This is a genomic window from Halomonas flagellata, from assembly GCF_022487945.1.
Lineage (GTDB): Bacteria > Pseudomonadota > Gammaproteobacteria > Pseudomonadales > Halomonadaceae > Halomonas > Halomonas flagellata.
Window position 1 is genome coordinate 1 of sequence record NZ_JAKVPY010000030.1, and the last position, 44,849, is coordinate 44,849.

General features: G+C 66.4%; 42 protein-coding genes and 1 other RNA gene. 31 read left to right on the plus strand and 12 right to left on the minus strand.

Annotated features, from left to right (window positions below):
- The first annotated feature begins 559 nt into the window (after positions 1-559).
- The 5 genes from MKP05_RS18740 to MKP05_RS18760 all read left to right on the plus strand — a co-directional run bounded on the left by MKP05_RS18740 (position 560) and on the right by MKP05_RS18760 (position 2,969).
- On the plus strand, positions 560-778 hold the full coding sequence (locus MKP05_RS18740) for a hypothetical protein (protein ID WP_240569662.1): 219 nt from the start codon (positions 560-562) through the stop codon (positions 776-778).
- 234 nt (positions 779-1,012) lie between these two features.
- The gene (locus MKP05_RS18745) at positions 1,013-1,315 is read left to right on the plus strand and encodes a type II toxin-antitoxin system RelE/ParE family toxin (RefSeq protein WP_240569663.1); all 303 of its coding nucleotides are present in this window, start codon (positions 1,013-1,015) and stop codon (positions 1,313-1,315) included.
- A complete protein-coding gene (locus tag MKP05_RS18750; RefSeq protein WP_240569664.1) occupies positions 1,312-1,593 on the plus strand; it encodes an addiction module antidote protein in 282 nt (93 codons plus the stop codon). Before MKP05_RS18745 ends, MKP05_RS18750 begins: the two co-directional genes overlap by 4 nt.
- 348 nt (positions 1,594-1,941) lie before the next feature.
- Complete coding sequence (locus tag MKP05_RS18755) at positions 1,942-2,352, plus strand: VOC family protein (RefSeq protein WP_240569665.1); 411 nt, start codon at positions 1,942-1,944, stop codon at positions 2,350-2,352.
- Between the two features lie 191 nt (positions 2,353-2,543).
- Complete coding sequence (locus MKP05_RS18760) at positions 2,544-2,969, plus strand: DUF3617 domain-containing protein (protein ID WP_240569666.1); 426 nt, start codon at positions 2,544-2,546, stop codon at positions 2,967-2,969.
- Positions 2,970-3,082: 113 nt separating this feature from the next.
- Here the strand turns inward: MKP05_RS18760 and MKP05_RS18765 are convergent, their stop codons facing one another.
- Together MKP05_RS18765 and MKP05_RS18770 are read right to left on the minus strand one after the other, a co-directional pair.
- Complete coding sequence (locus tag MKP05_RS18765) at positions 3,083-6,196, minus strand: efflux RND transporter permease subunit (protein WP_240569667.1); 3,114 nt, start codon at positions 6,194-6,196, stop codon at positions 3,083-3,085.
- Positions 6,196-7,305, minus strand: a complete 1,110-nt coding sequence (locus tag MKP05_RS18770) for an efflux RND transporter periplasmic adaptor subunit (protein ID WP_240569668.1) — start codon at positions 7,303-7,305, stop codon at positions 6,196-6,198. Before MKP05_RS18770 ends, MKP05_RS18765 begins: the two co-directional genes overlap by 1 nt.
- Positions 7,306-7,709: 404 nt before the next feature.
- Here MKP05_RS18770 and MKP05_RS18775 point away from each other — a divergent pair, with 404 nt between their 5' ends.
- From MKP05_RS18775 to MKP05_RS18835, 13 genes are all read left to right on the plus strand, one after another.
- Positions 7,710-7,886: a Flp family type IVb pilin gene (locus MKP05_RS18775; protein ID WP_240569669.1), complete on the plus strand. Its 177-nt coding sequence runs from the start codon at positions 7,710-7,712 to the stop codon at positions 7,884-7,886.
- Positions 7,887-7,996: 110 nt separating this feature from the next.
- Entirely contained in the window at positions 7,997-8,539 is a 543-nt protein-coding gene (locus tag MKP05_RS18780; RefSeq protein WP_240569670.1) for an A24 family peptidase, read from the plus strand.
- A gap of 108 nt (positions 8,540-8,647) precedes the next feature.
- Entirely contained in the window at positions 8,648-10,021 is a 1,374-nt protein-coding gene (locus MKP05_RS18785; RefSeq protein ID WP_240569671.1) for a DUF8689 domain-containing protein, read from the plus strand.
- Entirely contained in the window at positions 10,018-10,833 is an 816-nt protein-coding gene (gene cpaB, locus MKP05_RS18790; protein WP_240569672.1) for a Flp pilus assembly protein CpaB, read from the plus strand. Before MKP05_RS18785 ends, cpaB begins: the two co-directional genes overlap by 4 nt.
- A gap of 174 nt (positions 10,834-11,007) precedes the next feature.
- Positions 11,008-12,561, plus strand: a complete 1,554-nt coding sequence (locus MKP05_RS18795) for a type II and III secretion system protein family protein (protein ID WP_240569673.1) — start codon at positions 11,008-11,010, stop codon at positions 12,559-12,561.
- 143 nt (positions 12,562-12,704) lie between these two features.
- A complete protein-coding gene (locus MKP05_RS18800) occupies positions 12,705-12,959 on the plus strand; it encodes a hypothetical protein (protein WP_240569675.1) in 255 nt (84 codons plus the stop codon).
- Positions 12,960-13,022: 63 nt separating this feature from the next.
- Positions 13,023-14,210, plus strand: a complete 1,188-nt coding sequence (locus tag MKP05_RS18805) for a CpaE/TadZ family protein (RefSeq protein ID WP_240569677.1) — start codon at positions 13,023-13,025, stop codon at positions 14,208-14,210.
- Positions 14,211-14,291: 81 nt separating this feature from the next.
- The gene (locus MKP05_RS18810) at positions 14,292-15,656 is read left to right on the plus strand and encodes a TadA family conjugal transfer-associated ATPase (RefSeq protein ID WP_240569678.1); all 1,365 of its coding nucleotides are present in this window, start codon (positions 14,292-14,294) and stop codon (positions 15,654-15,656) included.
- Positions 15,647-16,642: a type II secretion system F family protein gene (locus MKP05_RS18815; protein WP_240569679.1), complete on the plus strand. Its 996-nt coding sequence runs from the start codon at positions 15,647-15,649 to the stop codon at positions 16,640-16,642. The genes MKP05_RS18810 and MKP05_RS18815 overlap by 10 nt, the downstream gene beginning before the upstream one ends.
- 12 nt (positions 16,643-16,654) lie before the next feature.
- Positions 16,655-17,635: a type II secretion system F family protein gene (locus MKP05_RS18820; RefSeq protein ID WP_240569680.1), complete on the plus strand. Its 981-nt coding sequence runs from the start codon at positions 16,655-16,657 to the stop codon at positions 17,633-17,635.
- Between the two features lie 67 nt (positions 17,636-17,702).
- Positions 17,703-18,647, plus strand: coding sequence for a tetratricopeptide repeat protein (locus tag MKP05_RS18825; protein WP_240569681.1), 945 nt, complete (start codon positions 17,703-17,705; stop codon positions 18,645-18,647).
- Positions 18,648-18,695: 48 nt separating this feature from the next.
- The gene (locus MKP05_RS18830) at positions 18,696-19,136 is read left to right on the plus strand and encodes a TadE/TadG family type IV pilus assembly protein (protein ID WP_240569682.1); all 441 of its coding nucleotides are present in this window, start codon (positions 18,696-18,698) and stop codon (positions 19,134-19,136) included.
- A gap of 20 nt (positions 19,137-19,156) precedes the next feature.
- Positions 19,157-20,401, plus strand: a complete 1,245-nt coding sequence (locus MKP05_RS18835) for a pilus assembly protein TadG-related protein (protein WP_240569684.1) — start codon at positions 19,157-19,159, stop codon at positions 20,399-20,401.
- Between the two features lie 383 nt (positions 20,402-20,784).
- Here MKP05_RS18835 and MKP05_RS18840 read toward each other — a convergent pair whose 3' ends face one another.
- Positions 20,785-21,558 carry a helix-turn-helix transcriptional regulator gene (locus MKP05_RS18840; RefSeq protein ID WP_240569686.1) on the minus strand — a complete coding sequence of 258 codons (774 nt, stop codon included), beginning with the start codon at positions 21,556-21,558 and terminating at the stop codon, positions 20,785-20,787.
- A 607-nt stretch (positions 21,559-22,165) separates the two neighbouring features.
- On the opposite strand from MKP05_RS18840, the gene MKP05_RS18845 reads away from it, so the two are divergent.
- Together MKP05_RS18845 and MKP05_RS18850 are read left to right on the plus strand one after the other, a co-directional pair.
- Entirely contained in the window at positions 22,166-23,362 is a 1,197-nt protein-coding gene (locus MKP05_RS18845; protein ID WP_240569688.1) for a BaiN/RdsA family NAD(P)/FAD-dependent oxidoreductase, read from the plus strand.
- A 266-nt stretch (positions 23,363-23,628) separates the two neighbouring features.
- Positions 23,629-24,276 carry a TetR/AcrR family transcriptional regulator gene (locus MKP05_RS18850; protein WP_240569691.1) on the plus strand — a complete coding sequence of 216 codons (648 nt, stop codon included), beginning with the start codon at positions 23,629-23,631 and terminating at the stop codon, positions 24,274-24,276.
- Positions 24,277-24,563: 287 nt separating this feature from the next.
- On the opposite strand, the gene MKP05_RS18855 is transcribed toward MKP05_RS18850, so the two are convergent.
- The 5 genes from MKP05_RS18855 to MKP05_RS18875 all read right to left on the minus strand — a co-directional run bounded on the left by MKP05_RS18855 (position 24,564) and on the right by MKP05_RS18875 (position 27,402).
- The gene (locus MKP05_RS18855; protein ID WP_240569692.1) at positions 24,564-25,019 is read right to left on the minus strand and encodes a DUF4149 domain-containing protein; all 456 of its coding nucleotides are present in this window, start codon (positions 25,017-25,019) and stop codon (positions 24,564-24,566) included.
- A 152-nt stretch (positions 25,020-25,171) separates the two neighbouring features.
- Entirely contained in the window at positions 25,172-25,504 is a 333-nt protein-coding gene (locus MKP05_RS18860) for a YqjK family protein (RefSeq protein ID WP_240569693.1), read from the minus strand.
- A complete protein-coding gene (locus tag MKP05_RS18865; RefSeq protein ID WP_240569694.1) occupies positions 25,497-25,889 on the minus strand; it encodes a phage holin family protein in 393 nt (130 codons plus the stop codon). The genes MKP05_RS18860 and MKP05_RS18865 overlap by 8 nt, the downstream gene beginning before the upstream one ends.
- Positions 25,889-26,221, minus strand: a complete 333-nt coding sequence (locus tag MKP05_RS18870; RefSeq protein ID WP_240569695.1) for an ElaB/YgaM/YqjD family protein — start codon at positions 26,219-26,221, stop codon at positions 25,889-25,891. The genes MKP05_RS18865 and MKP05_RS18870 overlap by 1 nt, the downstream gene beginning before the upstream one ends.
- A gap of 110 nt (positions 26,222-26,331) precedes the next feature.
- Positions 26,332-27,402 carry a phospholipase A gene (locus tag MKP05_RS18875; RefSeq protein ID WP_240569696.1) on the minus strand — a complete coding sequence of 357 codons (1,071 nt, stop codon included), beginning with the start codon at positions 27,400-27,402 and terminating at the stop codon, positions 26,332-26,334.
- 530 nt (positions 27,403-27,932) lie between these two features.
- On the opposite strand from MKP05_RS18875, the gene mscK reads away from it, so the two are divergent.
- The gene (mscK, locus tag MKP05_RS18880) at positions 27,933-31,289 is read left to right on the plus strand and encodes a mechanosensitive channel MscK (RefSeq protein ID WP_240569714.1); all 3,357 of its coding nucleotides are present in this window, start codon (positions 27,933-27,935) and stop codon (positions 31,287-31,289) included.
- Positions 31,290-31,298: 9 nt separating this feature from the next.
- On the opposite strand, the gene MKP05_RS18885 is transcribed toward mscK, so the two are convergent.
- From MKP05_RS18885 to MKP05_RS18895, 3 genes are read right to left on the minus strand one after another with little or no spacing between them, the layout of a single operon-like run.
- Positions 31,299-32,087 (minus strand): TlyA family RNA methyltransferase, encoded by a 789-nt coding sequence (locus MKP05_RS18885; RefSeq protein WP_240569698.1) that lies wholly within the window; start codon positions 32,085-32,087, stop codon positions 31,299-31,301.
- A gap of 18 nt (positions 32,088-32,105) precedes the next feature.
- Entirely contained in the window at positions 32,106-34,139 is a 2,034-nt protein-coding gene (locus MKP05_RS18890) for a hypothetical protein (RefSeq protein ID WP_240569699.1), read from the minus strand.
- A gap of 46 nt (positions 34,140-34,185) precedes the next feature.
- Positions 34,186-35,409, minus strand: coding sequence for a carboxylate--amine ligase (locus MKP05_RS18895; RefSeq protein WP_240569701.1), 1,224 nt, complete (start codon positions 35,407-35,409; stop codon positions 34,186-34,188).
- A 257-nt stretch (positions 35,410-35,666) separates the two neighbouring features.
- On the opposite strand from MKP05_RS18895, the gene ffs reads away from it, so the two are divergent.
- An RNA gene (gene ffs / locus MKP05_RS18900) (signal recognition particle sRNA small type) lies at positions 35,667-35,763 on the plus strand.
- A gap of 59 nt (positions 35,764-35,822) precedes the next feature.
- On the opposite strand, the gene MKP05_RS18905 is transcribed toward ffs, so the two are convergent.
- Entirely contained in the window at positions 35,823-36,059 is a 237-nt protein-coding gene (locus MKP05_RS18905; RefSeq protein WP_240569703.1) for a hypothetical protein, read from the minus strand.
- A 27-nt stretch (positions 36,060-36,086) separates the two neighbouring features.
- Between MKP05_RS18905 and MKP05_RS18910 the strand changes: the two genes are divergently transcribed.
- The 9 genes from MKP05_RS18910 (at position 36,087) to MKP05_RS18950 (ending at position 44,650) form a co-directional block, all read left to right on the plus strand.
- Positions 36,087-36,389 carry a type II toxin-antitoxin system HigB family toxin gene (locus MKP05_RS18910; protein ID WP_240569704.1) on the plus strand — a complete coding sequence of 101 codons (303 nt, stop codon included), beginning with the start codon at positions 36,087-36,089 and terminating at the stop codon, positions 36,387-36,389.
- Positions 36,390-36,392: 3 nt separating this feature from the next.
- Positions 36,393-36,764 (plus strand): helix-turn-helix domain-containing protein, encoded by a 372-nt coding sequence (locus MKP05_RS18915; RefSeq protein ID WP_240569705.1) that lies wholly within the window; start codon positions 36,393-36,395, stop codon positions 36,762-36,764.
- Positions 36,757-37,461, plus strand: a complete 705-nt coding sequence (locus tag MKP05_RS18920) for a plasmid pRiA4b ORF-3 family protein (RefSeq protein ID WP_240569707.1) — start codon at positions 36,757-36,759, stop codon at positions 37,459-37,461. Before MKP05_RS18915 ends, MKP05_RS18920 begins: the two co-directional genes overlap by 8 nt.
- Before the next feature lie 388 nt (positions 37,462-37,849).
- Entirely contained in the window at positions 37,850-40,120 is a 2,271-nt protein-coding gene (locus MKP05_RS21900) for a putative bifunctional diguanylate cyclase/phosphodiesterase (RefSeq protein ID WP_240569709.1), read from the plus strand.
- Between the two features lie 105 nt (positions 40,121-40,225).
- Positions 40,226-42,154, plus strand: a complete 1,929-nt coding sequence (gene dnaX, locus MKP05_RS18930; RefSeq protein ID WP_240569711.1) for a DNA polymerase III subunit gamma/tau — start codon at positions 40,226-40,228, stop codon at positions 42,152-42,154.
- 52 nt (positions 42,155-42,206) lie between these two features.
- Positions 42,207-42,533 carry a YbaB/EbfC family nucleoid-associated protein gene (locus tag MKP05_RS18935; RefSeq protein WP_110283724.1) on the plus strand — a complete coding sequence of 109 codons (327 nt, stop codon included), beginning with the start codon at positions 42,207-42,209 and terminating at the stop codon, positions 42,531-42,533.
- Between the two features lie 22 nt (positions 42,534-42,555).
- On the plus strand, positions 42,556-43,176 hold the full coding sequence (gene recR, locus MKP05_RS18940) for a recombination mediator RecR (RefSeq protein WP_110283725.1): 621 nt from the start codon (positions 42,556-42,558) through the stop codon (positions 43,174-43,176).
- Between the two features lie 35 nt (positions 43,177-43,211).
- A complete protein-coding gene (gene rnd / locus MKP05_RS18945) occupies positions 43,212-44,342 on the plus strand; it encodes a ribonuclease D (RefSeq protein ID WP_240569713.1) in 1,131 nt (376 codons plus the stop codon).
- A complete protein-coding gene (locus MKP05_RS18950; protein WP_110283727.1) occupies positions 44,339-44,650 on the plus strand; it encodes a YcgL domain-containing protein in 312 nt (103 codons plus the stop codon). Before rnd ends, MKP05_RS18950 begins: the two co-directional genes overlap by 4 nt.
- Positions 44,651-44,849 lie beyond the last annotated feature (199 nt).

Here is a 44,849-nt window from a genome sequence, read left to right on the forward strand (position 1 = left end):
GTAGAGCGTGACCTGTTGGCTGGTGACCGCCATACCGGCTCCCTGGTGGGTCGGGACAAGCAGTCAAGCTTAGGGCAACCGGTCAGAATAGTTGTCGTCCACCGGCCAGAGTAATTGTCGCTCTATAATCCCTTGGCCGTTATCGCGGAATTCGAATATCGCTTCGAGCGCGGGGCGATGATAGGGCGCCTCCAGTCTGTCGCCCTGAGAACGCTACCGATGCCGCATCGGCACTTTCCCCCTCCGCGATTACGCAATTTCTGTCAGTTTCGTGTAGTCTGTATTGTAATGTTGTGTTTCAAAATATTGCTATTCCGATGGCAGGTGGAAAGACCGAGTATTTCATTCTGGCATGGCGGGAACCCTCCAGGGTGGCGCCGACGGTAGGGTAGGGAAAACTGCGCAGGAGGAAGCATCCTTGGTTCATGATGCCCTTATAAAGAAGAGGGAGGTGTAATTGACAACGCCAGCATCAGGAGCCTGTAGCTTGACCGGCCGAAACCCGCGGCCAGGCTCGACAGGCTCCTGGGTCACCAGTTGAAGCACGGAGGTCATTACTATGGCCAAGATTATTCAATTTCCGGTCGAGCGGGCTCGTCGTAGCGTCGGTATTCAGCCGTTCCCCATGTCGCTTGTCTGGTTTCCACTCGCCATGAGCGGCTATTTCTGGTTGTGTTCGGCGGATGCGATGCTGAACTACTGGGGCTTCGTCAGCGGACCCACCGGTCACAGCGGCCGATCGCCGCAACACCGGTGCCAACCTGGACGTAGGGGCTGATGCGCAGGTGCAGGACCGCCTGCGCCGCCGGGGTCTGACCCAGCAGGGGCGGCCTCGGCGGCTTGTTCGGCGAACGTGCTGCTATCGTCGAGATATTCGTGGGGATCCGCTAGGCTCCATGCCGCACTATCGTGCGGGGCGGGTGAGGTAGACGAGGCGGGAAGTAGTTGATGGGATCGGCACTGGCATAGAACGGCTTGCTTTTGATGTGAACTGTGGTTGACACTTGTTGTCATGAAGATCGTCAGCGAAACAGAAACCTATGCTGCCTGGTTTGCCAAGCTGCGACATCAGCGAGCCAAGGCCAAGATCCTGGCCAGGATCCGCCGGGTCGAGTTGGGCAATTTCGGCGATTATGAGCCGGTCGGAGAAGGCGTCTCAGAGTTTCGAATTCACTACGGGCCGGAGTATCGGGTGTATTTCGTGCAGCGAGGATTCGAGCTGGTGATTCTCTTGGCTGGTGGCGACAAAAGTAGCCAGGCCAAAGATATAGAGATTGCGAAGCAACTTGCTCGCGATCTAAAGGAGGTTCCATGAGCACACTACGTAAATGGGATGTCGTCGATCATCTGGGTACCGAAGAGGACATGGCCCTGTACCTGGAAGCCTGTCTTGAGGAAAACGACCCAGCGCTCGTCGCGGCCGCCCTTGGGGATATCGCCCGCGCTCGCGGCATGGCGCAGTTGGCCCGCGATACAGGGCTGACTCGCGAGGGGCTGTACAAGGCACTTTCCGCCGACGGTAACCCCAGCTTCGCGACGATCATGAAGGTAATGAATGCCCTAGGGTTCAAGCTGCATGCCGAGGCGTCCTGAGCGCTCGAATTCGACATCTCCTTCTGACGCCACTGCTCCACAGGCGACCATGCCGATGCCGCTCACAGGAGCGGCATCGCCGTCATCAGGGCCCGGGCTGATCGAACCATTGGCAGATAGCGGGTAACCCCGGGCCGTGGCTCGTACTTAGCAGCCTGTCGGACTTAACGCTGATCTACTGCGAAACCCGGTCTTTCGGCCAATTTCATTCGATCTGATTCGTTAAATAGCTCACTATTCGCCTCATCAGATCGATAAACTTGACTCGAAATCCGTATTTCTCGCGACGATCGGTCAAGTCCGACAGGCTGCTAAACTGCGGTAAACCCGTGGCTCGGGAGGCACCCGATGAAACCCAGAATCAGCATGATCACCCTCGGGGTCAGCGACCTGGCGCGCTCCATCCGATTCTATGAAGAGGGGTTGGGGTGGCCGCGCATGGAGTCGCCGCCGGAGGTCGCCTTCTTCACCCTCAACGGCACCTGGCTCGCGCTGTTCGGCCGCGAGTCACTGGCGGAAGACGCGGGGGTGCCGGCCGAGGGCTCTGGCTTCGCCGGTTTCAGCCTGGCCCACAACCTCGGCACCGAGGCGGAGGTCGATGCGCTGATGGCCGAGGCGGTGGCCGCCGGGGCGACGCTGGTCAAGCCGGCCGGGAAGGTCTTCTGGGGCGGCTACTCGGGGTACTTCGCCGACCCGGACGGCTACCTGTGGGAGGTGGCCCATAACCCCTTCGTCTGGATCGGCCCGAAAGACGAGTGATGTGGCCTCAGTCGGCTTCTGCCTCCACCGGCCTGCCGGTCGTGGTGGTGGCCCTGACCATCGCTTGCCTGGCGGATGCCGAGGCGCCAGGCGATGGGCTCGCGTCGGCAATTGGGCAGGGTCGCCGATTGGGGTAAGCTGACCGGCATGCCGAAGGAGAGGCATACCATTCACCGATCGGGAGACACCCCATGCCGTTTCGTTCCCTGCTGGCCGCCGCCGTGTTGGCCCTGCCGCTGGCCGCCGTGGCCGATACCCCCAACATCGTGCCGGGGCAGTGGCAGTTCACCAGTACCACCTCGGTGAAGGGCGACATGCCGATTCCCGACCAGACCGAGACCCATCAGGAGTGCATCGTCCAGGGCGACCTGGATGACGAGGAATTCCAGCTCATCGAGGAGGAGGAGGGCTGCGAGCTGCTCGAGCACAACGTCTCCGCCGATGGCGTCGACTACCGTATGGTGTGCCGCGCCGAGGGGGGCGAGGCGAACATCGACGGTCGCATGGCGTTCCTCGGCGAGCGGGTCGAGGGCGGCGTGGATATCCTGACCGAGTCGCCCATGGGCGAGCTGGAGATGCATACCGCCATCGACGGGGAGCGCATCGGCGACTGCTGATCCCGGACCTTATACCGCCACGACGCAGGCCACCGAAGGGTGGCCTGCGTCGTTTCCTGACGCCTGGGCTTTGTCCGAAAACTCGGCGAGCGCAGGCAGTTTTCGGGCAACGCCTAGTGCCCCGCTGGGCCGTCACCTATCTCCGACTCCAGGCGGCGCTTCACGGCCCCGGGGGAGCCGGTACGGCGGGCCAGCAGGTCGTAGGCCACCGGTACCACGAACAGGGTGAAGCAGGTGGCGGCAGCCACCCCGGCGATGATCACGGTGCCGATCACCATGCGCGCCTCGGAACCGGCCCCACCGGAGACGATCAGCGGGATGGCGCCGGCCATGGTGGTCACCGCGGTCATCAGGATCGGCCGCAGGCGCGTCACCGCGGCGTCGACCAGGGCGTCGCGAAAGGCCAGGCCCTGGTCGCGCAGCTGGTTGGCGAACTCCACGATCAGGATGCCATTCTTGGTCGCCAGGCCGATCAGCATCACCAGCCCCACCTGGCTGTAGATGTTGAGCGACTGGCCGGTGACCAGCAGCCCCAGCAGGGCGCCGCTCATGGCCAGGGGCACGGTGAGCATGATCACGAAGGGATGCACGAAGCTCTCGAACTGGGCGGCCAGCACCAGGAACACCACCAGGGCGCCGAGGAGCAGCAGGAAGGTGGTGGCGCCGCTGGCCTCGCGGTAGTCCCGCGAGGGGCCGGCCACGTCGGTGTAGGCCTCCGGCGGCAGGATCTCGGCGGCGGTCCGCTCCAGGTACTCGAGCGCCTCGCCCAGCGGATAGCCGTCGGCCAGGTTGGCCTCCAGGGTGATGGCGCGGATGCGGTTGAAGCGGTTCAGCGTGCCGGGGCCGGCGAAGTCGGTGAGCCGGACCAGGCTGGCCAGGGGGATCAGTTCGCCCGAGCGCGTCGAGCGCACCTGGATGTTGTCCAGCGCGCGTGGGCTGTTCTGGCTGGCACGGTCACCCTCGACGATGACGTCGTACTCCTCGCCATTGTCGACGTAGCGGGTGACGTTGCGCCCGCCGAGCAGCACCTCCAGGGTGCGGCCGATCTCGGTGACCGTGACGCCGAGGTCCGCGGCGCGCTCGTGGTCGATGTCGACCCGCAACTGCGGCTGGGTCTCTCGGTAGTCGCTCTCCAGGCCGATCAGCCGCGGGTTGTGCTCGCGGATATGCGCGAACATCCGGTCGCGCCAGTCGGCGAGCTCCTCGAAGGTGCCGCCGCCGAGCACGAACTGCACCGGCTTCTCGGTGCGCTGGCCGAAGCCCGAGCGCATCACCGGGAAGGCCTGCACGCCGGGCAGGTCGGCGAGCCGGCCGCGCACCTCGTCCATGATCTCCCAGGCGCTGCGGCGGCTGCCCCAGTCGGTCAGGCCCATGATCACGAAGCCGCCGTTGAAGGTCTCGATGTTGCCGAAGCCGCGCGGCGAGCGCACCACCACCCGCTCGGCGTCGCCGGACTCGACCAGGGGCATCAGCCGCGCCTCGATCTCGTCCATGTAGTCGAGCATGTAGTCGAAGGTGGCGCCTTCCGGGCCATTGACCAGGATGAAGAAGTTGCCGCGGTCCTCCTGGGGCGTGTACTCGTTGGGCAGCTGCTCGGCCATCCAGGCGGTGGCGGCGATCAGCGCCACGAACACCGCCAGCACCGCCAGGCGCGCCCCGAGCACCCAGCCCAGCAGGGTGCGGTAGAGGCGCTGGGAGAGCACGAGCAGCCACTGTACGGCGCGGGCGGCGGGACTGTCGTAGATCGCCGGCTTGAGGATCTTCGAGGCCATCATCGGCGTCAGCGTCAGTGCCAGCAGGCTGGAGATGGCCACCGCCGCGGCCATGGTCAGGGCGAACTCCGAGAACAGCCGGCCCACGTTGCCCTGCAGGAAGCTCAGCGGCACGAATACCGCGATCAGCACCAGGGTGGTGGCGATCACCGCGAAGGCGATCTGGCGGGTGCCGCGGAAGGCGGCGACCAGCGGCGTCTCGCCGAAGTCGTGCATGCGCCGGTTGATGTTCTCGAGCACCACGATGGCGTCGTCGACGATCAGGCCGATGGCCAGCACCAGCGCCAGCAGGGTCAGCAGGTTGATCGAGAAGCCCAGGGCGGCCAGGGGGATGAAGGCGCCGATCACCGCGATCGGCACCGTCACCGCCGGCACCAGGGTGGTGCGCACGTTGCCGAGGAACATGAAGATCACCACCACCACCAGGCCCATGGCGATGAACAGGGTCAGCACCACCTGCCGGATGGCGCCGGAGACGAACACCGAGGCGTCGAAGTTCATGTTCAGTGCCATGCCCTCGGGCAGGGTGTCCTGCAGGCGTTCCATCTCGGCCTGCACCCCCCGGGAGAGTTCCAGCACATTGGCGGTGGACTGTTTCATCATGCCCAGCCCGACCAGCGGCGTGCCGTTGGCGCGGAACACGGTGCGATCCTCCACCGAGCCGATCTCGATTCGGGCCACGTCGCCCAGCCGCACCAGGTAGCCGTCACCGCCCCGGGCCAGCGCCAGGCGCGCGAAGTCGTCGGGCTCGCTGAAGCCACGGGGCAGGCGCACGACGAACTGGCGGTCGCGGGATTCGATGGAACCCCCGGGCAGCTCGACGTTCTCGGCCCGCAGGGTGCTCTCCACGTCACTCACGGTGAGTTGGCGGGCCGCCAGGGCGTTGCGGTCGAGCCAGATGCGCATGGCGTAGTCGCTGCCGCCGCCCACCCGCACCCGGGCCACGCCGGGCTGTACCGAGAAGCGGTCGACCAGGAAGCGGTTGGCGTAGTCGGTGAGCTCCGGAATGGAGTAGCCCGCGCCGGAGAGGCTCAGCCACACCACCACCTCCTCGCTCGAGTCGGCCTTCTGCACCTCGGGCGGGTCGGCCTCGTCGGGCAGGTTGCGCAGCGAGCCGGAGATGCGGTCGCGGATGTCGTTGGCCGCGGCGTCGATGTCCTTGTCGAGGCCGAACTCGATGTCGATCCGCGAGCGGCCGTCCTCGCTGGAGGAGGTGATCACCTCGATGCCCTCGACCCCGGCGATGCGATCCTCCAGCACCTGGGTGATGCGGGTCTCGACGACGCTGGCAGAGGCGCCGGGGTAGCGGGTGTCGATGCTGATCACCGGCGGGTCGATGGAGGGGTACTCCTGCAGCGCCAGCCGCTGCAGCGAGAGCAAGCCGAAGGCGATGATCAGCAGCGCCAACACCGTGGCCAGCACCGGGCGCTGCACCGAAATATCGGACAGGCGCATCAGGCGTCTCCCGCGTCGCGGTTGGTCTCGAGGATCTCGCGGATCGAGATCACGTCATCGGCGATGCCGATCAGCTCCACCCGGTCCCCCTCTTGGACCCGCTGCACGCCATGGGCCACCACCAGCATGCCCGGTGCGAGCCCCTCGAGGATCTCCACCTGGCCGGTACGGCGTTCGCCGACCCGCACCTCGCGGCGCTCGAGCCGGTTGCCGTCGTCCTCGTCGATCACCAGCACGAACTGGCGGTCGCCACTGGGGAGCAGCACCGACTCCGGGACCACCACCGCCTCGCGGGGGCTGCGCTGGAGCACTACCTCCATCAGCATGCCGGGCCGCAGGCGCAGCTCGGGGTTGGCCAGCTCGGCGCGCACTGCGATGCTGCGGCTGACCGGATCGACCCGCGAGCCGACGCTGGCCACCTCGCCCTCGAAGGTCTCGTCGGGGAAGGCCACGCTGCGGGCGGTCAGGCGCAGGCCCGGTTCGAGCAGCGCCAAGTAGACCTCCGGCACGCTGAAGTCGAGTTTCATTACGTCGAGCTTGTCCAGCGTCACCAGCTCGGTGCCCGGGGTGACCAGGGCGCCGCTGCTGACGTTGCGAAAGCCCACCCGGCCGCCGAAGGGCGCGCGCAGCCGATAGTTGGCCAGCCGCGCCTCCAGCGCCTGGATCTCGGCCTGCACCTGGCGCAGCTGGGCCTGGGCGTCCTCCACGTCGGCCCGCGGCGCCATGTTGCGACTCTGCAGCTGGGTCAGGCGTTCGACGGCGTTGCGACGCTCGTCACGCAGCGCCTGGGTGACCCGCAGCTGGGCCTGCTCCTCGCCATCCTCCAGCCGCACCAGCAGCTGCCCGGCCTCGACCACCTCGCCATCGCGGAAATTCACCTCGGCGATGATCTCGGTGACGGTGGCGGAGAGCGTCACGCTCTCGTCGGCGCGCAGGGTGCCCAGCGCCTCCAGGGGGTCGGACCAGGGCTCGAGGCTGGCCCGGGCGCCGATCACGGCGGTGTGCTCCTGGGCGGCCAGCGGCAGGCTCAGGGCCAGGCAGAGCAGGAGCGCCAGGCTCGGTAACAGCCGGGCCGGCGGGAAGGGGAGGGATCGCGATGTCAGGGTCATGGGGGCTCTTGGTGTGATGCGGGCAAGCGATGGTGCCAGGCGATGGTGTTTAGAACCAAGGGGCTGGCCGCCCATCCCTGGGGGCCTGTCTTGTGGGCTTGCCTTGGGGTTCTGAAAAGTAGCGTAGCCATCCGGGCCGTACACAGTGTGACAACAATGCACAAGTCGACGGTGGCTCTCGCGGCCTAATGTACAAGGGTTGTACATGGGTGGGCAATCAACGCCGCCAAGGGCCTCCAACGGCCGATCGATGGTGCGACGCAAGATACTCCTAGGGTCCTGCAAGATACTCCAAGCGTAACTGCACTGTAACGGCGATGCTCAATCACGTGAGCGGACGGACCCCCCGACGCTCCTGAACGAACCAACGCGGGTTTGATGACGCAATCCATGGGAGAACTGTCATGAACAAGCTGATGCATGGGATCGAGCGTTTCTGGAAGGATGAAGAAGGTGGGGAGACAGTGGAATGGGCGCTGGTTGTAGCCTTGGTTGTGGCTGCTTTTGTTCTTGCATATGTACCTTTGGAAGGTGCTATTAATACTGCATTTGGTAATATTGTTACAGCTCTAACTACTTAGGATTGATAGAGTGGTTTTTAAGTTTCAGTAGTATGAGATGGCAGGGCGCCGGTAAGGCGCCCTGATTTCCGCGAAGAGTTGGGTGTGAATTTCGCACAAGAGGTAAGGCAATGATTGATAAACCATCACTGCTACTACCAGTGCTGACGTTAATCTGGATTGCTGCAATCTGGGATTTTCGCCAACGGCGCATCCCCAATTTCCTTGTTATGGCCGGGGCCGCTATGGGAATCCTGCTGCAGGTGATCGTGGCAGGTTCCGGCGGTGTCCTGGCCGCCATCACTGGCTTGCTGGTGGGGCTAGCGATCCTGATGCCCGGTTACCTGATGGGCTTTACCGGCGCTGGAGATGTAAAGCTGATGGGGTCGATAGGCACCTTTCTCGGCACCTTGGGCGTCTTCCAGGCAGGCCTGGTCAGCATTTTAGTTGGCGGAATTATCGGGCTGCTTTTCTCGGCATCAGCGTTCTTCAACAGAAGTTCGGTGTCCCCATGGGGCCGCTATGGGCTGATGGTCCGCACCCTGTTCACCACAGGGCGGCCGCTCTATATCCCCCCCGAAGAGGGCGAGGTGATGGGCAGGAAGTTTCCCTTTGCGGTGTCGATCGCCATCGGCACCACGGCCTGGATGATCTGGCAATGGCCGCTGGCCTGAAAGAGAAGGAAGAGGGAAGAAGGCAGAGAAAGCCGGGAAGCAACCAGCGGGAATTGCCAGCTGATTCGCTATCAAGTTAACGGTTTGTAACACAATGTGAGGTCTCCCATGGACCAGGAAGCGCCAATCTTCCACAACGTCACTGCCAGCCGTGCGGCGGCCCGGCGAGCGCCCCGCCCCAGCAGCGTGGCGGAGACCGGGATATCGGTGCTCTATCTGGGCGACCTGCTGGTCAAGCAGCTCTTCGAGCAGGGCGTGCTGGATCTTCATCAGTTGAGCCGCGGCAGCGCCCTGGCCGGCAGCGTGGTGGAGGAGATCTGCCGCTTCCTGCGCGACGAGGGGCGCCTCGAGGTACGCGGTCAGGGCAGCGGCGGCGTGCTGCGCTTCGGCCTGACCGACCGCGGCCGCGCCTCGGCGCTTGAGGCGTTGAACCGCGACGGTTACAGCGGCAAGGCACCGGTCACCCTGGAGGCATACAGCGCCCGGGTGCGCACCCAGGCGCTCAGCGACGTGGCCATTCGCCGCGACACGGTGACGGCCGCCTTCGCCGATACGGTGATCGACCCGGCACTGCTCGACCAGCTGGGGCCGGGGCTGCACTCCGGCCGCGCCATGTTCATCCACGGCGAGGCCGGCACCGGCAAGAGCTATATCGCCCGCCGCCTGGTGCGGCTGCTGGAGGGCGAGGTGCTCATTCCCCACGCCATCCTGGTGGGCGGAAAGGCCGTGCGCTGCTATGACCCCGCCGTGCACCAGGCGCTGGACGACCCGGCCGAGGCGCTGCCCGCCGCGCAGCTCTATCTCGAGGACGGCCACGACCCGCGCTATGTGCGTTGCCACCGGCCCTGCGTGGTCACCGGCGGCGAGCTGACCATGGAGCGCCTGGAGATCCAGTACGACGCGGCCACCCATATCCACCAGGCACCCGTCCAGCTGCTGGCCAACAACGGCATGCTGGTGATCGACGACCTGGGGCGCCAGCGCATGAGCCCCACCGAGCTCTTCAACCGCTGGATCGTGCCGCTGGAGGAGCGCCGCGACTTCCTGGCGCTCTCCAACGGCTACCACTTCAGCGTGCCCTTCGACGTGGCCCTGGTGTTCTCTACCAACCTGGACCCGCTCACCCTGGCCGATGCCGCCTTCCTGCGCCGCATCGGCTACAAGATCCGCTTCTCGGCGCTGTCGCGCGATGCCTACCTGGCCATCTGGCAGCAGCAGTGCCAGGCCCAGGGCTTGCCCTTCGAGCCGGCCCTGGCCGAATTCATGATCGACGAGTTGCATGCACGCCATGGCGTGCCGCTGCTCGCCTGCCACCCCCGCGACCTGCTGAGCCTCGCTGGAGACCAGCTCGCCTACCGGGGCGGTGGGGCCCCCGACCGCGAGACCCTGGCCTGGGCCTGGCAAACCTACTTCGGCGACTTCTCCGATCCCTCGAGTGGATCGAATAGAGACGTCGCCGCCAACCGGAGGGATGCACCATGAAACGCAAGGGTATTTTCGCCATGTTCGCGCTCTCGCTGCTGATGGCGCTGGGAGCGGCCGGGGTGGCCATGAACTGGATGCAGGAGCAGGGCGGCGAGAACGAGGCGCTCGCCGATGCCACCCAGGTGGTGGTGGCGGCCCTGCAGGTGCCCTTCGGCACCACCGTGCAGGCCTCCGACCTCAAGGTGGTGACCATGCCCAAGGACGTGGTGCCGCCCAGCAGCTTCAACGATGTCGAGAGCGTGGTGGGGCGGGTCAGCAACCAGGTGATCTATCCCGGCGAGATCGTGCTCGAGGGGCGGGTCTCGGAGCATATGGGCGGCAGCGCCCTGGCGGCGCTGCTCGACCCCGGCAAGCGCGCCATGAGCGTGCGGGTCGACGATGTGGTGGGCGTGGCCGGTTTCCTGTTGCCGGGCAACCGGGTCGATGTGCTCTCCACCAAGCGCAACGGCAGCCGCAACAACGTCGAGACGAAGACGGTGCTGCGCAACCTCAAGGTGCTGGCGGTGGACCAGATCGCCAGCCAGGAGCGTGACGGCCCGGTGATCGTGCGTGCCGTGACCCTGGAAGTATCGACCAAGGAGGCCGAGTCCCTGGTCAAGGCCACCCAGGAGGGCAAGGTGCAGCTCACCCTGCGCAACCCCCTGGAGAAGGAGGGCGAATCGGACCTGCTGGTGGCCCAGCGCTCGGTAATGAACGTCGACGAGCCCGAGGAGCCGGCCTCGCCGCCACCGCGGCGTGCGGCACCGGTTCGCCACCAGGTGCAGGTGATACGTGGCACCCAGAGCAGCACGGTAAGCGTTCGTAACTAAAAATGGCAGTTCAGGGTGGCAGGCCAGGCACTACCGGAGCTATCACTGTAAGGGAGCATGAGAACGGTATCGATCGTTACAACGGGATCGATCACCGCAAGAACAGTAAGAAGATCGGAAAAAAGAACGGCAAAAAAGCACAGCAAGAAGAACAGGCAACAGGGGAGAGTTGACATGATCAGGCAAGGCGAATGGCTGAAGTGGCTGGCACTGGCACTGCTGGCGTTGATGGCAACGGGCTGGGCTTCGCAGCTCTCGGCCCAGACCAACGAGCGCAGCGTCTCCATGCCCCGGGAGGGGCGGGCGGTGTCGGTGGCCGTGGCGATCAACAAGGGGCAGGTGCTGCAGTTTCCCCGGCCGGTCGGGGTGGTCTCGGTGGGCAACCCCGAGATCGCCGATATCGTGGTGATGGGCTCCCGCCAGATCTATGTGCTGGGCAAGTCCACCGGCACCACCAATGTGGTGCTCTGGGACCGCTCGGAAAGCGTCGAGGGTACCCTCAACGTTACCGTGACCCACGACCTCGAGACCCTCAAGAGCAACCTGCACGACCTGCTGCCCGGCGAGAACGTCCAGGTGCGCTCGGCCCAGGAGGGCATCGTGCTCAGCGGCGAGGTCTCCAGCGCCGAGCGGCTGGAAACCGCGCTGCGCCTGGCCAACCGCTTCGCCGGCGGCGAAGGGGGCGTGCTCAACCTGATGCAGGTGGGCGGCGCCCAGCAGGTGATGCTCGACGTCAAGGTGGCGGAGGTGTCGCGCTCGCTGGTCAAGCGCCTGCAAGCCAACTTCAATGTATTCGACGTCGGTTCTTCCCTGCGTATCGGCGCCGTCAGTGGCGGGGCGAGCTTCCCGGATGCCGTGTTCGAGGGGGGGGATGGCCTGGGTGGCCGGTTGCCGGTGTTCGGCGGCGGTACGCCGGTCGGTCCCGTCATCGATGAGTTTGCGCCCGCCACCGCCACCATCGCGGATACCGGCATCTTCGCCAGCTTCCAGCGCGGCGACTACCTGCTCAACCTGGTGCTGGATGCGGCCAGCCAGGAAGGGGTGGCCAAGATCCTCGCCGAGCCCAACCTCACCACCCTGACCGGCCAGCCGGCCCAGTTCCTGGCCGGTGGCGAATTCCCCATTCCCGTGCCCCAGGGCGATGGCGACGTGACCATCGAGTTCAAGGAGTTCGGCGTGGGGCTCGGCTTCCTGCCGGTGGTGCTCGATTCCGGCACCATCAACCTCAAGGTGGATGTCTCGGTCTCCGACCTGGTGAGCGCCAACAGCATAGCCATCGGGGCCGGCGAACAGGCAAGCGAGCAGTTCTTCGTTCCGGCACTGGTCAACCGCAGCGCCAGTTCCACCGTGGAGGTCAATACCGGGCAGACCATCGCCATCGCCGGCATGCTCAACGAGAGCATGCGCGAGAACGTCTCCAAGTTCCCTGGCCTGAGCGAGCTGCCGTTGCTGGGGGCGCTGTTCCGCAGCCAGGAATTCATCAAGGAGCAGACCGAGCTGGTGATCTTCGTCACCCCGCGGCTGGCGCGCTCCTTCGCGCCGGAACAGGTGCGGCTGCCCACCGGCTCCTTCGTGCCACCCAACGACCTGGAGTTCTACCTGCTGGGCAGCTTCCAGTCCCTCGAGGAGCGCGACAACCCGCGCCCGCGTCCCACCAGCTTCGACCTGGAGCTGATGTCGGGCCGCCAGGAGGGCGGAACCGAAGGCCGGTTCGGCCACGACCTCTGATGGCTCAACGCCTTCGCTGCAACCACTCGGGAGAACGCACCATGTTTCATTTACACGGATATCGTTGGCAACTGATCGGTTTCAGCCTGAGGGGTCTGACCCCCGGGACGTCGCGGACACGGGGTCAGACCCCTGGAGCGGGGGTGGCGCCTGCAAACGGCATCCGCCTGCTGGTGGCACTGGGCGCCATCCTCTTGCTGGCCGGCTGCATGGCGCCGCGGCCGGGCGCCGACCTGCCGCCCTTCGGCGACAGCATGCGCCATACCAGGGCGGTCCAGACCTATCAGCCCGGCGATGAGGTGCCGCCGCTGCATGGCGCCAAGGCGGCAGAGGCCATGCACGGCTATCGTCAGCCGGCCGGCGGTGGCGGTCAGGCGCCGAGCAGCTCGATGCCCTGATCGTGCCGGTCGATGACCAGGACTTTCGATGACCAGGACTTTCGATGACAAGCAGGTGATGCAATGCGTAAACGGCTCGAAATACTGCTGGCGGGAAGGGCCAGGGAGGAACTGAAGGCCCTGGAGTCGCTGCTGTGCAGCCAGGGGGACATCCAGGTGAGTTCACGGCTGATGGTCAACGGTAACGTCGACCCCCTGGAAGGCGTCTCGCCCCTGCCCGATGCCCTGATACTGCTGGTCGGCGATCTCTGGGAGGCCGAGCTGACGGCGCTGTGCGAGCGGCCGGCGAACGAGCGCCCGCCGCTGCTGGTGGTGGGGCCCAAGGGCGACGTGGAGCTGATTCGCCTGGCCATGCGCGCCGGCGCCCGGGACTTCTTCACGCCCCCCATCGACGACGGCGAGATCCTGCAGTTCCTGCGCGAGCTGGCCCGCGACCGACGGCAGGACGCCGCCCGGGTGGCACGCACCACCGCGGTGATCAACGCCAAGGGCGGGTCGGGGGCCAGCCTGGTGGCGGCCAACCTGGCCCATCGCCTGGCAAGGAAGGGGCGCCGCACGGTGCTGGTGGACATGGACGTGCAGTTCGGCTCCCTGCCGCTCTATTTCAACCTGGTGCCGGACCATGGCCTGGTGCGGGCGCTGGAGTCGGCCGACAGCCTCGATGTCCTGGCGCTGGAGGCCTACCTGCGGCGCCACGACAGCGGGGTGGGGCTGCTGGCCTCCTCGCCGGGGGACCACCTGAGCCTCGGCGAAGTGCCGGAAGGCCGTGTCGAGCAGCTGCTGCAGGTGCTCGCCCAGGCCAATGACGAGGTGGTCGTCGACCTGCCGCGCTGGATCAACGGTGCCATTGCCTGCGTACTGGAGCGGGCCGACCAGGTGCTGGTGGTGCTGCAGCAGGGCGTGGCGCATCTGCACGATGCCCAACGCCTGCGCGACATCCTGATCCATGAGCTCGGCCTCCTGCCATCGCGGGTCAGCGTGGTGGTCAACCGCTACGACAAGCGCAGCGACATCGACCTCGAGGCCATCGGCGATGCCCTGCCGGGCCTGGTGCTGCGCACGCTGCCCAACGACTTCAAGCAGGCCTGCCACAGCATCAATGTGGGCAGCCCGCTCGGCGAGATCGCCCCCAAGTCACCCCTGACCCGACAGCTCAAGGCACTGGTCGAGGCACTGGACGAGCCGCCACCCAGCGCTGGCCCGCCCAGGAAGCGCTCGCTGCTGGGCTGGGCCCTGCCGGGAAGGCACTGATCGCTGGCAGGCATTGATCGACGGAGACGCCCCCGAGGGCGACAACCGCACAAGAGCAAGGCAAGAGCAAGGAGAGAAGCGATGAACCTGCGTGAACGCATGACCTCCACCGGAGACGCCGAGCCACGTTCGAGCTGGGGGGGGCGTGGGCCCGGCCGGCTCTCCCAGTCCGAACAGGAGTACAAGCAGCGGCTGTTCCGCCAACTGGTCAAGGTGATGGACCTGACCCTGCTCAGCACCCTGGAGGAGCGCGAGGCAAGGTCGCAGGTCCAACAGGTCTGCGAGTCGCTGATGAGCAAGGAGACGCTGCCCTTCAATGCCGCGCTGCGCCAGCGCATCGTCACCGAGCTGCAGGACGAGGTGCTGGGGCTCGGGCCGTTGGAGACGCTGCTGGCCGACGGGACGGTGTCGGACATCCTGGTCAACGGCACCACGCCCATCTATGTGGAGCGCCGCGGCAAGCTGGAGCAGACCGAGCTGCGCTTCGACAGCGATGCCCACCTGATGACCATCATCGACCGCATCGTCTCCAGCGTCGGGCGGCGCATCGACGAGTCCTCGCCCATGGTGGATGCACGGCTCAAGGATGGCTCGCGGGTCAATGCGGTGATTCCGCCACTCTCCATCGACGGCCCCATGCTGTCGATCCGTCGCTTCGCGGTGGAGCGCCTGGGGGTGGAGCGCCTGGTCGAGTACGGCAGCCTCTCGCCGGAGATCGCCCGGCTCATGGAGAAGGTGGTCAAGGCGCGGCTCAACGTACTGGTCTCCGGCGGTACCGGCGCCGGCAAGACCACCCTGCTCAACGTGCTCTCGGGCTTCATTCCCCACAACGAGCGCATCGTCACCATCGAGGACTCGGCGGAGCTGCAGCTGCAGCAGCCCCATGTGGGGCGCCTGGAGACCCGGCCGCCCAATATCGAGGGCAAGGGCGAGGTGAGCCAGCGCGACCTGGTGCGCAACAGCCTGCGCATGCGCCCCGACCGCATCGTGGTGGGCGAAGTGCGCGGCGGCGAGGCCTTCGACATGCTGCAGGCCATGAACACCGGCCACGATGGCTCGCTGACCACCATCCACGCCAACACCCCCCGCGATGCCCTGACGCGGATCGAGAACATGGTGGCCATGAGCGGCTACCAGCTGCCGGCCCAGGCGCTGCGCTCGCAGATCGCCTCGGCCATCGACGTGGTGGTGCAGATCGAGCGCCAGGAGGACGGCGTGCGCCGCCTGGTCAGCGTGCAGGAGGTCAACGGCCAGGAGGGCGAGATCATCACCATGTCGGAGATCTTCCGCTTCGAGCGGGAAGGCGTCGACGCCGAGGGCAAGGTGGTCGGGCGCTACCTGGCCACCGGAGTGGTGCCCGGCTTCCATGACCACCTCAAGCGCCGCGGGCTCGATCCGGGCCTGGAGATCTTCCAGAACAGCGGAGGGCAGCGCTCATGGATCTGATCGGCCTGGACATCCAGCTCTCCGATGAGGTGATCGTCATCGGCATGATCTTCATCGCCGTTTTCCTGCTGATGCAGAGCTTCCTGGTGCCGGCCTTCGGCGAGAACCGCCAGGTGCAGAAGCGGCTCAAGAAGCGCCTGCGTGTGATCTCCGCTGAGGCGGAGCGCAGTGGGGTTTCCCTGGTGCGGCGCAAGTACCTGCGCAAGCTATCGCCCCTGGAGCGAGTGCTTGAAAGGCTGCCCGGTATGGAGCGCGTGCAGCAGTTGATCGAGCAGGCCGGCCGCGAGACCCCAGCCTACCGTGTAGTGCTCTATTCGGTCTGTCTGGGAGGGATCTCCGGGGTGGCAGGTTACCTCCTGCTGCCCCAGCCTCTGCTGGGCGTGCTGTTGGGGCTGGGGGTGGCGGCCTTGCCCTTCCTGAGCCTGATGCGGGCGCGGAAGCGGCGCCTGGCCCGTTTCGAGGAGCAGCTGCCCGATGCCCTGATCGTCATGGCCCGGGCGCTGCGCGCCGGCCACCCCTTCAGCGATGCCATGCACCTGGTCGCCGAGGAGCTGGCCGAGCCCATCGCCGGCGAGTTCCGCACCACCTTCATGGAGATCAGCTACGGGGGTGACATGCGAGGCGCCATGCTCGGCCTGCTGCGGCGGGTGCAGAGCGTGACGGTGATGATCTTCGTCACCTCGGTGCTGATCCAGAAGGAGACCGGCGGCAACCTCGCCGAGCTGCTCGACGGCCTGACCGCCGTGGTGCGCGACCGCTTCCGTTTCCGGCGCAAGGTGCGCACCCTCTCGGCGGAAGGGAGAATGGCCGGGTGGATTCTCTCGCTGCTGCCTTTTGGCTTGGGTGGTGTACTCATGCTCGTCAACCCGGAATTTCTCCCCATGCTGACCGAGGATCCGGTCGGGCGGCAATTGGTGGTGGGGGCCTTCGTGATGATCGTCATCGGGATTTTATGGTTGCGCAAGATCGTGCGCATCGAGGTCTGAGGAGGGCGCGACATGGAAACCATTTTGGCATGGCTGCAACCTTTGACTGAGCTGGCGGAAGACCCATGGGCAGTGCAGATGGGCTTTGCCGCCATGCTCGGCCTGGCAATCTTCGCCCTGTTAATTGCCCTGATGATGGTGGTGATGGGGGTCTCCGACCCCCTGCGCCGGCGCCTGCGCCACCTGGAGGCCAGCGCCGCCACTGGCACCGCCGCCGGGGAGTCGGGCATCGGCCAGTGGCTGGGCCCCATGGGTGAGCGGCTGGTGCCCACCGAAGAGGAGGCCAGGAGCCGCATCGCCCGGGACCTGCGCCATGCCGGCAAGCGTTCGCCCGGCGCGGTCAACCTGTTCTTCGGCGTGCGCCTGCTGCTCATGGTAGTGCCCCCGCTGCTGCTGCTTATGACACTCCCTTTTCTCCGTGTACCGCTGAACGTCGGGGCATTGATGCTGGCCTGCCTGGCGATTGCCGGCTACCTGCTGCCGCGCTACTGGTTGGTGTGGACCATCAAGCGCCGCAAGCTGTTGCTCAGCCGGGGTTTGCCGGATGCGCTCGACCTGCTGGTGGTGTGCAGCGAGGCGGGGCTGGGCCTGGGGGCGGCCATCCAGCGGGTGGCCCGCGACCTGGAGGTGAGCCACTTGGAGCTGGCCGAGGAGCTGCACCTGTTCGGCCTGCAGACCCGGGCCGGCATGGACAACAAGGCCGCCCTGCGCGACCTGGAGGAACGCACCGGCGTGGATGACATTCGCGGCCTTGTCACCACCCTGTTGCAGAGCATGCGCTTCGGCACCAGCATCGCCATGACGTTGCGGCTCTACGCCGTGGAACTGCGCGACAAGCGCACCCAGGAGGCCGAGGAGCGAGCGGCCAAGATCAGTACCAAGATGCTCTTTCCGCTGATCTTCTGCATCTTGCCGAGTTTCATGCTGGTGACGCTGGGGCCGCCCATTCTGGGAGTGATTGCCGCGTTCGCTAATACGCCACTGAATCAATAACCAAGCCAGAGGCCGCCAACCAGAGGGTCGTCGTAACACTTACTGATACTAAAAGGGAGTTGCTGTCATGTTGACAAGAAGAAACGTAACCGCCAGTGCGACCTTGATGCTGATCCTGGGCCTTGGCGGCTGCGCGACCAGCGCCCAGCAACAGGCTGGTTCGGACCCCTATGCGGCGCTGGGGAACGGCGGTTCCTCTGTTGAGTACGGCACGGCCTTCCCGGTCGCCTCGCCGGAGGAGGCCTACCGCAACGGCAACGCGGCAATGAGTGCCGGCGACCCGGATCGGGCGCTGTTCGAGTACCTGCGCGGGCTGCGCATGGAGAAGCGCCCCCAGGCCGACCCGCTCTATCGCGTCGGCATCATCCACCATGGCCGAGGCAACCACGACCTGGCCGAGAAGGCCTATCGCTGGGCGCTGGAGATCGATGCCGACCACCCGGGGGCGGGGACCGCCCTGGGTATCGCATTGCTCGAGCAGCGCGACTTCGAAGGGGCCCGACAGCGCCTCGAGCCGCTGGTCGCACGTGGCAATGCTCCCTGGCAGGCGTATAACGCCCTGGGGGTGATCGCCGACATGGACGGCGAGCATGGCCTGGCCCAGGAGCACTTCGAGAAGGCGCTGGAAGTCGCCCCCGGCACGCCACTGGTACTCAACAACCTGGGCTACTCGCGCTACCTGGCCGGCGACTGGGCGGGGGCGCGCCAGTCGCTGCGTCGAGCGGTGAGCGCCAACCCCAGCTATGAGCTGGCCTGGCGCAACCTGGGGCTGGTCTATGCCCGGGAAGGCGATCACGAGACGGCCATCGAGGCCGTGGCCCGCAACGGCGACCGCGCCAAGGCCTACAACGATATCGGCTATATCTCGATGCTCGAGGGGCACTACATGGACGCCATGGACTTCTTCCAGGAAGCCATGCGCCTGTCACCGGCCTACTACATCACCGCCAGCGAGAATGCCCGCAACCTCGACAGCCTGTTACGGCGTAATGGTAGTCCATCGTCCAACTAATGCCTCTTCTGGGAGAGGCGGCCATGAACGGGCAGGAGGGATACGGGCATGAAACAGCTACGCTCATTACACAGGCAGAAAGGGGCTGAGGTCGTTGAGTTTGCCCTCACGGCAGTCCTGTTGTTCATTCTTCTGTTCGGCATCATCGAGTTCAGCGTTGCGTTGTATGACAAGGCAGTAGTGACCAATGCCAGTCGGGAAGGGGCGAGGACGGGGATCCTGTTTCGGCCTGATCCCCGGGATATCGCCGCCGAGGATGACGCCATCGAGCAAGCTGTTCGTGACTATGCCGAACAGTATCTGATATCGCTTGGTGGGCCGGCGGAAATGACAATCGACATCACACGTTCCGATGCGAGTATGTCGCCGGGCAGTGAGGTTGTCGTGACCGTCGACTACCCCTATCAGTTCCTTCTCCTGCCAGGATTTATCGGTACCTTGGGGAATCTGATCGAAATCCAGGCTGTAACCAACATGCGGGCGGAATAGTAGCTATGAACAGTCATAACATGAAAAAAGTCAGCCGTCGTTGGGGATCAAGCAGTCGACAGCAAGGGGTGTCGGTGGTGCTCGTCGCCGTATCTTTGCTTATTCTTCTCGGGTTCATGGCGTTGTCGGTAGATGGTGGCAACCTCTTCGTGGCGAGAAACGAGCTGCACAACGCCGCCGATGCCGGCTCCCTGGCGGGTGCCCGGTTTCTCTATACCGATGACGGCAGCTCGGTAAATCCCGGCGCCAACCAGATCGCCACCGATGCAGCCCAGGCCAACAACAGCCAGAGCTCCCCGTCGGAAGTGATCAGTGCGCTGCGTGGCCACTGGAGCTTCGCCAACCGTACCTTTACGCCCAACGACTCCCTGACGCCGGTGAATCTGTCCGAAAAGTCAACGGCTGAGCTCGATCAGTACGACCCCTTCGAGCCCTTCATCAACGCGGTGGAGGTGGTCACGGCCCGGCAGCAGACCCAGGTGGAGGCCTTCTTCGGCCGGGTGCTAGGCTTTGAAGGCTATGATGTCAGCGCTCGGTCGGTGGCCTATATCGGCTTTGCCGGCACGCTCCGTCCCCTCGACGTGGATCAGCCGATCGCCCTGTGCAAGCAGGCACTGCTTAATCCCGATGGCAACTTCTCCTGTGACATGGGCCGCTTCATTCCCGATGGTGACCAGACTGGTGGCTGGACCAACTTCGAGCACGACCAGAGTGGCGCCACCAATGCCAACGAGTTGCGGGATCTGGTAGAGGGCGATGGCAACGAAAACGAGATGTACTACGGCGAGGATATCGCCACCAACAACGGCCAGGTGCAGTCGGCGTTTCAGGCATTCTATGACCGCTGGGTAAACGAGACGAACCGGGAAAGGACCTGGACCCTGACCCTGCCGGTGATTGATTGCGAAGATGGGGTGGCGCCGAGTAATCGGCTAGTAGGAATCGTGACGGTGCATGTCGTGTGGGCGGTCAGCAATGCCCAGGAGAACAAGATCGACGAGTTCGCTCCCGAGCGAATGGGCCTGGAGCTGGATGCCGAAGGCGTAGAATGGCCCGGTGACTGGGAGAGCACCAGTGCCGTCGGGCAGGAACGCTGGGACAGTTTCGTCGACCACTTCTGGCTCCGGAGCGAGGATGACCAGCCAGCTGAATGGCGCAAGATGAGTATCTACTTCCTGCCGAGTTGCGACTATCACGAACCCAAGGGCCAGACGGGGGGCGAGAACTACGGCATCCCGGCGGAAATACCGGTCCTGGTGGACTAGACAGCCCGAGTCCCCTTGGCGTTGGCTACTGCCTTGCAGCCAGCGCCCTTTTTGGTTGTTTGATCGTGCGGACGTCTTGCAGATGGATTGTCGCCGGTGGCTCGGTGACGGCGGCTGTCGAGGGATCTTGCTCGAGATCTCCCCTGGATAGCTGAAAAAATAGATGGTTGAGGTCGAATGGTTGAGGTCGATCAGGAGATGAGCGCCGACGCCAGGAGGCCCTGCGGGGTCAGACCCCGGCGGCGTCGCATCGGCTCGCCAAGCGCACGATGACGGGCCAATGACTCGGCCGGGGTCTGACCCCATAGGGCGGCCTCGGCGCCTTTTTCGGCGAACATGCCGCCATCGTCGAGATATTCGCGGGAAGGCTCAGGGGCCACCATTTACCGCGCCAGGCAGGGAGAATGGTGTTTCATCATGGCCAGGTGGCTATCGGAGAGCCCCGACTGCCAGCTGCATACCGATTCGCTCCCGGCGAGGGGCACGAACTTGCCATACTTGACGGTCAGCGTCTGGCGATAGGCCGTCGGCGTATGGCCGACATGCTTCTGGAAGGTGCGCGTGAAGTAGGAGAGGTCGCGGAAGCCGACGCTGAAGCAGACATCGGTGACCGTTACCCTGGGGTTGGCCAGCAGGCGCTGCGCCTCGGTGATGCGGCGCCTGAGCAGATAGTCCTGGAAGGTGCTGCCGGTGAGTTTCCTGAACAGCCGGCTGAGCTGGAAGGCGCTGAGGCCGCAGCTCTCGGCCACCTCGGCCTGGGCGATCTTCCTGTGCAGGTGCTGATCGATGAAGGTGATGGCCAGGTCGAGCCGCGCCTCCTGGTCGCCGGGCGCCGGAAAGCGGATTCGCGCCTCGGCGGGAATCTGGTTGTGCACCTCCATGGCCTTCCGGGACTCCTTGGCGCTGTGCCTGGGAACCCTTAGCTGGTAGAGCGTCTTCATGACCTCCAGGAACCTGGCGAGGTCCACGGGCTGCACGAAATAGTCCCACACCCGGCTGCGAAAGGCCCAGACGGCCAGGCTCTCCGAATGGGCCTGGGTCACCATCAGCAGCGGGACCGAGGCGACCCGCTGCTTGGCCTGGCGCAGATCCGCCAGCCCCTGCAGGTCGGGATAATCGAACTGGTAGCAGGCCGCGATGGGCGGCCGTGCCGTCATGGTAGGAATCGGGTCCTGCCCCGCGCCGACGAGTTCGACATGGTAACCCTGTTGGCGCAGGACGCGATGGTAGTCGTTTTCGTGAGTTTCCTGAAGATTACGAACCACAACCAGTACATAGTCATGAGCCTGCATGACGAAGATCCCCCTGTGTTCCCTCTGCTGCCGGTGCATCGGGTGTCTCTGGCGATACAAGGGCACTCGTTCTTGTAACGTTATGTGCCTGGCGCACCCGATGATTGCCGTTTCCGTTTGATTGTAGCTTTTCTTTTCAAAACGTATGCTTTTACTTCTGTCGAGCATGGGCCAAATGACTGCTTCCTGCCGCATGGGATTTCTCATACCCGAGCGGGGAGCGCCAGGGCTATCGCAGTTGACTGTCGCGAGGGGCGCCGGGGGCAGGCCGAAGAGGAGGTCCTACGCCATGGATGGCGTCGGTAGCGCCCATGGAGGGGTTTACAGCGCCTCCTCGCAGGCCTGCCGGCGGATCAGCCCCGAGCAATGCTGCTATCTGCGATAGCCCTGGGGATGTCGCCTTGCCGATGGCGGGGCTCGGCCACTCTGGTAGAATCGCTGGCCCTGTTGTCGATAGCGATGGTGACGCCGCATGCCCCTCCAACCCGATGTCGTGGTGATCGGCGCCGGTGCCGCCGGCCTGATGTGCGCGCTCACCGCCGGCTATGCCGGCCGGCGCGTGCTGGTGCTGGACCACGCCAACAAGGCCGGCAAGAAGATCCTGATGTCCGGCGGCGGGCGCTGCAACTTCACCAACCTGGCCACCACGCCCGCCAACTTCTTCTCCGCCAACCCCCACTTCTGCATCTCGGCGCTGAAGCGCTACCGCCCCGAGCACTTCGTCGAGCTGGTCGAGCGGCATGGCGTCGACTACGTGGAGAAGGCGCCGGGTCAATTGTTCTGTGCCCACTCGGCCAGGGAGCTGCTCGGCGTGCTGCTCACCGAGTGCGACTGGGCCGGGGTGGAGATCCGCCTTGCGACCGCCGTCGAGGGCATCGAGCGGGTGGGCGAGGGCATGCGGCTCGAGACCTCGAGCGGACGCATCGACACTGGCGCGGTGGTGGTGGCCACGGGAGGCCTGTCGGTTCCCTCCATGGGGGCCACCGGCTTCGGCTATGACATCGCCCGCCGGTTCGGCCTGGCGGTCACGGAGACGCGCCCGGCGCTGGTGCCCTTCGCCCTCACCTCGCACTGGAAGGAGCGGGCCTCCGCCCTGGCCGGTGTCTCCTGCGAGGTGAGGGTGCGAACGCTGCGCGACGGCGAGCCGCGGGGGCGCTATGTCGAGCCGATGCTGTTCACCCACCGCGGCCTCTCCGGGCCAGCCATGCTGCAGATATCGAGCTACTGGGAGCCGGGCGATGAACTGGCCATCGACCTGCTGCCGGGACTCGATGCCTGCGGGGCGCTGACAGCGGCGCGTCGCGACACCCCCCGGCGCCAGCTCTCGAGCTGGCTCGCCGAACGGCTGCCCAGGCGGCTCGCCCAGGCGCTCATCGAGTGGCATGGCGGCGACGGGGTGCTCGCCGAGCGCTCCAATGCCGAGCTCGCCGCCTGGGCAGCGCGTCTCGGCGACTGGCGCCTCAAGCCCGCCGGCACCGAAGGCTGGCGTACCGCCGAGGTGACCCTGGGCGGCGTCGATACCCGGGCGATCTCGTCGAAGACCTTCGCCGTCGATGGCCTGCCGCCGCTGCGCTTCATCGGCGAGGTGCTCGACGTCACCGGGGAACTCGGTGGCTACAATTTCCAGTGGGCCTGGGCATCGGGTGTCGCCTGCGGCAATTCCCTCTAGGCTTTCCGAAAACTGCCTGCGCTCGCCCATACGGCGTTAAAAATCAGCTTAAAATGCTCATTTACACCCACGTAAACTCCGCTTTTGCGCTGATTTTTGCCTTGTGACCCACACGGATGTGGGAAATGCGTGGGCCCGTAGGGAACGGGCCTAGCCCTGGCCATCGCTCGCTTTCGGACAAAGCCTTGGCTCGGCTTGCGCTACAGCCACCACCGCGTTCCGGGTCTATGCTGCTCTCAGGTGGGAGACAACTTGAGAGGGCAGACATGAGCATGATTTCCGTCCATCACGAGCCGGGGGTCGACGAGACAGCGCTTGGCGAGCGCGTCGTGGAGGAAGCGGTACGCCAGGGCGAGATTCTCGGCTGGCAGGCGGTACGCCTGACCGAGGTGGCTGCCCGCCTCGGGGTGCCGATGAGCCGGGTGCTGGCCGAGTACCGGGATCTCGACGCGGTGGCCAACGCCTGGTTTCGGCGCGGCTGGCAGGCGATGCTGGACGAGAAGCCCGAGGGCTTCGCCCATTGGCCCGAGCAGTCGCGCCTCGAGCACTGCCTGCTGGCCTGGTTCGGTGCCTTCGCCGCCCATCGCCGGGTCACCGTGGAGATGCTGCGCACCAAGGCGCACCTGCCGCACCTGCACACCTGGGTGCCGATGGTCTTCGACCTCTCGCGCACCATCCAGTGGCTGCGCGAGGCGGCCGCGCTCGAGGCCCGCTATGGCAGCCGTCGTGCCCGGGTCGAGGAGATGGCCCTGACGGCCCTGTTCACGGCCACCCTGGCGGTGTGGGCCCGCGACCACAGTGAAAACCAGACCCGGACCCGGCGCTTCCTCGAGAAACGGCTGAGCCGGGGCGATAGCTGGATGAAGTGGGTGCCGGGTGGGCATGCCAGGACCCCGGCCGAGGCGATGATCTAGGCTTTGTCCGAAAACTGCCTGCGCTCGCCCATACGGCGTTAAAAATCAGCTTAAAATGCTCATTTACACCCACGTAAACTCCGCTTTGGACTCGCGACATCCTTGTCGCTCGCTCTTCGAGCAGCTGAGCTGCCCAAATCGTCAATCCTGACGATTTGTCGCTGATTTTTGCCTTGTGACCCACACGGATGTGGGAAATGCGTGGGCCCGTCGGGAACGGGCCTAGCCCTGGGCATCGCTCGCCGACTTTTCGGGCAAAGCCTAGCCGGAAGGCCCCGCCGGGTCGCTTAGAGGAAACGGCCGCCGGAGGCGATGGCCACGGTGACGAGCCCCAGGATCAGGTTGATGCCGATCAGCCGGCGGATTTGTGCCAGCTGCTGGCCGCCTTGCGGCCACTCCTCGGCGGCCACGGCCCGGGCGAGCCGGCGGTAGGGGGCGAACCAGACGTGCAGGAAGATCGCCATCATGGCGAGCCCCGTCAGCAGCATCAGGTGGACATGCCAGCGGGCCCCGCCCATGCCGCCGAAGACCGCGAAGAGCATCCACAGCCCGGTGCCCAGCAGCACGATCAGCGCCGCCCAGACCCAGGGAAAGAAGCGCTGGAAGACCTGTCGCCACAGGGTCAGCCGCTGCGGCGGGTCGAGCAGGCCCATGGCCACGGGCCGCAGGATCATCCAGGCGAAGAACATGCCGCCGACCCAGATGACGGCGGCGAGTACATGCAGGGTGATGGCGATGGCCATGGGCATCTCCTCAGGTGTCGAGCCGGGCGAGGGCATCGCCGGTGTTCATCACCGCGGCCGGTTCCCGGGCGGACAGGCCATTGTCGTCCCGGGCCTCGGGGTCGTCGGGTGGTGGGTCGGTCATGCGCGCTCCGTGGCCGGGTGGGGGAAGATCAGGTCACCCTGCGAATCAGGCGCAGGAGGGGCCGGGCACGGCTGACCAGCAGCGCACCGGCCACCAGGCGCCGGGCGAGGCGGGCGACCGAAGCGGGATGGCGGATTCCGCGATAGAGCAGCAGGCCACCGCCGATCAACAGCGGGGTCCTGGCCTGCATCAGCTTGTGCCAGCCGTCGTCGAGGTAGTGGCCGGCCTCGCGCCAGCGACTGGCCTCGACCAGGATATCGATGCGTTGCTGTTCGATGGCGGCCTCGAGCCGTGCCTTGTGGTCGGCGCGGTCGACATCGGCGCGTCGGGCCGGGAGCCGGGGCGTGGCGGTGTCAGTCATGGCGTGAGCGCTCCACCAGTTCGCGATCGGTCGCCAGGTGTTTGAGGGTGCTCGCGAGCAGGGTGCGGCGGCGCGCCAGGCGGCGCACCCAGAGGGCGAGGGCGACACCGCTGCCGAGCAGTATCAGCGCACTGAGGCCGATGGCGACGAGGCGGTGACTGTCCCAGAACATCACCACCACCAGCAGGGTCAGCACGGCGAGGCCGAGCAGCAGCAGCAGCAGGCTCAGCCCGGCGAGCAGCAGCAGGGTGACGAGCCGGGCACGCTCCTCCTCGAGTTCCAGCACGGCGAGGCGCAGCCGCGTCTCGCCGGTGGCCAGCAGGCTGCCCAGCAGGCGCTTGCCGGCGGTGAACAGCCGCTGTGCCGGTCCCTGGCTCTCCGCCATCAGCGACGCCCGATCAGCATGCCGACGACGACCCCCACCGCGGCGCCGATGCCGACGCTGGTCCAGGGGTTGTCGTGCACATAGCGATCGAAGGCGTCGGCCTGGTGGGTGAGGGTTTCGCGGGTCTCGCCGTAGAGCCGCTCGCCGCGGGCCTCGAGGCGGTCGCGGGTATCCTTGAGGCGCTTCTCGGCGCGCTCGCGCAGCTCCTTGATGTTGCTGCGGGAATCGTCGGCGGTGGCGCTGACCAGCTCCTCGATGGTCTGGGTCAGGTGGTGCAGGTCTTCCTTGAGCTGCTGGGCGGACTCATGGGTATTGGGGGTTCGGCTTGCCATCGGGGTCTTCCTCTGACGGTGAATGACAGGCTCAGCATAGCAGCCGCCGGGGTGACTTCAATACGGCCGGCTCCGTCCGACAGGCCGGGCCACTGGTTCACGGGCCCGTCTCAACGGGCCATGCGGCTGCCGGAGAACAGGGGGTTGAGGCTGAAACCGATGCCGAGGCGATGAGTGCGGTGATCGAAGTCGATCAGGCTCTCGCCGAAGCCGTAGTAATACTGGACGTGGCCCCGGACGTTGCCGAACAGTGGCCAGGAGTAGTCGAGCTGGGTGCCCATGTTGCCGGTACCGGGGTTGCCGCGCCACAGCAGGCTCAGTTCCTGGTCACCGAAACGGCGGGCGACGGTGACATCGCCGTAGCCGACGAAGCGCTCGATATCGGGGTTGTCGTCATCCTCTGCGGATTCAGGGATTCGCCAATGGGGCGCCAGGCTGAATGCCCAGTCGCCGTTGATGAAGGTCGATGTCAGGATCACCCGGTTCCAGCTGCGAGACTGGTCACCGGAGCGACCGTTGGACTGGTGGTTGAAGGCCAGGCGGTTGTTGATGTTGGTCCAGCCGAGCAGCGACCAGCGGCTATCGAAGTCCAGAAAGACCTCGGGTTCGAAGTTGGTCTCGCGGAAGGGCGCAGAGGCGTCGTCATTGTAGGCCTGCCACCAGCTGCGCTGGGTATAGGCGAAGATGAGGTCGCCATTGCCGCCGAACAGGTCCTCGGCCAGGTTGACCTTGGCGCTGAACTGGAACTTTATCTCGGTGCGATCGGTGGTGGTGCTGTCGCTGTCGAAGCCCTCTCTGTTGGGGTTGTCATTGTAGCTCAGCGGCAGCAGATAGTTGCGTCGGTGCATGGTGATGGCGTAGGGGTTGCGTGAGGACTCCCTCTCGAGCTCGCGACGCTCCTCCACCGCTTCGAGGTCCTGTTCGATCTCGGCGGAGAGTCGCTCCGCCGGGTCGGAAGCCTCGTCCCGGGCCTGCCGGTCATCCTCGGCCAGTTGCTGGCGCAGCGAGTCGAGTTCGTTGCTCAGGGCGTCGACGCGCGATTCGATGGCGGCTCGCTCGTCCGCGGTGAGACGCTCGGCTTCGGCCAGGGCCAGGGAGGCCGGCCCTAGCAGCAGCAGTGGCAGGGCGAGCAGCGAGACTGAACGAGGGGGGATCATGGCATCGTCGACCGTGTGTGGCATATGACCGCTCTTCTACCATGCCGGGGGGGCAAGTCAACCGTGGCGATGGGGCGACGCCCCTGTGGCCAGGTGGCGACGCATTGCCTTGCGGCGCCGGGAAGCCGAGAATTGGCCCTAGGCTTTGCCCGAAAACTGCCTGCGCTCGCCCATACGGCGTTAAAAATCAGCTTAAAATGCTCATTTACATCCACGTAAACTCCGCTTTTGCGCTGATTTTTGCCTTGTCTGGCCATCGCTCGCCGACTTTTCGGACAAAGCCTGGGAGCCTGTCGGACTTAACGCTGATCTGCTGGAAACCCGGGCTTTCGGCCAATTTCATTTGATCTGATTCGTTAAATAGCGCGCTATTCGCCTCATCAGATCGATAAACTTGTCTCGAAATCCGTGTTTCTCGCGACGATCGGTCGAATCCGACAGGCTCCTGGCGGCCGGCTCGGCCAGGATTCTGCCCAAGGGAGTCAGTGATCAGGATGCGACGTGTGCGAGTCTCCCGGGGGTGGGAGCATATCAGGCGGGCCATGGTCGGGTGGATGACGCTGCTGCTGCTGTGTGTGGCGTTCGAGGTCCGCGCCGATGAGACGCTGCCCGAGCGAGCCGTGGTGGAAGAGCGCCTCGCGGCATTGCAGCCCGGGGAGGGCGAGTCCCTCGGCGATGCCGATCAACGCCGTGTCGAGGCGCTCGAGGCGACCCTGAAGGGGCTGGAGCGACTGGCCGAGACGGAGGAGCGCCTGCAGGCCCTGGAGGAACGGGTGGAGCAGGCGCCGGCCGAGTTGCTGCGCCTGCAGCGGGAGCTGCGGGAGGAAGAGGAGGAGGCCGCGGCACTCTCCGCCACCGGCCTGGACGACGAGCCCCTGGAGGAACTCGAATATCGCCAGCAGGAGGCGGTGCTCGAGCTGCAGCAGCTGCAGGATCGTCTCGCCGAGGTCAATTCCCAGCTGCTCTCCGCCCAGACCCTGCCCGAGCGGGCCCAGCAGGCGATTGCCGAGGCGATGCAGGCCGTCGAGACGTCGCGTCGCTCGCTGGACGAACTGGAGGTGCGCGACCTGGCCGAGGATGATCCGCGGCTCTGGCGGCAACGGGTCGAGCGGCGTCTGGCGGAACAGACCCTGCGCCTGCACCAGCGTGAGCTGGGCACCAACACCCGCTTGCGCGAGCTGGCCCAGCAGCGGCGTGACCTGTTGTCGCAGCAGATCACGCGTCAGGAGACCGAACTGGCGCTGCTGCAGAGCGTCATCGAGCGCAAGCGCAGGATCGCTTCGGAGCAGGCGATCGCCGATGCCGCGCGGGACGATCCGCTGCTCGAGGCCGGACATCCCGTGCTGGAGCGGGCCCAGCAGATCAACCGGGACCTGAGCCTGGAGCTGCTGCGCGCCAACGACCGCAACAACAGCCTGGTGCGGGACAGTTTGGCGATCCGCAGCCAGCTCGACCATGTGCGCCAGCTGCAGCGCAGCCTCAACGAGCAGATCGAGGCGATCCGCGGCAGCCTGCTGCTGTCGCGGATCCTGCGCGAGCAGCGCCGCTCGCTGCCCCAGGTGGATGCCCGCCGCGACCTCCAGGACGAGATCGCCGATCTGCGCCTGCGCCAGTTCGACCTGGTCCGCCAGCGCGACGCCTTGCGGCAGAGCGAGCGGCTGGCCAACCAGCGCCTGGAGGAGGCGGGCATCGAGATCAGTCCCGCCCTGGTCGAGTCGCTGCAGGGCCTCTACCAGTCGCGTCGCGAGCTGGTCGACCAGCTCGAGCAGTCCTACGGCAATCTGCTCAGCGCCGCCATCGAGCTGCAGCTCAACCAGCAGCAGTTGCTGGAAACCTCACGGGAGCTGCGCACCACCATCGACGAGCAGCTGTTCTGGATCGCCAACACCCGGCCGCTGGATCTGTCCTGGCTTCGCCAGTTGCCCTCGCACCTGCTCACCGAATGGGAGGAGGGTGAATGGCGTGAGGTGCTGCCGGTGCACTGGCGGATGCCCGGCGCCGAGGCGCTCCTCGCTGTCCCCTTGCTGCTGGTGGTGGCCGTGCTGCTGTGGTGCCGCCGGCGCATCCAGGCCCGGCTCGCCGTGCTGCACGAGCAGATAGGCCGGTTGCGCAGCGACAGCCAGGGCCATACGCCCCAGGCGGTGGCCCTGAACGCCCTGCTGGCGCTGCCCGGGCCGCTGGCGCTGGCCGGGGTGGGCGTGGCGCTGGTGGCGGGGGGCCATGGTATCGCCATCGGGCTCGGCCAGGCCTTCTGGCATCTCGCCCTGGCCTGGGCCGTGATCGCCTGGTCGCGGCGTCTGCTGGTGAGGGACGGCGTGGCCACCAAGCACTTCTACTGGCCGGCGGGCTACGTCGCCCGGCTGCGCTGGCTGCTGCTGTGGCTGGGGGTGGCACTGGTGCCGGTGCTGCTGATCTCGACCCTGGCGCGGGGCGGCGATATCAGCCTGACCCAGCGCCCGCTGGCGCTCGGGCTGCTGCTCGGTGGCCTGGTGGCGATGAGCGTGCTGGCGGCCAGGCTGATCCTCGCCCATACGCCCTTCTTCGGGGTCAAGCTGTTCCGCTTGATTCTCGGCCTGACCATGGCCGCGGTCCCGCTGGTCTTCATCGGCCTGATCGTCGCCGGCTACGAATACACGGCGCTGAGCCTGGTGGGGCGCTTCGTGATCACCCTCTACCTGCTGGGCCTGTGGATCCTGGTCGAGTCCACCGTGGTGCGGGGGCTGGCGGTGGCGGCGCGTCGCCTCGCCTTCCGGCGCGCCCTGGCACGGCGCCGTGCCCAGGTGCAGGAGGGGGCCGAGGGCGGGCTCGAGGTGGTGGAGGAGCCACCGCTGGACATGGAGCAGATCAACCAGCAGTCGCTGCGGTTGTCCAAGTTGATCCTGCTGATCGGTTTCGCGGTGCTGCTCTACCTGGTCTGGGCGGATCTGCTGACGGTGCTGCGCTACCTGGACCAGGTGGCGATCTGGGGCGATGGCGAGGACGCCGACCTGGTCACCAGCGCCCTCTCGGTGGCCGATATCTTCACCGCGCTGCTGGTCTTCGCGCTGACCCTGATGATGGCCCGCAACCTGCCGGGGCTGCTCGAGGTGATGGTGCTGTCGCGCCTGGAACTCAAGCAGGGCAGCGCCTATGCCATCACCTCGCTGCTCTCCTACGCCATCGTCGGTACTGGCCTGGTGATGTCCCTGGCGACCCTGGGCGTGGCCTGGAGCCAGCTGCAGTGGCTGGTGGCGGCGATGGGGGTGGGGTTGGGCTTCGGCCTGCAGGAGATCTTCGCCAACTTCGTCTCGGGGCTGATCATCCTCTTCGAGCGGCCGGTGCGGATCGGCGACACCATCACCCTGGGCAACCTGACCGGCACGGTGAGCAAGATTCGCATCCGGGCTACCACAGTCACCGACTTCGACCGCAAGGAGATCATCATCCCCAACAAGACCTTCGTCACCGACCAGCTGATCAACTGGTCGCTGTCGGATACGATCACCCGGGTGGTGCTCGCCTACGGGGTCGCCTATGGCTCGGATCACCGCCTGGTGCATCGCCTGCTGCGACAGGCCGCCGACGAGAACCCGCGGGTGCTGGCCGACCCCGAGCCCCAGGTGTTCTTCATGGACTACGGCGAGAGCACCCTCAATTTCGAGCTGCGCATCTTCGTCAACAGCCTCGGTGACCGGCTCTTCGCCACCGACGAGATCAACTGCCGGGTGGGCGAGCTGTTCGCAGAGCACGAGGTCGATATCGCCTTCAACCAGCTCGATGTGTGGCTGCATCGCACCGACGGGACGGTGAAGAAGGTGCAGAGCGCCACGCCCGGCCGGGTGACCGATCCGGCCTTCCCGCCGCCCGGGGCCAGGGGCGATCCCGGCGCCTTCGACGACGGAGACGGAGGTGGCGGCGATGGCGGACGCTGAGGTCTGTCTTCACTTCCCGTGGTCGGGGAGGGGGGCGCCGAGCGTGGCGTGGAGCAGGAACTCCCGGTTGCCGTCGCCGCCGAGCAGCGGACTCTCTCGCCAGTGCAGGATCCTGAAACCGTGCGCGTCGCAGCAGGCGCGGAGGCGTGCCTCCACCTCGCCGTAGCGGGCCGGGTCGCTGACGATACCGCGGGCATTGACGCCCCCGGGCCCCGCCTCGAACTGTGGCTTGACCAGGCTGAGCAGTTCGCCGCCGGGGGCGAGCAGGGCGGCGAGCTCGGGCAGGATCAGCGTCTGGGAGATGAAGGAGACGTCAATCACGGCGATATCGGGCCCCTCGGCACCCTGCGCCGCCAGGGCCCCGCACAGCCGCGGCTCGCCCGCCATGGCGCGGGCGTTGAGCCCCTCCAGGCAGGTCACCCGTGGGTCGCCGCGAAGCTCGGGGTCGAGCTGGTCGTGGCCCACCTCCACGCCGATCACATGACGGGCGCCGAAGCGTAGCGCGCAGTCGGTGAAGCCGCCGGTGGACTGGCCCACGTCCAGCACCAGCTTCCCGGAGAGGTCGAGCCCCAGGGCCTCGAGCAGTGCCTCCAGCTTGAGCCCCGCACGGGAGACGTAGCGCTCCTCGGGGTCTTCCGTCACCGTCAGTTGCGCCTCGTCGGGCAGCTTTTCGCCGGGCCTGGTCAGCACCCGGCCAGTGCCGGCCAGGCTGACGCGGCCATGGCGGATCAGCCGCTGGGCGCGGGTACGGGAACGGGCCAGGCCCTGGGTGACGAGCAGTTGGTCGAGGCGCGGCATGGGCGGGGCAGAGGCGCCTTACGGCCCCTCGTCGGCCTGCAGGCCCGTGGGCGGGATACGGTCGACCCCCCAGCTGCGGTGGATGTAGCCGGTGACCCGGTCGAGTTCCTCCTGGGTGATCTGGGCCAGCTCGCCGCGCTCCAGCGGGTCGTAGTGGAAGATGTAGAGGCGCGAGGCGAACTGCTCGAAGGGCAGCGATGACTCGCCGAACCGTTCTCCCTTGCCGGCGGTGCTCACCTGGATGCCGTCACCCCAGTCCTGGCCGCTGTCGTTGTTGGGGTTGAAGAAGTAGACCCGCATGACGTCGTTCGGGTCCAGCGAGACCCGCAGCACCGTGATGGCGTGCCAGCCGATGAAGCGGGCGGCGCTGTCGGTCACGGCGATGCCCGCCGGCTGCGGGTGGATCAGCGGCTGGTTGCCGTTGTAGTAGGGGTGGTAGCTGGCATAGAAGTGGCGCAGGAAGGTGTCCACTTCGTGCAGCTGCCCGGTGGCCACGTCGACATTGATGCGAAAGCCCCGGCCCGACCACCAGCCGTGGAATTCCGGGTTCACCCAGCGGTGCGGGTCGCCCTCGCGGCCGATGCAGCGCCGCCCCATCTCGGCATAGATGCGGTCCAGATGCGGCACCACGATCAGCGACACCGGGTCCAGGTCCATGGGCAGGGTCTGGGCCACGCCGGAGAGGCTCGCCATGGAGGAGAGCGGCATGCCTTCGAAGTGCATGATGATCTCGTCGTCGCGGGCCGCCCAGGCCACCATCTGCAGCAGGTAGTCGGGGTCGTTGTAGGCCCACATGGAGAGCGCCCTGGCCGACTGGCAGGTGGGGTTGTTGCCCTGACCCACGCCCAGCGGCTGCCCGAGCATGCACAGCACGCCTTCCAGCAGTCGCGCCCGCGGCGAGATGGCCTCGCCATAGGCCAGGTTCAGGCGTGCCTGGGACCACTCCGAGAGGGAGAGCCCCAACTGGCGCCACATGGCCGGGGCCACCGGTGGCTGGTAGAGGATGCCGCGCTCGAGCATCAGCGCCAGGCCATAGGCTGCCTGGGGGGTGGCCGAGTGGACGCCCCCGCGGATCAGGGCGTGGACCAGCTCGCGGTAGCAGAGCAGGCAGTCGCGGCCGGTGGAGGAGAGCCCCAGCGCCTCGGCGAGCAGGTGGTCGCCATGGTCGAGCAGGTGGCGCAGCAGCACCGGATGGTAGGGCGATACCAGGCCGGTATCGTGCATGGCGCGGGCGAAGCCGGTGGCCTCGCTCTGGAGGGCGGAGCTGTCCATGCTCGAGAGTCGTTCGCGATAGACCTCCAGCCCCGGATCCTCGCGGCACGCCTGGGTGGGACCGAACAGCGAGCTGACCAGGCGGTCGGCGCCCTGGCCGCTGGTGCCCAGGTCGATCGCCGGGTTGGACTGGCAGATGGCGATCTGGGTGATCATCTGCTTGACCGGTTCGACCTGGATCGGACGCTGTTGCAGGATCCGCCAGATCTCCTCGATCAGCTTGTCGATGATGTGTTCGTAGCCGATGCGCTCGGCCAGGTGGCGGAACAGGTGGCGCGGGATCTGTGCCAGGCGACCCTGGGTCTCGCGCTCGGCCTCGCTGGGCGCGCCGAACAGCAGCCAGAGGTTGAGCGCCATCACCTGGGTCAGGTAGTGGTGGGCCTGCTCCGCCGAGACCAGCGGATGCAGGTACTCGCCCTTGGCCACCGCCAGCAGCCGCAGCTCGCTCAGGGCCTCGATCACCACGGTGTTGGGATCGGCGCTCTTCAGCGCATGGGTGGTGAGCGAAGGCACCAGGTACTGGGGTGTCTCCCAGTCGGAGCCGAGGAAGACCCCGGCCTCCTCCAGTGCCCTGGCACGGGCCTCCACGGCGGCGGCGCCGCCCTCCTGGAGCAGCACGCGACGCGCGGTGTCCAGCACCCGGGGCAGTTTCCCTGGCTTGGCGAAGTCGAGTGATTTGGCGAGCAGGGTGGTCGCGTCATCGAGCTTCACCAGCAGGCCGGCGAGCTTGTCGTCGCCTGCCGGCTCGCTTGTGTCTTGCGTATGTCGGTGCGTCGTCACGCCGATTCCTTGTCGTCAGGCTGTCATCATCCCCATGACGCCTCGATCAGACATAGAAATCAAGCTCTTCCATATGCTTGAGCAGCTCCTTCATGCGGGCGGCCTCGTCGCCCTTGAAGTAGATCAGCCCCCAGTGGGTGCCGAAGGCGGTCCGCTTGGTGACGGTCTCCTCCATCGGCGGCGTCAATTCGTGGGACTCGAAGTAGGGGTCGTCCTCGACCTCTTCGGGAATCTCCAGCTTGCTGACCACCCGGCGGCGCGGGTAGACGCCGAAGCAGCCGGCGTAGCCTTCGGCATCGACCACTTCCTTCGGGAAGAAGGCGCTGACTTCTTCCGGCGTGGACTTGGGGTCGAACACCAGCATGCTGGCCTGGTAGGCGTTGAAGCCGTAGACCCGCTCGAGCAGTTCGAAGACCTTGAAGCCCGGCGGCCGGTAGGCGACCTCGCCGAAGTACATCTCGCCGTCGCTGGTGACGAAGTACTCGGGGTGGATCAGGCCGAACTCGATGTCGAAGGCCTTGATCAGCTTCTCGATCTGGGCGGTGATCTGGGGGCGATACTTCTCGAGTTCCGGCGAGGCGGGCACGAACACCGAGTAGCCCAGGGTCACGTATTCCGAGATGTTGAGAAAGGCGATCTTGCCGTTGTGGATCCAGGCCTCCACGGCAAATTCCCAGCCGTCCAGGTGCGACTCCATCAGCACCGGGAACTCCTCTTCGGGAATGGTATCGACCTCGTCCGGGGTACGGATCACCCGGTGGCCCAGGCAGCCGGCCTTGTCGAAGGCCTTGAGGTGAATGGGGTCGTTGGGGTCGCCGTCGAGCTTGAGCAGGGTCTGGTTGACCCGCTTGAGGAAGCGGATGACGTCTCCCTTGTCGTGGGCCTCCTCGAAGATGCCCACGCGGATGCCGCCCAACTGGGCGCGGCGCTTCATCAGCGCCTTGTCACGCAGCAGCAGCGACTGGCCGTAGAGCCGCGGGTTGTCGAGCAGCAGCGAGTTGATGGCACCGGCCCACTCCACCGTCTCCTCGAACAGTGGAATGGCCACGTCGACGCCCATCTCCTTGAGCGTCTCGGCGATCTCCATGGAGCGGTCGTTGAGGCGCTCGAAGTTCCAGGAAACGTGGGGAATGTCGTGCTTCTCGCAGTACTCCTCGGCCCAGTCGGGCGCCACCACCACATAGCGTCTATCGAAGTTCTCGGCGGCTTCGATGGCATTCAGGCTCCAGCCCAGCAGGGCGATGTAGCCCTTGTTCGGATCCTTCTTCATGGGGCGCCTCCAGATGTCGGCAATGAATGATTCCTCCCTGACGGGAGTGACTGTCGGAAGGAAGAGAATACCCCTCACCATACACCAGGGGGCGAAGGGTGACATCCTCGCGTCGCCGCGCGAGCGTTCCGACGGGTGCCACCCCTTGCCGCCATGGCGGGCCGCTGTTATAGTGCCCGCGCACTCGACAAGCCCTTGATGCGACGTCGAGTTTGATGCCTCGAGCCAGGCTCGGGAAGCATCCGCTGTGGTGGCCCCGTCGGTCCTCCCGCAACGCTAAACCGCAAACCCCGCCAGGCCCGGAAGGGAGCAACGGTAGTGGTGGACGCGTGTGCCGGGATGTGGCTGTCGGGGCCACCTCCATTTCGGCTTAGGCTCTTCCCTCCTTACCCCCCCCCCCCCTCCATGACATGTCACGCTCTGCTGCTGGCGGATTCGGCCAGCGCCGCTGCGCGGCTGATGAACAGCGCATAGGTGGTCAGCACGTGGCGGATCGAGGCGATCTCCACGCACTCGTCGACGCCGTGGATGCGTTCGGCCACCGGGCCGTAGCAGGTGCCGTCGATGCCGCTCCGCGCTTGCCTCTGCAGGGGGCTGCGTGCGTTTCGCTGCCATCCTGGGCTGCCTTGGGAACGTCTTGCCTTGCGCATGGTCCCACATTGGGACATGATGGGTGGATGAGGATCATCGCCATCAAGAACCTGCGTGACTTCTGGGCGCAACACCCTGATGCAAAGGCGCCACTGGAAGCCTGGATCGATGAGGTGAAGCATGCCGACTGGAAAGATGCGCATGACATCAAGGCCAAGTACCGGAGCGCCAGTCCGGTGGGCAACAAGCGCGTCGTGTTCAACATCAAGGGTAACGACTATCGGCTGATCGTCGCCGTTGCCTACCGGTTCGGAGCAGTCTACATCAAGTTCATTGGCACTCACGCGGAGTACGACAAGGTGGATGCCGAAACCGTAGAGATGGAGTAACCCATGGATATTCGCCCCATTCGCACCGAGGACGACTACCGAGCCGCCCTGCGGGAAGTGTCCGCCTACTTCGACAATGAACCGGAACCTGGCACCGAAGAGGGCGACCGCTTCGAGATCCTCATGACGCTCGTCGAGGCCTATGAAGCCAAGCACTTTCCGGTAGACCTGCCGGACCCCATCGAGGCCATCAAGTTTCGCATGGAGCAGCAGGGCCTCACGCCCAAGGATCTTGAACCCGCCATTGGCCGACGCAACCGCGTCTATGAGATCCTGAACGGCAAGCGCAACCTGACCCTCGCCATGGTCTGGAAACTTCACGACATGTTCGGCATTCCTGCCGAGAGCCTGATCAAGCCCCCTCATCATGCCTGATATTCGCCTGCGTATCGAACTGCTCGACACCGATCCCCTGGTCTGGCGCCGCGTGCTGGTGCCGGAGCAGATCAACCTGCACCGCCTGCACGAGGTCATCCAGGCCGCCATGGGCTGGTGCGACTGCCACCTCTTCGAGTTCGAGTGCAACGGCCGCTACTATGGCGAGCCGGACGACTGGAGCGACCGGCCCATCGCGCTGGCGCGCAACGCCAAGCTCAAGACCATTGCCTCGCGGCTGAAGGACAACACCTTCCACTACCTCTACGACTTCGACGACGACTGGGTGCATCGCATTGTGGTGGAAGAGACCGGCCTCGCCGAGACCAACCCCTGTCCGCGGCTGATCAATGGCGCCATGGCCTGCCCGCCGGAGGATATCGGTGGCATCGGTGGTTTCGAAGCACTCAAGGAAGCCGCCGGCGGGCGAGGCGACGAGCACGGCGAGATGCTACTGGAAGCCGTGGGTGGCCACTTCGACCCTGAAAAGCTGGACGAGGACGAGATCGATTTCATGCTGGAGCCGATCCAGGCCGGCTTTCGCCGGGGCGGCCGCAAGGCCGCCGAACGGCGAATACCGCCCCGTGTGGCAACCAGGTGCGACATGGAAAGCACGCTCAAGGCGCAGGGCATCAATAGCATCGAGGAGCTGATGCAGGCGCTGCAGGCCGAGATCGACAGGAGTCGCAAGGGATAGACGCCGCCGAGCGATTCTCACCCATGCGCCATGCCCGTGGGCTCCCCTTGTTGTGCAACGTCAGCCCATGTCCCGGCCGATGCGCTACCAGGCTCCCCGGCCAACGACTCGGCACCGTTCTTGGCGCCGAAAACTGAAGTGGTCCAATTGGAGCGGACACCCCGATAAGCCTCATAATGGAGGCAGTGGAAACCGTCCTCGGTACGGGCTTCCATTCGTGAAGGGGGCCGGTCGCCGCTGCGCGGCCATGCCGACGACGGCGGATGAATCTTCGTCACTGGAGCCGCGCATTCTCCGCGGAAGCCGATACACTGTAACCAGGGCGGGTCGTGATATTCATGCATCGACTCCATCGGCCGCAGGAGTGCAAGAGGGGATGGGGGGCGGGGTGACGCAGGCGCAGCGGCGCATCGTGACACTGGCCATGATGGGGATCCTGGCCACGGGCGCTCTGGTAGGGGCGAGTACTGCGGTGCCGCTCTTTCATGTCACCCGAGACAGGCTGGAAACCACCACGCTGGCCAGCCTCCAGACCCAGGCGGGTGCCCTGGACCATCAGCTGCGTCACTTCGAGGATCTGGCTCGACAGGTGGCCAGCGACGACGAGATTCGTCGGCGTCTGGTGTCCCATGTCGACGGTGAATCCAGTCGCTCCTGGCTGGTCGCCTACAGTGCCCCACGGCTGCGCGATGCCATGGTCCAGTCCGACGAGATCGTCGGGGTGGTGCGCCTGGGCCCCGCGGGGGAGCCGCTGCTGGCACTCGGCCGCACCCCGCAGGCGCCGCGGGAAGTGCCACCCGGTGAGAGCGAGACGAGTTCGCCAGCCCGGTTGGTGCGGGTGGATGAGTCGCTGGTGCTGGAGGTCGCGGCGCCGATCATCGCCCCGGGCGGTGAGCCCATCGGCACCGAGCTGTTCTACTTCCGGATGGATACCCTGCTGGCGCTGCTGGCCGGTGCCGATAGCGTCGGACCCGGGGCGAGCCGGTATCTGGTGGCGCTGGAGAGCGGGACCCTGCTGGGTGCCGGCGATGACGGAGCGCCCCTGACCCGGGAGCCGGATGCACTGGAGCAGGCCAGGGTGCAGGCCCTGGCCGCAGGGCAGTCCGGGGTCGACAGGACCGGCATGGGCGATGGCGAGCAGGTGTTGATCGCTGTGCCCATGTCGACGCCGGGCTGGGGGTTGCTGGTGGAGCTGCCGGCCGGCAGTTTCTATGCCGAGGTCTTCAGGGTGCTGTACTGGCCGCTGCTGGCCACCCTGATCATGATGTTGCTGGGGGCCCTGGTCACGGCCCGGGTGCTCAAGCCGTTGCTGTCGCGCATCGACGAGCAGGCCCGGCGCCTCGAGGAGTCGGCCCACTATGATGCCCTCACCCAGCTGCCCAATCGCTTCCACCTCAGCCAGCGTCTCGAGGCGGCGCTGGAGGTGGCGGCGGCGGAGCGGTCCCGGCTCGCCGTGCTGTTCCTCGACCTGGACCACTTCAAGGGCGTCAACGACAGCCTTGGCCACCCCCTGGGTGACCGCCTGCTGCGGGCGGTTGGCCGGCGATTGTCGCAGGTACTGCGCGACCGGGACCAGCTGGGTCGGCTGGGCGGCGACGAGTTCCTGATGGTGATCGAGCGCCTGTCGGCCCCCGCGGAGGCCGATGGAGTGGCTCACCAGTTGATCGGCGCGCTGGTGGAGCCCTTCCACGTCGGGGGGCACGAGATCTTCATCGGGGCTTCCATCGGCATCAGCCTGTTTCCCGAGGACGGCACGACCAGTGAGGCGCTGATCCGCAACGCCGATACCGCCATGTATCGGGCCAAGGCCCTCAAGCGCAACACCTGGCAGCGCTACACCGCGGCGCTGGGAGAGGAGAGCCGGGAGCGCTTCGATATCGAGGTGGGGTTGCGCCGGGCGCTCGAGCGCAACGAGCTGCAACTCTACTTCCAGCCCCAGGCCTTCGTCGACGGGGGCCGGGTGTTCGGCGCCGAGGCACTGATTCGCTGGGTCTCGCAGGAGGGCGAGACAATCATGCCGGAGCGGTTCATCCCGCTGGCCGAGGAGTCGGGGCTGAGTCATGCGCTGGGGCGCTGGGTGCTTGACGTGGCCTGCCATCATGCACGTCGGTGGGAGCAGCGCGGGCTCGACCTGCAGGTGGCCGTCAACCTCTCCGGTGCCCAGGTGGTCAACGGCGATATCGTCGGCGACGTGCGCCGGGCGCTGCAGGAGAGCGGCCTGTCGCCGGAGCGGCTGGAACTGGAGATCACCGAGGGGTTCCTGATCAACCACGCCGACGAGGGCGTCGGGGTGCTGCACGAACTGCGCGAGCTGGGCGTGATGCTGGCGGTGGACGACTTCGGCACCGGCTACTCGTCGCTGGCCTATCTCAAGCGTCTACCCGTGCAACGGCTGAAGATCGATCAATCCTTCATTCGCGACGTGCCCGGCGATGCGGACGACGAGATCATTGTGGCCGCCATCCTGTCGATGGCCGGTCGGCTCGGGCTCGAGGTGGTGGCCGAGGGGGTCGAGCTCCCGGTGCAGCTCGATTTCCTGGCGGGCCAGGGCTGCGAGCGCTACCAGGGCTTCCTGTTGAGCCGACCCGTGCCGGCCGAGGTGTTCGATCGTCGCTGGGGGGGCGGAGCCGAGCTTTGCGACCCCGTCCCCAGCCGGTAGAATGAAGGGCGATACCCATGATCGGCGTGGCCAGCGGGAGTTCCGGGCGGCGTCGATCCTCGAGTCCGGCTGCCAGCCAGCCCAGCTGCAAGGATTCCGCGCTGCATGAGCTATCAGGTTCTGGCCCGCAAGTGGCGGCCGCGTACCTTCCATGAACTGGTCGGCCAGGAGCATGTCCAGCGGGCGCTGGTCAATGCCCTGGACCAGGGGCGCCTGCATCACGCCTACCTGTTCACCGGCACCCGCGGGGTGGGCAAGACCACCCTGGCGCGTATCCTCGCCAAGTGCCTCAACTGCACGGCGCAGGGGCAGGGCGACGAGGGCATCACCTCGACGCCCTGCGGCGAGTGCGACAGCTGCCGGGCCATCGACGAGGGCCGCTTCGTCGACCTGATCGAGGTCGACGCCGCCTCGCGCACCAAGGTGGAGGATACCCGCGAGCTGCTCGACAACGTGCAGTACGCCCCGACCCAGGGGCGCTACAAGGTGTACCTCATCGACGAGGTGCACATGCTCTCCACCCACAGTTTCAATGCGCTGCTCAAGACCCTGGAAGAGCCGCCGCCCCACGTGAAGTTCCTGCTCGCCACCACCGACCCGCAGAAGCTGCCGGTCACGGTGCTGTCGCGCTGCCTGCAGTTCACCCTCAAGAACATGGCGCCGGAGCGCATCGTCGAGCACCTGACCCGGGTCCTCGAGGCCGAGTCGGTGCCCTGTGAGGAGAGCGCCCTGTGGCTGCTGGGCAAGGCCGCCGATGGCTCCATGCGCGATGCCCTGAGCCTCACCGACCAGGCCATCGCCTTCGGCCAGGGGCAGGTGCGCCATGCCGACGTGGCGGCCATGCTGGGTACCCTGGATCACCGTCATGTGCTGGCCCTGCTCGAGGCCCTGGCCGAGGTGGACGCCGGCCGCGTGCTCGCCGAGGTCGCGGCCCTGGCCGAGCAGGGGCCCGACTTCGCCGCGGTGCTCGACGACGTCACCGGTGTGTTGCACCGCCTGGCCATCGCCCAGATGGTGCCCGAGGCGCTGGACAACGGTCATGGTGACCGCGAGGCGCTGCTTCAGCTGGCCGCCCGCTTCACCGCCGAGGACGTGCAGCTCTACTACCAGATCGGCATCCAGGGGCGCGGCGACATGGAGCACGCCCCCGACCTGCGCATGGCGTTGGAGATGACCCTGCTGCGCATGCTGGCCTTCCGTCCCCAGGGCGTGCCCCGGCCGGCGAAGACGCCACTGCCGCTGCGGGGGGGTAATGTCGACGAAGGGGCCGGCGATGGCGATGGCGACGGCGAGTCGCCCGCGACCGGTGCCCCGGCCGTGCCGGCGGCGAGTGCGCCGCAGCAGGCGCCCGCCACGGCGGAAGCGCCAGCCGCCGGGGCCCCTCGTGCGGCGGCCCCCGTGTCATCCCCGGAAGCCGCGCCTCCGGTCGAGCCCCAGGCGCCGCCAGCGGAAGAGCCGCCGCCGGTGGAAGAGCCGCCGCCCTGGGAAGAGCGGCACGCAGCGCGCGGGGCGGATACCGCGCCCGAGCCGGTCGCCCCGGTGCCGCCGGAACCCGAGCCGGCCCCCCTGACGCCCGAGCCAGCGGCTTCGGCCCCCGAACCCGCCGTCTCGGCAGGGGGCGTCGAGGGGCATCTCGACCATGCCGGCTGGCTGGCCCGCTTCGAGTCATTGGGGCTGGGCGGCCTGACCCGCAACCTGGCGGCGAACTGCGTTGTCGAAGCCGATGACGGCGAGCGGCTGTTGCTGCGGCTCGACCCGGCGCTCTCGGCGATGAACGCCGAGGTGCATGTGGAACGCATCACCCAGGCACTGGCGACGATCGGCATCGAGCGCCGCCTCAGCATCGAGGAGGGGCCGCTCCCCGAGGACATCGAGACCCCCAGGCGGCAGGCCGAGCGCCTGGCCGCCGAGCGCCATGCCGAGGCGGTTGAAGCGCTGAGTAACGACCCGCAGGTACAGCAGTTGCAGCAAGCCTTCGGTGCGCGGCTGATCGAATCCACGGTCAAGCCGGCCGATGCCGAGGCACGAGGCTGAGGCGCCGCACCCGATCACAGCGGCATTCACACGACCAAGAGAGGAATCCCCCATGATGAAGGGCGGAATGGGCAACCTGATGAAGCAGGCCCAGGAGATGCAGGAAAAGATGCAGCGCGTCCAGGAGGAGGTCGCCAAGGCCGAGGTCCTGGGCGAGGCCGGTGCCGGCATGGTCAAGGTAACCATGAATGGCCGCCATGATGTCAGCAAGGTCGACATCGACCCCAGTATCATGGAAGAGGACAAGGAGCTGCTCGAGGACCTGCTGGCTGCCGCGGTGAACGACGCCGTGCGCAAGGTCGAGGCCAACTCCCGTGAAAAGATGGAAGAGGCCACCGCGGGGTTGAATTTGCCGCCGGGCTTCAAGATGCCTTTCTGATGTCTGCCGGAAAGGGCTGCCAATGAGCTTCTCTCCCCTGGTCGATCGACTGATGGAGTCGCTGCGGGTGTTGCCCGGCGTCGGCCCCAAGACCGCCCAGCGCATGGCCATGCACCTGCTCGAACGCGACCGCGATGGTGGCCGGCGCCTGGCCGAGGTGCTGGGCGTGGCGCTGGAGGAGGTCGGCTACTGCCGGCGCTGCCGCACCCTCACCGAGGAAGCGGTCTGTACGCTCTGCGAAAGCCCGCGGCGCGACGACAGCGTGCTCTGCGTGGTCGAGTCTCCCGCCGACCAGTTGGCCATCGAGGAGGCTGGCGGCTATCGCGGCCGTTACTTCGTGCTGCACGGCCACCTCTCGCCGCTGGATGGCATCGGCCCCGAGGACATCGGCCTCGACCAGCTCGAGGCCCTGGTATCTGGAAGCGAGGCGGCCGAGGGCGGCGTCGAGGAGGTGATCCTCGCCACCAATCCCACCGTGGAGGGTGAGGCGACCGCCCACTACATCGCCTCCCAGCTCGCCTCCCGGGGCGTGACGCTCTCGCGCCTGGCCTATGGCGTGCCCATGGGCGGCGAGCTCGAGTACGTCGATGGCGGTACCCTGAGCCGTGCCTTCAACGGTCGCCTGCCGTTCCAGGGCGACTGATCCCCTTTCCCGTCCCACTGCCTGCCGGATGCCGCATGCCCCTGACCCCCGAGATTCGCTGGATCGATACCCCCGCCGCCCTGGACGCCGCCTGTGCCGAGGTGGCCGGAGCGGAAGTGATCGCGCTGGACACCGAGTTCTTCCGCGAGAACACCTTTCACCCGGTGCCGGCACTGATCCAGTTCTCCGCCGGCGGCCCGGCCTTCGTCGTCGACCCGCTCGAGGTCGAGTGCACCGACGCCTTCCGGCGCCTGCTCTCCGAGGGGGCGCTCAAGCTGCTGCATGCCAGCAGCGAGGACCTCGAGGTCTTCGCCCACTGGGCCGGGGTGCCGCCCGCCCCGCTGGTCGACACCCAGCTCGCCCAGGGTCTGCTCGGCGAAGACCCCTCCATGGGCTACCAGCGGCTGGTGCAGCACTGGACCGGCGAGACCCTGCCCAAGGACGAGACCCGCTCGAACTGGCTGCTGCGCCCGCTCAGCGATGCCCAGCTGAGCTATGCCGCCCTGGACGTGGTCTACCTGGTGCAGGTGTGGGAGCACCAGCGCGAGTCGCTCGAGCGGCAGGGCCGGATGGCCTGGCTCGAGGCCGACTGCCGCGAGATGGTCGCCCAGGCGGCCCGCAGCGATGCCGCCGACGGCCAGTGGTACCTGCGCAACCGCCAGCTGTGGCGGCTCTCGCCGCGCCAGATCGAGGCCTACCGCCGGCTGACCACCTGGCGCGAGGGCGAGGCACGTCGCCGTGACGTGCCGCGGGGCTGGCTGGTCAACGACCGCCTGCTCTACGCCATCGCCGAGCGGCTGCCCGAGAACCGCTACGAGCTGGCCCAGGTCGAGGAGGTCAAGCCGACGCTGGTCAAGCGCGAGGGCGACGCGCTGCTGACCCTGGTGCGCGAGGCGCTGCATGTCGACGAGCAGGCGTTGCCACCGGCGATGCCCTCGCCGATGGCGCCGGACTTCAAGAAGCGCCTCAAGGCCCTCAAGCGGGTGGTGAGGGGCGAGGCCGAGGCGTTGGGGTTGGCCCCCGAGGTGCTGATGCGCCGGCGCGACCTGGAGGCGCTGGTGACCGCCGACCTCGAGGGCGAACCGCTGCCGCTGCCCGGCGGCTGGCGTGGCGAACGATTGAACATGGGGCTCAAGGCGGCCCTGGACGAGGCGAATGACGGATGAGTGACGATCGAATGAAGGGCGACAAGCTGCTGTGCGAGATATTCAAGAGCCCGCGCCTGGACGAAATGTATCTCTATGTGGACAAGCGCAAGGGGCTCGGCGAGGTGCCCGAGGCACTGCTCGAGCGCTTCGGCAGGCCACTGCCGGCGATGACCCTGATCCTCACCCCGGAGAAGACGCTGGGCCGGGCGAAGGCCGCCGACGTCATGGCGGCGATTCGCGACAAGGGCTTCTACCTGCAGATGCCGCCGGCCAAGGAGGAGTACCTGCTCGATCTCTATCGTACCCCGACGGAAGCCCGCTATTGATCGAACCCGGGGTCGAGCCTGGCGCCCAACTCCGGTAAGGGTTTGCCAGCGCTGGGAGCCCCTATGGGGTCAGACCCGAATGGCACTTACTTAAGCTTTTTCGGATGTCCGTATAGTTGGATTTCCTCACGAGCTTGGTGGCGATGCATTTTCAATAACCGGTGGGGCCTGGGCCGCCGTTTGATGGCCCTTGGCTCCA

Bases quoted from the DNA above. Each gene is read 5' to 3' on its own strand.
- MKP05_RS18895 (WP_240569701.1), bottom strand. From the start codon at position 35,409: ATGAAGAAGGATCCGAACAAGGGCTACATCGCCCTGCTGGGCTGGAGC.
- MKP05_RS18775 (WP_240569669.1), top strand. From the start codon at position 7,710: ATGAACAAGCTGATGCATGGGATCGAGCGTTTCTGGAAGGATGAAGAA.
- MKP05_RS18920 (WP_240569707.1), top strand. From the start codon at position 36,757: ATGCCTGATATTCGCCTGCGTATCGAACTGCTCGACACCGATCCCCTG.
- MKP05_RS18760 (WP_240569666.1), top strand. From the start codon at position 2,544: ATGCCGTTTCGTTCCCTGCTGGCCGCCGCCGTGTTGGCCCTGCCGCTG.
- MKP05_RS18795 (WP_240569673.1), top strand. From the start codon at position 11,008: ATGATCAGGCAAGGCGAATGGCTGAAGTGGCTGGCACTGGCACTGCTG.
- MKP05_RS18745 (WP_240569663.1), top strand. From the start codon at position 1,013: ATGAAGATCGTCAGCGAAACAGAAACCTATGCTGCCTGGTTTGCCAAG.
- MKP05_RS18780 (WP_240569670.1), top strand. From the start codon at position 7,997: ATGATTGATAAACCATCACTGCTACTACCAGTGCTGACGTTAATCTGG.
- MKP05_RS18750 (WP_240569664.1), top strand. From the start codon at position 1,312: ATGAGCACACTACGTAAATGGGATGTCGTCGATCATCTGGGTACCGAA.
- MKP05_RS18825 (WP_240569681.1), top strand. From the start codon at position 17,703: ATGTTGACAAGAAGAAACGTAACCGCCAGTGCGACCTTGATGCTGATC.
- MKP05_RS18860 (WP_240569693.1), bottom strand. From the start codon at position 25,504: ATGACTGACACCGCCACGCCCCGGCTCCCGGCCCGACGCGCCGATGTC.
- MKP05_RS18905 (WP_240569703.1), bottom strand. From the start codon at position 36,059: ATGCGCAAGGCAAGACGTTCCCAAGGCAGCCCAGGATGGCAGCGAAAC.
- MKP05_RS18805 (WP_240569677.1), top strand. From the start codon at position 13,023: ATGCGTAAACGGCTCGAAATACTGCTGGCGGGAAGGGCCAGGGAGGAA.
- MKP05_RS18740 (WP_240569662.1), top strand. From the start codon at position 560: ATGGCCAAGATTATTCAATTTCCGGTCGAGCGGGCTCGTCGTAGCGTC.
- MKP05_RS18910 (WP_240569704.1), top strand. From the start codon at position 36,087: ATGAGGATCATCGCCATCAAGAACCTGCGTGACTTCTGGGCGCAACAC.
- MKP05_RS18950 (WP_110283727.1), top strand. From the start codon at position 44,339: ATGAGTGACGATCGAATGAAGGGCGACAAGCTGCTGTGCGAGATATTC.
- cpaB (WP_240569672.1), top strand. From the start codon at position 10,018: ATGAAACGCAAGGGTATTTTCGCCATGTTCGCGCTCTCGCTGCTGATG.
- MKP05_RS18785 (WP_240569671.1), top strand. From the start codon at position 8,648: ATGGACCAGGAAGCGCCAATCTTCCACAACGTCACTGCCAGCCGTGCG.
- MKP05_RS18870 (WP_240569695.1), bottom strand. From the start codon at position 26,221: ATGGCAAGCCGAACCCCCAATACCCATGAGTCCGCCCAGCAGCTCAAG.
- MKP05_RS18765 (WP_240569667.1), bottom strand. From the start codon at position 6,196: ATGCGCCTGTCCGATATTTCGGTGCAGCGCCCGGTGCTGGCCACGGTG.
- MKP05_RS18885 (WP_240569698.1), bottom strand. From the start codon at position 32,087: ATGCCGCGCCTCGACCAACTGCTCGTCACCCAGGGCCTGGCCCGTTCC.
- MKP05_RS18845 (WP_240569688.1), top strand. From the start codon at position 22,166: ATGCCCCTCCAACCCGATGTCGTGGTGATCGGCGCCGGTGCCGCCGGC.
- MKP05_RS18840 (WP_240569686.1), bottom strand. From the start codon at position 21,558: ATGACGGCACGGCCGCCCATCGCGGCCTGCTACCAGTTCGATTATCCC.
- MKP05_RS18830 (WP_240569682.1), top strand. From the start codon at position 18,696: ATGAAACAGCTACGCTCATTACACAGGCAGAAAGGGGCTGAGGTCGTT.
- MKP05_RS18815 (WP_240569679.1), top strand. From the start codon at position 15,647: ATGGATCTGATCGGCCTGGACATCCAGCTCTCCGATGAGGTGATCGTC.
- MKP05_RS18865 (WP_240569694.1), bottom strand. From the start codon at position 25,889: ATGGCGGAGAGCCAGGGACCGGCACAGCGGCTGTTCACCGCCGGCAAG.
- dnaX (WP_240569711.1), top strand. From the start codon at position 40,226: ATGAGCTATCAGGTTCTGGCCCGCAAGTGGCGGCCGCGTACCTTCCAT.
- MKP05_RS18820 (WP_240569680.1), top strand. From the start codon at position 16,655: ATGGAAACCATTTTGGCATGGCTGCAACCTTTGACTGAGCTGGCGGAA.
- rnd (WP_240569713.1), top strand. From the start codon at position 43,212: ATGCCCCTGACCCCCGAGATTCGCTGGATCGATACCCCCGCCGCCCTG.
- MKP05_RS18755 (WP_240569665.1), top strand. From the start codon at position 1,942: ATGAAACCCAGAATCAGCATGATCACCCTCGGGGTCAGCGACCTGGCG.
- MKP05_RS18875 (WP_240569696.1), bottom strand. From the start codon at position 27,402: ATGCCACACACGGTCGACGATGCCATGATCCCCCCTCGTTCAGTCTCG.
- recR (WP_110283725.1), top strand. From the start codon at position 42,556: ATGAGCTTCTCTCCCCTGGTCGATCGACTGATGGAGTCGCTGCGGGTG.
- MKP05_RS18810 (WP_240569678.1), top strand. From the start codon at position 14,292: ATGAACCTGCGTGAACGCATGACCTCCACCGGAGACGCCGAGCCACGT.
- MKP05_RS18835 (WP_240569684.1), top strand. From the start codon at position 19,157: ATGAAAAAAGTCAGCCGTCGTTGGGGATCAAGCAGTCGACAGCAAGGG.
- MKP05_RS18915 (WP_240569705.1), top strand. From the start codon at position 36,393: ATGGATATTCGCCCCATTCGCACCGAGGACGACTACCGAGCCGCCCTG.
- MKP05_RS18855 (WP_240569692.1), bottom strand. From the start codon at position 25,019: ATGGCCATCGCCATCACCCTGCATGTACTCGCCGCCGTCATCTGGGTC.
- mscK (WP_240569714.1), top strand. From the start codon at position 27,933: ATGACGCTGCTGCTGCTGTGTGTGGCGTTCGAGGTCCGCGCCGATGAG.
- MKP05_RS18770 (WP_240569668.1), bottom strand. From the start codon at position 7,305: ATGACCCTGACATCGCGATCCCTCCCCTTCCCGCCGGCCCGGCTGTTA.
- MKP05_RS18850 (WP_240569691.1), top strand. From the start codon at position 23,629: ATGAGCATGATTTCCGTCCATCACGAGCCGGGGGTCGACGAGACAGCG.
- MKP05_RS18935 (WP_110283724.1), top strand. From the start codon at position 42,207: ATGATGAAGGGCGGAATGGGCAACCTGATGAAGCAGGCCCAGGAGATG.